The sequence below is a fragment of the Streptomyces sp. NPDC043738 genome (assembly GCF_056436545.1).
On sequence record NZ_JBWKCJ010000003.1, the window covers coordinates 272,931 to 330,132 of the forward strand.

The 57,202-nt window shown below is 71.7% G+C and carries 50 protein-coding genes, 1 tRNA gene, 1 other RNA gene and 1 pseudogene (1 of these 53 running past the window's edge); 24 read left to right on the top strand and 29 right to left on the bottom strand.

Going from position 1 to position 57,202, the window contains the following annotated elements; all coding sequences use genetic code 11:
* Window positions 1-94 precede the first annotated feature (94 nt).
* Window positions 95-1,141, bottom strand: a complete 1,047-nt coding sequence (locus AC0680_RS06660) for a hypothetical protein (RefSeq protein WP_478625531.1) — start codon at window positions 1,139-1,141, stop codon at window positions 95-97.
* Between the two features lie 217 nt (window positions 1,142-1,358).
* Window positions 1,359-2,192 (bottom strand): class I SAM-dependent methyltransferase, encoded by an 834-nt coding sequence (locus tag AC0680_RS06665; protein ID WP_478625532.1) that lies wholly within the window; start codon window positions 2,190-2,192, stop codon window positions 1,359-1,361.
* 183 nt (window positions 2,193-2,375) lie between these two features.
* On the opposite strand from AC0680_RS06665, the gene AC0680_RS06670 reads away from it, so the two are divergent.
* Window positions 2,376-4,166, top strand: coding sequence for a S9 family peptidase (locus AC0680_RS06670; RefSeq protein ID WP_478625736.1), 1,791 nt, complete (start codon window positions 2,376-2,378; stop codon window positions 4,164-4,166).
* A gap of 240 nt (window positions 4,167-4,406) precedes the next feature.
* Here the strand turns inward: AC0680_RS06670 and AC0680_RS06675 are convergent, their stop codons facing one another.
* Window positions 4,407-5,333: a cation diffusion facilitator family transporter gene (locus tag AC0680_RS06675; protein WP_478625533.1), complete on the bottom strand. Its 927-nt coding sequence runs from the start codon at window positions 5,331-5,333 to the stop codon at window positions 4,407-4,409.
* A gap of 69 nt (window positions 5,334-5,402) precedes the next feature.
* Between AC0680_RS06675 and AC0680_RS06680 the strand changes: the two genes are divergently transcribed.
* Window positions 5,403-5,837 (top strand): hypothetical protein, encoded by a 435-nt coding sequence (locus AC0680_RS06680; protein ID WP_478625534.1) that lies wholly within the window; start codon window positions 5,403-5,405, stop codon window positions 5,835-5,837.
* Window positions 5,838-5,988: 151 nt separating this feature from the next.
* On the opposite strand, the gene AC0680_RS06685 is transcribed toward AC0680_RS06680, so the two are convergent.
* The 10 genes from AC0680_RS06685 to ffs form a co-directional block, all read right to left on the bottom strand.
* Window positions 5,989-6,783 carry an SURF1 family protein gene (locus AC0680_RS06685; protein ID WP_478625535.1) on the bottom strand — a complete coding sequence of 265 codons (795 nt, stop codon included), beginning with the start codon at window positions 6,781-6,783 and terminating at the stop codon, window positions 5,989-5,991.
* Between the two features lie 88 nt (window positions 6,784-6,871).
* The gene (locus AC0680_RS06690; RefSeq protein WP_478625536.1) at window positions 6,872-8,413 is read right to left on the bottom strand and encodes a hypothetical protein; all 1,542 of its coding nucleotides are present in this window, start codon (window positions 8,411-8,413) and stop codon (window positions 6,872-6,874) included.
* The gene (locus tag AC0680_RS06695) at window positions 8,410-9,072 is read right to left on the bottom strand and encodes a SigE family RNA polymerase sigma factor (RefSeq protein WP_384427792.1); all 663 of its coding nucleotides are present in this window, start codon (window positions 9,070-9,072) and stop codon (window positions 8,410-8,412) included. The genes AC0680_RS06690 and AC0680_RS06695 overlap by 4 nt, the downstream gene beginning before the upstream one ends.
* Window positions 9,073-9,554: 482 nt before the next feature.
* Entirely contained in the window at window positions 9,555-10,670 is a 1,116-nt protein-coding gene (locus tag AC0680_RS06700) for an aspartate-semialdehyde dehydrogenase (RefSeq protein WP_468975470.1), read from the bottom strand.
* Entirely contained in the window at window positions 10,667-11,938 is a 1,272-nt protein-coding gene (locus tag AC0680_RS06705) for an aspartate kinase (protein WP_384427788.1), read from the bottom strand. Before AC0680_RS06705 ends, AC0680_RS06700 begins: the two co-directional genes overlap by 4 nt.
* A 261-nt stretch (window positions 11,939-12,199) precedes the next feature.
* Window positions 12,200-12,862 (bottom strand): DUF5063 domain-containing protein, encoded by a 663-nt coding sequence (locus AC0680_RS06710; protein WP_478625538.1) that lies wholly within the window; start codon window positions 12,860-12,862, stop codon window positions 12,200-12,202.
* Complete coding sequence (gene recR, locus AC0680_RS06715; RefSeq protein ID WP_006604196.1) at window positions 12,855-13,454, bottom strand: recombination mediator RecR; 600 nt, start codon at window positions 13,452-13,454, stop codon at window positions 12,855-12,857. The genes AC0680_RS06710 and recR overlap by 8 nt, the downstream gene beginning before the upstream one ends.
* A gap of 51 nt (window positions 13,455-13,505) precedes the next feature.
* Window positions 13,506-13,856, bottom strand: coding sequence for a YbaB/EbfC family nucleoid-associated protein (locus tag AC0680_RS06720; protein WP_384427784.1), 351 nt, complete (start codon window positions 13,854-13,856; stop codon window positions 13,506-13,508).
* 477 nt (window positions 13,857-14,333) lie between these two features.
* Window positions 14,334-16,922 carry a DNA polymerase III subunit gamma and tau gene (locus tag AC0680_RS06725; RefSeq protein WP_478625540.1) on the bottom strand — a complete coding sequence of 863 codons (2,589 nt, stop codon included), beginning with the start codon at window positions 16,920-16,922 and terminating at the stop codon, window positions 14,334-14,336.
* An 83-nt stretch (window positions 16,923-17,005) separates the two neighbouring features.
* An RNA gene (gene ffs, locus AC0680_RS06730) (signal recognition particle sRNA small type) lies at window positions 17,006-17,104 on the bottom strand.
* Between the two features lie 132 nt (window positions 17,105-17,236).
* Here ffs and AC0680_RS06735 point away from each other — a divergent pair.
* Window positions 17,237-17,321 (top strand) — tRNA-Ser (locus AC0680_RS06735).
* Between the two features lie 295 nt (window positions 17,322-17,616).
* Window positions 17,617-18,555: a PASTA domain-containing protein gene (locus AC0680_RS06740; RefSeq protein ID WP_478625541.1), complete on the top strand. Its 939-nt coding sequence runs from the start codon at window positions 17,617-17,619 to the stop codon at window positions 18,553-18,555.
* 200 nt (window positions 18,556-18,755) lie between these two features.
* Here AC0680_RS06740 and AC0680_RS06745 read toward each other — a convergent pair whose 3' ends face one another.
* Window positions 18,756-20,795, bottom strand: a complete 2,040-nt coding sequence (locus AC0680_RS06745) for a TerD family protein (RefSeq protein WP_478625542.1) — start codon at window positions 20,793-20,795, stop codon at window positions 18,756-18,758.
* Window positions 20,796-21,097: 302 nt separating this feature from the next.
* Between AC0680_RS06745 and AC0680_RS06750 the strand changes: the two genes are divergently transcribed.
* On the top strand, window positions 21,098-21,592 hold the full coding sequence (locus AC0680_RS06750) for a hypothetical protein (RefSeq protein ID WP_478625544.1): 495 nt from the start codon (window positions 21,098-21,100) through the stop codon (window positions 21,590-21,592).
* 116 nt (window positions 21,593-21,708) lie between these two features.
* Here the strand turns inward: AC0680_RS06750 and AC0680_RS06755 are convergent, their stop codons facing one another.
* The 4 genes from AC0680_RS06755 to AC0680_RS06770 all read right to left on the bottom strand — a co-directional run bounded on the left by AC0680_RS06755 (window position 21,709) and on the right by AC0680_RS06770 (window position 24,843).
* A complete protein-coding gene (locus AC0680_RS06755) occupies window positions 21,709-22,314 on the bottom strand; it encodes a hypothetical protein (protein ID WP_478625545.1) in 606 nt (201 codons plus the stop codon).
* Window positions 22,311-23,594, bottom strand: a complete 1,284-nt coding sequence (locus AC0680_RS06760; RefSeq protein ID WP_478625547.1) for a DUF7224 domain-containing protein — start codon at window positions 23,592-23,594, stop codon at window positions 22,311-22,313. The genes AC0680_RS06755 and AC0680_RS06760 overlap by 4 nt, the downstream gene beginning before the upstream one ends.
* 3 nt (window positions 23,595-23,597) lie before the next feature.
* Window positions 23,598-24,341, bottom strand: a complete 744-nt coding sequence (locus AC0680_RS06765) for an ABC transporter ATP-binding protein (RefSeq protein WP_478625549.1) — start codon at window positions 24,339-24,341, stop codon at window positions 23,598-23,600.
* A gap of 82 nt (window positions 24,342-24,423) precedes the next feature.
* Window positions 24,424-24,843, bottom strand: coding sequence for a hypothetical protein (locus tag AC0680_RS06770; protein ID WP_478625550.1), 420 nt, complete (start codon window positions 24,841-24,843; stop codon window positions 24,424-24,426).
* 760 nt (window positions 24,844-25,603) lie between these two features.
* Here AC0680_RS06770 and AC0680_RS06775 point away from each other — a divergent pair.
* From AC0680_RS06775 to AC0680_RS06790, 4 genes are all read left to right on the top strand, one after another.
* Window positions 25,604-26,101, top strand: a complete 498-nt coding sequence (locus tag AC0680_RS06775) for a SigE family RNA polymerase sigma factor (protein ID WP_478625552.1) — start codon at window positions 25,604-25,606, stop codon at window positions 26,099-26,101.
* Window positions 26,094-26,549: a hypothetical protein gene (locus AC0680_RS06780; protein ID WP_478625554.1), complete on the top strand. Its 456-nt coding sequence runs from the start codon at window positions 26,094-26,096 to the stop codon at window positions 26,547-26,549. The genes AC0680_RS06775 and AC0680_RS06780 overlap by 8 nt, the downstream gene beginning before the upstream one ends.
* A 490-nt stretch (window positions 26,550-27,039) precedes the next feature.
* Entirely contained in the window at window positions 27,040-28,188 is a 1,149-nt protein-coding gene (locus AC0680_RS06785; protein WP_478625556.1) for a mannosyltransferase family protein, read from the top strand.
* 339 nt (window positions 28,189-28,527) lie between these two features.
* A complete protein-coding gene (locus AC0680_RS06790; RefSeq protein WP_478625557.1) occupies window positions 28,528-31,296 on the top strand; it encodes a SpoIIE family protein phosphatase in 2,769 nt (922 codons plus the stop codon).
* On the opposite strand, the gene AC0680_RS06795 is transcribed toward AC0680_RS06790, so the two are convergent.
* Window positions 31,256-33,256 carry an ABC transporter ATP-binding protein gene (locus tag AC0680_RS06795; RefSeq protein WP_478625558.1) on the bottom strand — a complete coding sequence of 667 codons (2,001 nt, stop codon included), beginning with the start codon at window positions 33,254-33,256 and terminating at the stop codon, window positions 31,256-31,258. The genes AC0680_RS06790 and AC0680_RS06795 overlap by 41 nt on opposite strands.
* A 485-nt stretch (window positions 33,257-33,741) precedes the next feature.
* Window positions 33,742-35,220, bottom strand: a complete 1,479-nt coding sequence (locus AC0680_RS06800) for an MFS transporter (protein ID WP_478625560.1) — start codon at window positions 35,218-35,220, stop codon at window positions 33,742-33,744.
* 123 nt (window positions 35,221-35,343) lie between these two features.
* On the opposite strand from AC0680_RS06800, the gene AC0680_RS06805 reads away from it, so the two are divergent.
* The 3 genes from AC0680_RS06805 to AC0680_RS06815 all read left to right on the top strand — a co-directional run bounded on the left by AC0680_RS06805 (window position 35,344) and on the right by AC0680_RS06815 (window position 37,049).
* Complete coding sequence (locus AC0680_RS06805) at window positions 35,344-36,414, top strand: Lrp/AsnC family transcriptional regulator (protein WP_478625561.1); 1,071 nt, start codon at window positions 35,344-35,346, stop codon at window positions 36,412-36,414.
* Window positions 36,415-36,558: 144 nt separating this feature from the next.
* Window positions 36,559-36,720, top strand: coding sequence for a hypothetical protein (locus tag AC0680_RS06810; protein WP_478625563.1), 162 nt, complete (start codon window positions 36,559-36,561; stop codon window positions 36,718-36,720).
* Window positions 36,702-37,049: a MarR family winged helix-turn-helix transcriptional regulator gene (locus tag AC0680_RS06815; RefSeq protein ID WP_478625565.1), complete on the top strand. Its 348-nt coding sequence runs from the start codon at window positions 36,702-36,704 to the stop codon at window positions 37,047-37,049. Before AC0680_RS06810 ends, AC0680_RS06815 begins: the two co-directional genes overlap by 19 nt.
* A gap of 66 nt (window positions 37,050-37,115) precedes the next feature.
* On the opposite strand, the gene AC0680_RS06820 is transcribed toward AC0680_RS06815, so the two are convergent.
* From AC0680_RS06820 to AC0680_RS06840, 5 genes and pseudogenes are all read right to left on the bottom strand, one after another.
* Window positions 37,116-38,084 carry a chitin-binding protein gene (locus AC0680_RS06820; protein ID WP_478625567.1) on the bottom strand — a complete coding sequence of 323 codons (969 nt, stop codon included), beginning with the start codon at window positions 38,082-38,084 and terminating at the stop codon, window positions 37,116-37,118.
* A 60-nt stretch (window positions 38,085-38,144) separates the two neighbouring features.
* Window positions 38,145-40,256: a nuclease-related domain-containing DEAD/DEAH box helicase gene (locus tag AC0680_RS06825; protein ID WP_478625569.1), complete on the bottom strand. Its 2,112-nt coding sequence runs from the start codon at window positions 40,254-40,256 to the stop codon at window positions 38,145-38,147.
* A 167-nt stretch (window positions 40,257-40,423) separates the two neighbouring features.
* On the bottom strand, window positions 40,424-42,658 hold the full coding sequence (locus AC0680_RS06830; protein WP_478625572.1) for a family 2 encapsulin nanocompartment cargo protein terpene cyclase: 2,235 nt from the start codon (window positions 42,656-42,658) through the stop codon (window positions 40,424-40,426).
* A gap of 90 nt (window positions 42,659-42,748) precedes the next feature.
* On the bottom strand, window positions 42,749-43,648 hold the full coding sequence (locus AC0680_RS06835; protein WP_478625574.1) for an ATP-grasp domain-containing protein: 900 nt from the start codon (window positions 43,646-43,648) through the stop codon (window positions 42,749-42,751).
* Window positions 43,645-44,532: pseudogene (locus tag AC0680_RS06840) on the bottom strand (ATP-grasp domain-containing protein). Before AC0680_RS06840 ends, AC0680_RS06835 begins: the two are co-directional and overlap by 4 nt.
* A gap of 341 nt (window positions 44,533-44,873) precedes the next feature.
* Between AC0680_RS06840 and AC0680_RS06845 the strand changes: the two are divergent.
* The 4 genes from AC0680_RS06845 (at window position 44,874) to rocD (ending at window position 49,235) form a co-directional block, all read left to right on the top strand.
* Window positions 44,874-46,343 (top strand): amidohydrolase family protein, encoded by a 1,470-nt coding sequence (locus tag AC0680_RS06845; protein WP_478625576.1) that lies wholly within the window; start codon window positions 44,874-44,876, stop codon window positions 46,341-46,343.
* Window positions 46,344-46,517: 174 nt separating this feature from the next.
* On the top strand, window positions 46,518-47,024 hold the full coding sequence (locus AC0680_RS06850; RefSeq protein ID WP_384424571.1) for an Lrp/AsnC family transcriptional regulator: 507 nt from the start codon (window positions 46,518-46,520) through the stop codon (window positions 47,022-47,024).
* A gap of 154 nt (window positions 47,025-47,178) precedes the next feature.
* Window positions 47,179-48,000 carry a dimethylargininase gene (gene ddaH, locus AC0680_RS06855; RefSeq protein WP_478625579.1) on the top strand — a complete coding sequence of 274 codons (822 nt, stop codon included), beginning with the start codon at window positions 47,179-47,181 and terminating at the stop codon, window positions 47,998-48,000.
* Window positions 48,000-49,235 (top strand): ornithine--oxo-acid transaminase, encoded by a 1,236-nt coding sequence (gene rocD, locus AC0680_RS06860; RefSeq protein ID WP_478625581.1) that lies wholly within the window; start codon window positions 48,000-48,002, stop codon window positions 49,233-49,235. The genes ddaH and rocD overlap by 1 nt, the downstream gene beginning before the upstream one ends.
* Before the next feature lie 30 nt (window positions 49,236-49,265).
* Here the strand turns inward: rocD and AC0680_RS06865 are convergent, their stop codons facing one another.
* Together AC0680_RS06865 and AC0680_RS06870 are read right to left on the bottom strand one after the other, a co-directional pair.
* Window positions 49,266-49,634 (bottom strand): peptidoglycan-binding domain-containing protein, encoded by a 369-nt coding sequence (locus tag AC0680_RS06865; protein ID WP_478625583.1) that lies wholly within the window; start codon window positions 49,632-49,634, stop codon window positions 49,266-49,268.
* Between the two features lie 177 nt (window positions 49,635-49,811).
* Complete coding sequence (locus tag AC0680_RS06870) at window positions 49,812-50,396, bottom strand: TetR/AcrR family transcriptional regulator (RefSeq protein ID WP_478625585.1); 585 nt, start codon at window positions 50,394-50,396, stop codon at window positions 49,812-49,814.
* A 163-nt stretch (window positions 50,397-50,559) separates the two neighbouring features.
* Between AC0680_RS06870 and AC0680_RS06875 the strand changes: the two genes are divergently transcribed.
* From AC0680_RS06875 to AC0680_RS06895, 5 genes are all read left to right on the top strand, one after another.
* Complete coding sequence (locus AC0680_RS06875; protein ID WP_478625587.1) at window positions 50,560-51,018, top strand: nuclear transport factor 2 family protein; 459 nt, start codon at window positions 50,560-50,562, stop codon at window positions 51,016-51,018.
* A 219-nt stretch (window positions 51,019-51,237) separates the two neighbouring features.
* Window positions 51,238-51,855 (top strand): TetR/AcrR family transcriptional regulator, encoded by a 618-nt coding sequence (locus AC0680_RS06880; RefSeq protein ID WP_478625589.1) that lies wholly within the window; start codon window positions 51,238-51,240, stop codon window positions 51,853-51,855.
* The gene (locus AC0680_RS06885; protein ID WP_478625591.1) at window positions 51,852-52,508 is read left to right on the top strand and encodes a peroxiredoxin-like family protein; all 657 of its coding nucleotides are present in this window, start codon (window positions 51,852-51,854) and stop codon (window positions 52,506-52,508) included. Before AC0680_RS06880 ends, AC0680_RS06885 begins: the two co-directional genes overlap by 4 nt.
* A gap of 168 nt (window positions 52,509-52,676) precedes the next feature.
* Window positions 52,677-52,928, top strand: a complete 252-nt coding sequence (locus AC0680_RS06890; RefSeq protein WP_478625593.1) for a hypothetical protein — start codon at window positions 52,677-52,679, stop codon at window positions 52,926-52,928.
* A gap of 11 nt (window positions 52,929-52,939) precedes the next feature.
* Complete coding sequence (locus tag AC0680_RS06895; RefSeq protein WP_478625595.1) at window positions 52,940-54,085, top strand: flotillin family protein; 1,146 nt, start codon at window positions 52,940-52,942, stop codon at window positions 54,083-54,085.
* A gap of 49 nt (window positions 54,086-54,134) precedes the next feature.
* Here the strand turns inward: AC0680_RS06895 and AC0680_RS06900 are convergent, their stop codons facing one another.
* Entirely contained in the window at window positions 54,135-54,644 is a 510-nt protein-coding gene (locus AC0680_RS06900; protein WP_478625597.1) for a MarR family winged helix-turn-helix transcriptional regulator, read from the bottom strand.
* A 280-nt stretch (window positions 54,645-54,924) separates the two neighbouring features.
* On the opposite strand from AC0680_RS06900, the gene AC0680_RS06905 reads away from it, so the two are divergent.
* Both AC0680_RS06905 and AC0680_RS06910 read left to right on the top strand, forming a co-directional pair.
* Window positions 54,925-56,163 carry a cytochrome P450 gene (locus AC0680_RS06905; RefSeq protein WP_478625598.1) on the top strand — a complete coding sequence of 413 codons (1,239 nt, stop codon included), beginning with the start codon at window positions 54,925-54,927 and terminating at the stop codon, window positions 56,161-56,163.
* A gap of 185 nt (window positions 56,164-56,348) precedes the next feature.
* Entirely contained in the window at window positions 56,349-56,555 is a 207-nt protein-coding gene (locus AC0680_RS06910) for a ferredoxin (protein ID WP_384424548.1), read from the top strand.
* A 70-nt stretch (window positions 56,556-56,625) separates the two neighbouring features.
* Here the strand turns inward: AC0680_RS06910 and AC0680_RS06915 are convergent, their stop codons facing one another.
* A complete protein-coding gene (locus AC0680_RS06915; protein ID WP_478625600.1) occupies window positions 56,626-57,078 on the bottom strand; it encodes a nuclear transport factor 2 family protein in 453 nt (150 codons plus the stop codon).
* A gap of 89 nt (window positions 57,079-57,167) precedes the next feature.
* On the opposite strand from AC0680_RS06915, the gene AC0680_RS06920 reads away from it, so the two are divergent.
* Window positions 57,168-57,202: the beginning of a PadR family transcriptional regulator gene (locus AC0680_RS06920; protein ID WP_478625602.1), read on the top strand. It continues 535 nt past the right edge of the window; the window shows 35 of its 570 coding nt (coding positions 1-35); its start codon is at window positions 57,168-57,170; its stop codon lies off the right edge, out of view.

Sequence of the window (57,202 nt, forward strand, 5' to 3'; positions counted from 1 at the left end):
CGGAAAACGAGCGATGGGCGCCACGGCCGCGGCGTCTGGGGCAGCCGAGGAGGGGGGGGGGGGGGGGGGCCGCCCCCCCCCCCCCCGGCGGCGGTCACCGTCCGCCGTCCACCTGCGCCCGCCAGGTGACCGGCTGCGCGCCCTGCCCCTCACCGGTGAAGACGACGGCGGCCGGGGCGTCGCCCTTCGGCAGCAGGTGGATCGAGCACTCGGTGACCACACCGTTCGGCTTGACCATGTCGTTCGGCACGGCTTCGGGGCACTTGCCGACCCCGGGCCCGCCGATGTCGATCAGCAGCATCCTCTTCACGGTCTGCCCGCCGGCGGTCCGCAGCGCGATCCCCTGGCTCATGCTCGGCAGCAGGTCGTACTTGCCGCTGTTGCGGTACTGCATCGTCACGTAGTACGGCACCATCTTCTTCTGGTCCGCGTCCAGGTCGAAGCGGCTGAGGTCGGCGAGGGAGCCGGTGCGCACGCCCTTGGGGGTGATGCGCAGCGAGACCGGGCGGTTGCGACTGTCCTCCGTGATGCCGTCGGCGGGCACGTCCGGGGCCAGCACTCCCTTGGAGCCGCCCTCGGCACCGCCGACCGGCCAGATGAGGGTGTCGCCGCCGCCGTCCTTGTAGGAGACGGTCGCCGGCGGCTGTCCCTTGGGCAGCATGAAGATCTGGCAGATCGCCGACGTGGCACCGGCGGCCAGTTCGGCGGCGCCGCCCTCGCGGCACTCGGGCGGCAGTCCGGAACCGGTCGCCAACGGGTTGGACCGGAACAGCGAGACCCGCTGGGCGGCCTCGCCGTTCGCCCCGTTGACGGAGAAGTTCCGCGACGGATCCACCTGGCTCAGCGTGCTCTTGGCCGTGTTGGTGTAGGAGAAGGTGAGGTAGTACGGCACCATCCCCTTGAGGTCGTCGTCCAGCCGGATGTGCGAGAGGTCGGAGTCCGAGCCGCGGGCGAGCCGGGTGGGGGTCAGCCGCAGCGGATGCGCCTTGTCGTCGGAGTCGGTCCAGGTGGCCCGGCGCGGTGTGGCCTTCATCGGCAGCGGCCTGGCGGGCGTGACGGATTCCGACGCCCCCGGCTTCTTGGCCGTACCGGCCGCGCCGGAGCACCCCGCGGCCAGCAGCATGAGCGCGCTGACACCCACGGCCCCAGCGATACGTATCGGCTTCCGCACGGCAAACCCCCGTTGATCTGTGCCGTCTGGCGCCTCGCCACACGGCCGTCGGCCGCGACCCCGTCCGGCCCGGCCGGGCAGTCAGATTAGCCGCCGCGGGGCAGGGGGACGGCGGCGGCCCCGGGCCCGCCCTCGGGGCGTCCGATCCGCCCTCACCGGGACGGCTCGCCCGGGCACGGACCGCCCCTCAGCGCGGACGGCTCGCCTTCAGCGAGTACATGAGGGGGATGCGGGGGCGGTCCCCGGGGAAGCGGTAGTAGCCGTCGTCGGCGCGGCGCAGGGCCGTGAAGCGCTGGAACATCGTCATGTCGTGCTCGTGCAGAAAGTCGATGCGCAGACCGGCGCCGGCGAGGGCGGAGACGACCTCGCCGAGCGGATGCTGCCATTCGACGCTGCGGTTGTTGACCGTCGGCGCGTCGAAGTCCGTGTAGGTACCCGGGATTTCGTCGACCCAGGCGTCCCGGCTGAAGTAGTCGTGGATGATGCGCGACCCGCTCTCGTCGTCCAGCACGTCGCACAGCGGGTGGAACTCGGCGAGGTAGAGGAACCCGCCCGGGGCGACGAGGGAGGCGGCGGTGTCGGCCCAGCGTTCCAGGTCAGGGAGCCAGTTCAGGGCACCGATGCCGGTGTAGACGATGTCGTACGCGGGGTCGGGGGCGGCTTCGGCGGCGTCGTAGACGTCGGCCGCGACGAACGCCGCGCGGTCCGGCGCGTAGCCGAGTTCGGCGGCCAGCTCACGGGCCGTTTCGACGGCCTGCTCGGAGAAGTCCAGGCCGACGACGCGGGCGGCGCCGCGGTGGGCCCAGGAGAGGGTGTCCTGTCCGAAGTGGCACTGGAGGTGGAGCAGGGACCGGCCGGTGACGTCGCCGACCTCGGCGACCTCGAAGTCGCGGATGACGTCCCGGGCCCGCCGGAAACCGTCCTGGTCGTAATAATCGCTCGCGGTGTGGATGGCCACGCGCTCGTCCCACCTGGCGCGATTGGCCTCCCGCCAGTCGTCGGGGCCGCTATGTCCTTGCATACGACGAAGTTATCCACAGCCTTGCGGCCCTCGCCAACGCAATTCGAGCGCCGGGCGCAGAATGGGCCCATGACTGACGAGACGACCGCAGGTCCCGACCCCTCCATCGACCCGATCGCCCCGGCGGCCGCAGCCGACCGCTCCCCCGAGACGGGCCCGGCCGGGCCGATAGCGGGCACGGAGATGCCCGACTGGGAGAAGCGCTTCCGCGCACCGCGGATCGGGCTGCCGGACTGGGCCGAGGACGCCCCGGACCGCTCCCTGTTCGTCTCGAACGCCACCGGCACCTTCGAGCTGTACGCCTGGGACCGGGCGACGGGCGGGCAGCGCCAGGCCACGGACCGGCCGAACGGCACGACGGACGGCACGCTGTCGCCGGACGGCGAGTGGATCTGGTGGTTCTCGGACACCGACGGGGACGAGTTCGGCGTCTGGATGCGCCAGCCGTTCGGCGGCGGCCCGGACGAACCGGCCACCCCGGGCCTGACCCCCTCGTACCCCGGCGGCCTGGCGATCGGCCGCGACGGGACGGCGGTCGTCGGCTGCTCCACGGACGAGGACGGCTCGACGGTCCATGTCGTACGGCCGGGGCGGCCTCCGGTGGAGATCTACCGCCATCGGGAGTCGGCGGGCGTCGGCGACCTCTCGCACGACGGCTCGCTGATCGCCATCGAGCACACCGAGCACGGCGACGCGATGCACTCCGCGATCCGCGTCGTGCGGCCCGACGGCTCCGTGGTCGCCGAGCTGGACGACACCAACGGCGGGACCGAGGAGCTGGGCCTGTCGGTGATGGGCTTCGCGCCCGTCGACGGTGACTCCAGACTGCTGGTCGGGCACCAGCGGCGGGGCCGCTGGGAGCCCATGGTCTGGGATCCGCTGACCGGTGAGGAGACGGCCCTGGCCATCGATCTGCCCGGAGATGTGGGCGCCGACTGGTATCCGGACGGCTCGGCACTGCTGGTGGAGCACGAGTACCAGGCGCGCAGCGAGCTGTGGCGCTACGAACTGTCCGGTGCGGGCGCCCAGGGGCTGACCCGGGTGGAGACCCCGGCCGGCACGGTCTCGGGCGCGACGGCAAGGCCGGACGGCACGGTCGAGTTCCTGTGGTCGTCGGCCGCGCAGCCTCCGGAGGTGCGCTCGACGAGCGGCAGGGTCGTGCTGGACCCGCCCGGAATGAAGGCACCGGGGTCGGTGCCGGTGCGCGACGTCTGGGTGGAGGGCCCCGGAGGCCGTATCCATGCGCTGGTGCAGCAGCCGGCGGGCGAGGGTCCCTTCCCGACCGTGTTCGACATACACGGCGGCCCGACCTGGCACGACAGCGATGCCTTCGCCTCGTCCCCGGCGGCCTGGGTGGACCACGGCTTCGCGGTCGTACGCGTCAACTACCGCGGCTCGACCGGGTACGGCCGCGCCTGGACGGACGCGCTCAAGCACCGCGTCGGCCTGATCGAGCTCGAGGACATCGCCGCGGTGCGCGAGTGGGCGGTCTCGTCCGGGCTGGCGGACCCGGAGCGGCTGGTGCTGGCAGGCGGCTCCTGGGGCGGCTACCTCACGCTGCTGGGACTGGGCACCCAGCCGGACGCCTGGGCCGTGGGCCTGGCGGCGGTCCCGGTGGCGGACTATGTCACGGCCTACAACGACGAGATGGAAGCCCTCAAGGCGATGGACCGGACGCTGCTGGGCGGCACCCCCGAGGAGGTCCCCGAGCGTTTCGAGGCGTCGTCTCCGCTGACGTACGTGGACGCGGTGCGGGCACCCGTCTATATCTCCGCGGGCGTCAACGACCCCCGCTGCCCGATCCGGCAGGTGGAGAACTACGTCGAGCGACTGGAGCGGCGCGGCCACCCGCACGAGGTCTACCGCTACGACGCCGGCCATGGCTCCCTCGTCGTGGAAGAGCGCATCAAGCAGGTCCGACTGGAGCTGGAATTCGCCCAGCGGTACGTCATCGACAAGAAGCGGGAGAGCTGACGGCGACAGCGGGTGGGGCAGGCACTCGTCCACTTCTGCCCCACCGTCCCACCACCACCGTCCCACCGGACTACGGGCCACCCCGGCCACTCCAGCCGCGCTGGCCGCGCCGACCCCACCGAACGCGACAACCACACGGACCCAGCCCTCGGTGAGGTGACCACCCCGGCTGCCGTGCGGCCTTCGCCCCCAGGCCAACCCTGGGCCGGGGGCCGCCCCTCGCTCAGGGCCGGCCCTTGCTCAGCGGGCGGTGTGATGGGCGAGGGCGGCGTGGGGGTCGGTGCCTTCGGTGGTGTGGTCGGTGTGGACGGTCGCGGCGGTGAGGCGGGGGACGGCGTGGATGAGGGCGTGTTCGGCCGCGACGGCGAGGGCGTGGGCCTGCACCACGGTCAGGGCGGAGTCGACGACGATGTCGGCCTCGGCACGCAGGGTGTGGCCTATCCAGCGCATACGGACCTGCCCGACGTCGCGGACACCGTCCACGGTACGCAGGGCGGTCTCGGCGGTGTCGATGAAACGGGGGTCGACGGAGTCCATCAGCCGCCGGTAGACCTCGCGGGCCGCGTCACGCAGGACCAGGAGGATGGCGGCGGTGATCAGCAGACCGATGAGGGGGTCGGCCAGACGCCAGCCCAGGGCGGCACCACCGGCGCCGAGGAGGACGGCCAGGGAGGTGAAGCCGTCGGTGCGGGCGTGCAGGCCGTCGGCGACGAGGGCGGCGGAGCCGATCCTGCGGCCGGTGCGGATGCGGTATCGGGCCACCCACTCGTTGCCGACGCATCCGACCAGGGCCGCCAGCGCAACCGCCCACAGGTGCGTGACCTCACGAGGGTGCAGCAAGCGGTCGACGGCTTCATAGCCGGCCAGGAGGGAGGAAGCGGCGATGGTCAGCACGATGGCGATACCGGCGAGATCTTCGGCACGGCCGTAGCCGTAGGTGTAGCGGCGGTTCGCGGCGCGGCGGCCCAGGACGAACGCGATGCCCAGCGGGACGGCGGTAAGGGCGTCGGCACCGTTGTGAATCGTGTCGCCGAGCAGTGCCACCGACCCGGACAGCGCAACGATCACGGCCTGGAACACGCAGGTCAGACCGAGGATTCCGAGCGAAAGCCAGAGGGTGCGCATGCCCTCGCGGGAGGTCTCCATCGCCGTGTCGACCTTGTCCATGGCCTGATGGCTGTGCGGGGTGACCAGGTGGACGAGCTGGTGCCGTAGCCGCGCCCACCGCCCGGCGCCGTGGTGGTCGTGGTGGTCGTGGTGGTCGTGGTGGTCGTGGTGGTCGTGGTGGTCGTGCGGGGTGACGTTCCCGCCGTCGGGGCCGACATGAGCACCGGGGGCAGCGTGACCATGGTGATCGGCCTGAGCGTGGCGATCGGTGTGATCGTGGCGGTCGGCGTGAGCGTGCCGGTCGGCAGGGCTGTGGTCGCCGACGTGGCCGTGATGGTGGGCGTCGTGGGCAGCGTGACCGTGAGGGGGTGCCTGACCGGGGCCGTGAGCCTGGTGGGCGGCATGCGGGTCAGTGGGCGTATGGCGGTCGGCGGGTGCCTGGTCGTGACCGTGGTCGGCGATGTGCGGGTGGTCATGGCCGTGCGAGCGAGAGTGGTTGCCTGCCATACGGCCTACCGTGGCACGCCGACTCGATTGCGGCTACAACGGTCATACGCCCGCTGACCAGGTGCAAAGCCGTTGCAGGTGGGGGTGGGGTGGGGAAGGTGGGGGTGGGGTGGGGAAGGTGGGGGGAGGGCCCCCGGGGGGGGAGGGCGGGGGGGAAAGCCCCCCAGGCCCCCACCCCCTCTCACCCCCACCCCTCATCCTCCCGCCCTCACCCCTCCGGCAAGATCCCCAGTGCTGCGTCCCTCGCCGCTTCGGATTCGCGGCGGAAGAGGCGGAACCACATGAAGACGACGAAGCCGGCGAAGACAAACCACTCGCCGGTGTAGCCGAGGTTCTGGAAGGCCTTGAGGTCCAGGCCGCTGCCCTCGGCGGCGGCCGGGGGGACGGCACGCAGCGGGGCCTGGACGTCGGTGAGCGTGATCCAGCCGTCGTAGACCTCGTACGGAACGATGTTGACCAGCGACGCCGCGCTGATCATGCCGAGCTGCCCCCGCGGCAGCCCGCCGCCGGCCTGGACGCCGTCGGTGCCCTGGTTCTCGGAGGCCTGCAGCGCCCCGGTGACCGTCACCTCGCCCTTGGGCGGCGCGGGAACCTTCGCCGTATCGGCCTTGGCGCCGGCGTCACCGGGCAGCCAGCCCCGCACGACGGGCAGGGCCTTGCCGCTGTCCGTACGCAGGAGGTTGAGGACGTAGAAGCCCTGCCGGTCGCCGTGTTCGCCCTTCAGGGTCCGGCCGGGTACGAGCAGTTGGTGACCGGGGTCGTAGTGCCCGCGCGCGCTGGCCTGACGGCCGGAGGTGACCTGATCGACGGGCAGCAGGCCGGCGAGGGGACGGGCCGCCGCGGCCTTGGCCCGGGCGGAGCGGTCCTCCTGCTGCTGGTGGGAGTCGACCCGGTCCTCGAAGCGGCTCAGCTGCCAGCTGCCCATGAAGATGCAGAAGGGAATCGCCAGTACGGCGAAGACGTTGATCCCCCACCACCGCGGGGTCAGCAGGAACCGGTACACACCACCAACGGTACGGGGCCTGTACGGCGGGGCCGCACCGCCCCCTCCACGGCCCGCACCCGCCCGCGCGGGCCCGGGCCGTCGGCCGCTACTGGGTCGCCAGCGCCTCGGTGCGGTAGACCGTCCCGGCGCACGCGTCCGCGATCTTCGCCTCGGTCGCGGCGGGCTCCCCGGCCTCCGGCGTATGGCTGAGAACGACCCCTCCGGCCGCGGTTCCGCCACCGCCGGTCCCGTCGTCGCCACCCGCCTGACCGCTGCCGTCACCGGCCGGGGCGGCCCCGGAGTCCGGGGACTGGTCCGGCTGCTGGGAGGCGTCGGGGGTCGGTGAGGGCCCCGGGGTGGTGCATCCGGTGGGGCCGCCACCGGACTCGGGGATCCAGGCGAACTTGACCTCGTAGGCCTCACCCGGCTTGAGGACCAGCTGGTCGGGGGTGATGGCCGGGTCGGGCAGGCCGGTGGCCTCGTCACCCGAGGTGTGGTCGACGACGTGGATGCGGTCCGGGTTCGTGGAGCCCTGGGCGACGACGCCGACGGCGCCACCGCCCTCGACGGAGCAGGCCGTGGCGGAGGTGTTGACCACACGGAACGAGCCGTAGACGCGGCCCGCGGAGTCCGCCGGCAGGACCGTGCCGGTGCCCTGGCCGAGCTGGTCGCGGGAGCAGACCGGCGAGGTGACGTCCATGGTCGCGTCCGGGGCGGGGGTACCGGCCCCGGCGCCATGGCCCGCGCCGTTCTTCTCGGCGGCCTTGCCCTTGCCCTCGGGCGCGTGCCCACCGGGCTTCGCGCCGACCGCGTCGGTCGGCCGGGGTCCGGCGTGCTCGGTGCCCTCGCCGTGTGCGCCTTCGGCGCCGCCCTGGGCGCGCTGGCTGCTCGCGGTGTTGGCGGAGCGGTCCGTGGAGCCGTCCGCGAGGTCCACGACGTGGACCATGGCGGGGATGGACGTACCGCCGAGCAGCAGCGCGGCGGCCGCTCCGACGACGAGATGACGACGGCGCTGGCGGCGGGCGGGCACCGCGCGGCGCAGCTGCTCCAGCGCGTCCGCCGACGGTTCGAGGTCGCCGACGCGGGACTGCAGCAGCCGCCTCAGTTCGTCCTCGTCGCCGAAGCCACCGCCCGTGGGATGGCTGCGGCCGTGCCGGTCGTCGTCATCGCCGCCACTGCCGCTACCGCTACCGCTGCCGAAGGTGACCTCGGCCTGCGCATCACGGTCGTGCGCCGCGTCGTCGTAAGCGGTGTCGTCATAGGCGGTGTCGTCATAGGCGGTGTCGTCGTCGTAGGCCCTGGCGTCGTCACAGACGCTGGCCTCGCCCTGGTCCGTCTCAGCACCCTGGCCCGTCTCAGCGCCCTGGCTCGCCTCGGTGTGCCGAGCCGTCTCAGCACCCCGGCCCGTCTCGACTCCGTGGCCCGCCTCAACGTCCCGGCCCGTCTCAACACTCCGGCCCGTCTCGATGCTCCGGCCGAGCGCCGCGCCGCCGCACGGACGGCCGCCGGCCGGCTCGCCTTCCTGGCGCCCCTGCGCCTCGCGCACCGCATACGGACCGAACGCCCCATGCGTACCAACCGGCTCCCGCAGGCGACGTGTCCCCCACGCCCCCACCGAGTCGTACCGGCCGAACCTCGTGCCACTCATGCGGGAGCCTCCATCGCGACGCGGAGCGCCGCGATCCCGCGCGACCCGTACGCCTTGACCGAGCCCAGTGATATGCCCAGCGTCTGGGCCACCTGCGCCTCGGTCATGTCGGCGAAGTAGCGCAGGACCAGTACCTCGCGCTGGCGGCGCTGCAGCCCGCGCATCGCCTTGATCAGCTGATCCCGCTCCAGCAGGTCGTACGCGCCCTCCTCGGCGCTGGCCATGTCGGGCATCGGCTTGGAGAGCAGCTTGAGCCCGATGATGCGGCGACGCAGCGCGGAGCGCGAGAGGTTGACGACGGTCTGCCGGAGGTAGGCCAGGGTCTTCTCGGGGTCGCGCACCCGTCCGCGCGCGGAGTGCACGCGGATGAAGGCCTCCTGGACGACGTCCTCGCAGGAGGCGGTGTCGTCGAGGAGCAGCGCGGCGAGACCGAGCAGCGAGCGGTAGTGCGCGCGGTAGGTCTCGGTGAGGTGGTCGACTGTGGTGCCCGCTGCCATCGCCTCGTCAGAGTCCCCACTCTGAGCAGGAAGCTGCGCGGGGCGCGTGGTGGGCCAGGGGGCGATCACCGGCATGCCCCCGGCCACACGGGGCCGCTGCGGGCGCACTGCCGCCCCTGCCGCGCCCGCTGGGGCGATCGTGAATCCGAGTACCTCTGCCACGCCTGTTGGACACGCTTCCCCCCATAAGGGTTGTACGCGCAAGGCACCGCTTTTGACGATGCATCAAATGCCCTCATGCGTACCAGCTCTTCCCGAATGTCCCATTCACCTTGACGCGTTTGTCCTGATACCCGGGGCTCACCAAGCCGCCCGCGGACACCCCGGGCCACCCCTGAGGGCGGCCACAAAGACGCTCCCCGCCCGACTGCCGGTTGCAGTGCGGCGGGGAGCGAATGGTCGAACAGATCGTCAGCCCAGATCAAGACGTATGGACCAGCAATTCGCTCACAGGATCTTCACACATCCAACAAAGTATCTACCAGGCGGTCGGGCCGCGACGGCCAATCCCGCCAAGTCACCCGAACTCACTGCCGTCATCCCGGGACTTTCGGCCCCCGAGGACGGACGCCCAGCTTGCCCCACCAGGACCTCCGCGCTCCACCGGCCCCCGCCGGCCCGACCCCGCCGGCCCGGTCCGCGTCCTAACCCCGCAGCTCCCCCGCCACCAACTCGCCGATCTGCGCCGTGTTCAGGGCCGCGCCCTTGCGCAGATTGTCCCCGCACACGAACAGCTCCAGCGCCCGCGGATCGTCCAGCGAACGCCGCACCCGGCCGACCCAGGTCGGATCCGTACCGACGACGTCGGACGGGGTGGGGAACTCCCCCTCGGCCGGATCGTCGCTGAGGACGACCCCGGGGGCGGCGGCCAGGATCTCGTGCGCGCCGGCGACCGTGACCTCGTTCTCGAACCGCGCGTGCACGGCCAGCGAGTGGGTCGTGAGCACCGGCACCCGTACACAGGTCGCGGTGACCCGCAGGTCCGGCAGCCCGAGGATCTTGCGGGACTCGTTGCGGACCTTGAGCTCCTCGGAGGACCAGCCGTCCTCCTGGAGCGAGCCGGCCCAGGGCACGACGTTCAGCGCGATCGGCGCCGGGAACGGCCCCAGCGTGTCCCCGACGGCCCGCCGTACGTCACCGGGCGTCGCGCCCAGCTCCGTGCCGCACACCGCCGACAGCTGCGCCCGCAGCGTGTCGACGCCGGCCTTCCCCGCCCCCGAGACGGCCTGGTACGAGGAGACGATCAGCTCGCTCAGCCCGTACTCGGCATGCAGCGCGCCCAGCGCGACGATCATCGACAGCGTCGTGCAGTTGGGGTTGGCGATGATGCCGCGCGGACGCACCCGCGCGGCATGCGCATTGACCTCGGGGACGACCAGCGGCACATCCGGATCCATCCGGAAGGCGCCCGAATTGTCCACGACCACCGCGCCCTTGGACACCGCGACCGGTGCCCACTGCGCGGAGACCTCGTCGGGAACGTCGAACATCGCGACGTCGATGCCGTCGAAGGCCTCCTCGCTCAGCGCGACGACCTCGACCTGCTCACCCCGTACGGTCAGCTTGCGGCCGGCCGACCGGGGCGAGGCGATCAGGCGGATCTCACCCCAGATGTCGGCCCGCTCGGAAAGGATGCCGAGCAGCACCGAGCCGACGGCACCGGTGGCGCCGACGACGGCGAGATGCGGCCTGCGAGCCGTACGGGCGTCCGCCCCCGCCGTGTCGGCGAGGGACGGACGGCCCGCCTCGGCCGGAATCATCGTCCGGTGCCGCCATAGACCACGGCCTCGTCGCTCTCCGTGTCGAGACCGAAGGCGGTGTGCACGGCACGCACGGCCTCGTTGACGTCATCGGCGCGGGTGACGACCGAGATGCGGATCTCGGAGGTCGAGATGAGCTCGATGTTCACGCCGGCGTTCGACAGCGCCTCGAAGAACGTCGCGGTGACGCCCGGGTTGGTCTTCATACCGGCGCCGACCAGCGAGATCTTGGCGATCTGGTCGTCGTAGCGCAGCGACTCGAAACCGACCGCGGCCCGGGTCTTCTCCAGGGCGGCGACAGCCTTGCGGCCCTCGGCCTTGGGCAGCGTGAAGGAGATGTCGGTCAGGCCGGTCGAGGCGGCCGACACGTTCTGCACGACCATGTCGATGTTGACCTCGGAGTCCGCGATCGCGCGGAAGATGCGCGCGGCCTCGCCCGGCTTGTCCGGGACACCGACGACCGTGACCTTCGCCTCGGAGGTGTCGTGTGCGACGCCCGAGATGATTGCCTGCTCCATCGGCTGGTCCCCTTGCGGTTCGTTGCTGACCCACGTGCCCTGCAGCCCCGAGAAGGAGGAGCGGACGTGGATCGGGATGTTGTAACGGCGTGCGTACTCGACGCAACGGTGCAGCAGCACCTTGGAGCCGGAGCTGGCCAGCTCCAGCATGTCCTCGAAGGAGATCCAGTCGATCTTCCGGGCCTTCTTCACGACCCGCGGGTCGGCGGTGAAGACGCCGTCCACGTCCGTGTAGATCTCACAGACCTCGGCGTCCAGCGCGGCCGCCAGCGCCACGGCGGTGGTGTCCGAGCCACCCCGCCCCAGCGTGGTGATGTCCTTCTTGTCCTGGGACACGCCCTGGAAGCCGGCGACGATGGCGATGTTGCCCTCGTCGACCGAGCTCTTGATGCGGCCCGGCGTGACATCGATGATCCGTGCCTTGTTGTGCACGGAGTCGGTGATGACACCGGCCTGGCTACCGGTGAAGGACTGCGCCTCGTGACCGAGGTTTTTGATCGCCATCGCCAGCAGGGCCATGGAGATCCGCTCTCCGGCGGTCAGCAGCATGTCGAACTCGCGCCCCGACGGAATCGGGGACACTTCCTGCGCGAGATCGATCAGCTCGTCCGTCGTGTCGCCCATCGCCGAAACCACGACGACCACCTGGTGGCCGTTCTTCTTGGCTTCGACGACTCGCTTGGCAACGCGCTTGATGCCCTCGGCATCCGCAACGGATGAGCCGCCGTACTTCTGCACGACAAGGCCCACGTGCGCTCCTCGCAACTGTCTCTTCGGGAGTTTCCTCCCGGACCCCCGAAATGGGGGTACTGCGGTCGGCTCAGTCTATCGAGCAAGCGGAGTCCGCCCTGCTGATACCACATCGTGAGACGCGGGACCCACTACGTGAGCCACGCCTCCCTGGGCGGTTCCGCCGGGCGCCCCATCGCGCCCGCTCGGCGAGCACATGCCCGCTACAGACCGGTACACACGAAAACGTAACCCAGGTCACAGGGCGGGGCGCCCCGGAACTCAGACTCCGCGCAGCCCCAGCGGGCCGGCGATCTCCGCCGCCATGACCTTCCCGGCCTCCTCGGCGAGCCGTTCCTCGTCGCCGTCGGCCCCGCTGTCGGTGTCCAGGCCGTCCAGCGCGTCCAGCGGCTGGTCGAGGCGTACGTGGGCGACCAGCGACTGCAGCGCGCGCAGAGCGGCCGAGGCGGTCGGACCCCAGTTGGAGAGGTAGGAGAACTGCCACCACCACAGGGCCTCGCTGACACGGCCCGCCCTGTAGTGCGCCAGACCGTGCCGCAGGTCGGTGATGACGTCTGCCAGGTCGTCGGAGATGCGGCACGCCACCGGCTCGCTGCGCGGCACATACGGGTCGAAGACCTCGGAGTAGACGTCGACCGGGTCGAGCAGGACCGCGAAGCGCTCCCGAAGATCGTCGACGTCCGGCTCCGGTCCGGTGTCCGGCTCGTACCGCTCGTCGGGAACGATGTCCTCGTGGGCGCCCAGCCGCCCGCCGGTGAGCAGCAGCTGGGAGATCTCGAGCAGCAGGAAGGGCACCGCGCTGTCCGGCTCGTCGCCCTTGGCGACCTCCGTGACGGCGACGATGAAGCTCTCGATCGAGTCGGAGATCGAAACGGCGAAGTCGTCCGGGTCCTGTGTCGCGTTGTGCAGCGTGGCATCAGACATCGAGAAGTCTCCTCCCTTCGAAGGCCCGCCCGAGCGTGACCTCGTCGGCATACTCCAGATCGCCTCCGACCGGCAGTCCGCTCGCCAGTCGTGTCACTCTCAGGCCCATGGGTTTGATCATGCGGGCCAGATACGTGGCCGTGGCCTCGCCCTCCAGATTCGGGTCGGTGGCCAGGATCAGCTCGGTGACGGTGCCGTCCGCGAGCCTGGCCAGCAACTCCCGTATCCGCAGGTCGTCGGGGCCGACGCCCTCGATCGGGCTGATCGCCCCACCGAGGACGTGGTAGCGGCCGCGGAACTCCCGGGTCCGCTCGATGGCCACGACGTCCTTGGGCTCCTCCACGACGCAGATGACCGCCGGATCACGCCGCGGGTCCAGGCAGACCCGGCACTGCTCCTCCTGCGCCACATTGCCGCAGACGCTGCAGAACCGGACCTTCGCCTTGACCTCCATCAGCGCGTTCGCGAGCCGGCGGACATCGGTCGGCTCGGCCTGAAGGATGTGGAAGGCGATCCGCTGCGCGCTCTTGGGACCGACGCCGGGCAGCCTGCCCAACTCGTCGATCAGGTCCTGAACCACGCCTTCATACACGGAACGTCTTCTCTCTCTTCTGCCGTGCTGCGTACGCTAGTTGGCTACTCCTCAGAAGGGGAGACCGGGGATGCCACCGCCGCCCAGACCCTGGGCGAGCGGACCGAGCTTCTGCTGCTGCAGCTGCTGGGCGCTGGCATTGGCGTCCCGGACCGCCGCCAGCACGAGGTCGGCGATCGTCTCGGCCGTCTCCTCCGCGGAGTCGGTGTCGACCGCCTTGGGGTCGATGACCAGGCCCTTGAGCTCACCGGAGCCGGTCACCGTCGCCTTGACCAGGCCGCCGCCCGCGGAGCCCTCCACGGGCGTCTCCGCCAGCTCCTGCTGGGCGGCCGCGAGGTCCTGCTGCATCTTCTGGGCCTGCTGGAGCAGCTGCTGCATATTGGGCTGACCACCGGGGATCACGACGTGACTCCTGCCATACGACAACGATTGGTGCGGTAGCCCGAGCCTACGTGTTTCACCGGCCCCGCGCCCTACTGCGTAAGGAGGAGCACGGGTGTACGTCTGATGTACGCCCCCTCAGAGCCGGTCTCCCGCCGCGTGCCGATCCGGCGGCCCTTCGCCCGTCCCGGTCCGACCTGGGGCACCCGCTGCGATTCACCGGGGTCACCCGCACCGCCGCCCCGGCCCGGCCCGGTGACACCCCGTGCCCGGCCGCGGACAAGGGCCGACGACTCCTGACTCCGCCCTAGGGACCCAGGCACAGGCACCTGCCACGGCGCCGCGCCCACCCTCCCCCGCAGGCGCAAACCCACCCCCACAGGCACAGGTACAGGCACACACCGAACCGCGCAGGCACACACTCATCCCCGCATGCGCTCGCTCATCCCGGCATGCACGCACTCATCGCCGGGTGCGCCTACTCATCCCCGTATGCGCTCACTCATTGTTGAACTCCTCCAGCACCGTCGCGCCCAGCTCCCGCACGATCAGGTCATGGCCGCTGAGCGCGGAGTCGACCAGGTCCGGGTCGTCCTCGGCCGGCATGTCGTACTCGATCGACATCGGCGGAGGCTCCGGGGTGTACGAGGGCTCCGCGGCGGGGGCGCCGCCCTGCCCGCTCCCCGCGGACGCCGAGGGGGCCACCGCTTCCCGCGCCATCCGCGCCCCCTGGCTGCCGCCGGCGGCACCGCCCTGGCCGTACTGCCCGCCGGAGGACTCTGACGCACCCGGGCCGCCCTGCTGGGGCGGCTGCTGGGGTGCGGACTGCGGCGACGCGGCGGGCGCTCCGCCACCGAAGCCGCCACCGCCTCCGCCGGGGCCGCCGCCGAAGCCGCCACCGCCGCTGCGGGGCGCGCCGCCGGCGGGCGGATTGGCGCCGCCGGACGGGTCGACGATCGCCTCCACCCGCCACTGCACCTGGAACCGCTCGGCGAGCACGTCCTTGAGGACGTCCTCGCTGCCACCGTTGGCGAAGCTGTCGCGGGCGCCGGCATTGGGGAACCCGATCTGCAGCGTCGTCCCGTCGAAGCCGGAGACCTGCGCGTTCTGGCTCAGCAGAATCCAGGTGAACCGCCGCCGGTCCTTCACCGCCTCCAGGATCTCCGGCCACATCTGCCGCACCTGAGCGGCGCCCTGCGCCGCCCCGGGGGCCGCCCCGGCCTGCGGCTGCTGCTGTACGGGCGGGTGCCCACCGGCCGCCGGAGCGGTCTGCGCCGGCTGCGGCGGGACGGGCGCGCCGGCCGCCGGGCCGGACGTCGCGGGCGCACCGCCCTGCTGCCCCTGGCCACCCGGGTTCTGCTGCCCCTGGCCGCCCTGGCCCGGTGCCACGGCCGTCGGCCAGCCGCCGGGCTGCCGTGCACCGCCCGCGCCGGCCGCTCCGCCCGAGCCGTTGCCACGGCCCGCGGCTCCGGGCCAGGCTCCCGGCCGTGCGGGCGCGCCCTCACGGCCGGCGTCCTGCGCAGCGCCCGCCGGACCGCCCTGCGGCCCGCCTGCGGCACCGCCGTCGGCTCCCCGCTGCTGCTCCCCACCGGACCCGGCCATGGCTCCACCGGGCACGCCCGGGCCACCCGCGGCCGGAGCCGCAGGGGCCGTCGCGGCCGGGCCGCCCGCGGCGGCCGGTGCTCCCGCCCCGCCACCCGGGCCACTGCTCGCCGCACCGCCGCCCGTCGCGCCCCGCACCGCGGCACGGGCCGCCGCCGGGCCGGACGGCCCCGCGGCGGGCATCGCCGGATGTGCCTCAGGGCCCGGCACATACCCGGCCGCGGGCCCGCCGGTGGCCACGACAGGCGCCACGCCGGCCCCCAGGTCACCGCCGGCGCCACCGGTCACACCGCCGGCACCGCCCGCCCCGCCGAGCAGCGCCGCACCCGCGCCGCGCTCCAGTCGATCGAGCCGCGCCTGCACCGACCGCTCGTCGTCGTACGCCGCGGGCAGCAGCACCCGCGCACAGATCAGTTCCAGCTGCAACCGGGGCGAGGTCGCCCCGCGCATCTCCGTCAGGCCCGTATTGACCAGATCGGCCGCCCGGCTCAGCTCGGCCGCACCGAACACGGACGCCTGCGCCGTCATCCGCTCCACCACGTCCGCGGGGGCGTCGATCAGGCCCTTCTCCCCCGCGTCCGGCACCGCCGCCAGGATCACCAGATCCCGCAGCCGCTCCAGCAGATCCGCCACGAACCGGCGGGGGTCGTTGCCGCCCTCGATGACGCGGTCCACCACCTCGAAGGCCGCCGCCCCGTCCCCGGCGGCGAACGCCTCCACCACCGAGTCCAGCAGCGACCCGTCGGTGTACCCCAGCAGGGCCGTCGCCATGGCGTACGTCACACCCTCAGCGCCCGCACCGGCGAGCAGCTGGTCCATCACCGACATCGAGTCACGCACGGAGCCGGCGCCGGCCCGCACGACCAGCGGCAGCACACCGTCCTCGACCGGGATGTCCTCGCGGCCGCACACCTCCGCCAGGTACTCGCGCAGCGTCCCGGGCGGCACCAGCCGGAACGGATAGTGATGGGTCCGCGACCGGATCGTCCCGATGACCTTCTCGGGCTCGGTGGTCGCGAAGATGAACTTCAGATGCTCCGGCGGCTCCTCGACCACCTTCAGCAGGGCGTTGAACCCCGCGGAGGTGACCATGTGGGCCTCGTCGATGATGTAGATCTTGTACCGACTGCTGGCGGGCCCGAAGAACGCCTTCTCGCGCAGCTCACGGGCGTCGTCCACGCCACCGTGCGACGCCGCGTCGATCTCGATCACATCGATGGACCCGCGCCCGTTCCTGGCCAGGTCCACACACGACTGGCACTTCCCGCAGGGCGTGGGAGTGGGACCTTCCTCACAGTTCAGGCACCGCGCGAGAATCCGAGCACTGGTCGTCTTGCCACAGCCGCGCGGCCCACTGAACAGATAGGCGTGGTTGACCCGGTTGTTCCGCAACGCCTGCTGCAGCGGATCGGTCACGTGCTCTTGCCCGATGACCTCGGCGAAGGTCTCGGGTCGGTATCGGCGGTACAGCGCAAGGGACGACACGCATACGACGATATCGGGCCCCACTGACAACCGGCCCTTCCCCAAGTTCTCGGCTTCGCTCGAGCAGGGAAGGCCCCATCGCAAACGCAAGCGCCCCTCACGCACCCGCCAGAGCCGACCTACCCTTGCTGCCTTCCGGCCCTGGGGGAGTTCAGTCAGATAGCGCCACGTGAGGGGCTGAGCACCACAGTAGCGGATCCACCGCCCGACAGCCGAACCCGGCCCCCGCCCACACCCCCGCTCCGACCCGCCTCCACACCCCTCCCCCGGATCATGTTCGCGAGCACTCCCCAACGTCTTGTATTGTTTGCGGCGGAGGATTCGCCTAGTGGCCTAGGGCGCACGCTTGGAAAGCGTGTTGGGGGCAACCCCTCACGAGTTCGAATCTCGTATCCTCCGCACTCGCCCAGTAGGGCAGACGAGGGCCCCGACCGGAATCCGGTCGGGGCCCTCGTCGTTCCATGGCTGCAGTTCTGGCCATGGCGTGATCGATTTCCCCCTACCCGCGAGCCCGATAGGTCAGATCTGACCGATCTCTTCTGTTCAGCAGAGAAACCTCCAGCCTGCTGCGTACGCTCGCCCGTCCACCCCCCTTCCCAGAGTCCGCTCGAATCTCCCGAGGGAAGCCGTGTACCCGTCGCAGCCATATGTCCCGCCACCGCCTGCGCCTGTGCGGCGCTGGTGGCAGCACCCGGTGTTGGTCATCCTCTTGCTGGTCTTCTTCCCGCCCGCCGGGATCGTGCTGGCATGGCTGACGCCCTGGAGCCCGACGAAGAAGATCGTCGCAACGGCGCTCTCCCTGCTCTGGTTCATTGTGATCCTCGTCTCGGACCCGAAGACACCGCCGGACGACGCGAAGGCCAAGCCGCATCCGACGCCGACCGCCGAGCAGTCAGCCGCTGCGTCACCCACGCCCAGCAGGAGCGGGCCTCCCCGCTACATCGGGAAAACCCTCGAGGAAGCCAAAGATGCCGCCGCCACCGACGGCTACCACGCCATCTCCCACGACGCCTCCGAGGGCGACGCCGGGCAGTGGGACGCCGCCAACTGGCACGTCTGCTTCCAGGCGAAGGCGAAACAGGCCGGAGCCGAGCCGACGCTGGACTTCGGCGTAGTCCAGCGTGGGGCTCCCTGCCCGGCCAAGGACGGCGACCCGATCCCCTGGCCGAAGATGCCGGACGTGGTCGGCATGACCTTCGCCAAGGCCTCGGAATCGGTGGAGAAGAGGGGCATCACCGAGATCGAGGCCGAGGGCGCGTACACCGATGTCACCCCGCCCGCCGAGCCGGACGACTGGAAGGTGTGCTTCCAGGAGCCCGAGGCCGGCGAGGAAATCCAGAACCCAGGGCAGCGGACGGCCTACCTCAAGGTCGCCGAGCCCGGCACCTCGTGCCCGAGGTCTGAGGGCAGCAGGCTGCACCCGGTTCCGAATCCCCCCGACAGCGGGAGCGACGGCTCCAGCAGTTCCGGCGGCTCCACGGCTTCGGGCGGCTCCGGCGACGGCAGCGGCAGTCGACCGGTCAAACGACCTGGTTCGTTCTGCTCCCCCGCCGGTGCAGTCGCTGTCTCCTCCTCCGGCACCCCTTTGGTTTGCGGCCCGGCCTCTGACGGCCGCAATCGCTGGCACTCCTGATTCCACCGTCGAAGCCCTCCCCGCCACATCTCGCCGCGGGGAGGGCTTCGACGGTTCAAGGACGGGATGAGCAGGTGAGCCACCGGCTATTCCCGAGCCCAGGGCGCGCAGCCGGTTTGCAGCCGCGTGGCCTCTTGCTACGCGCCCTGCGGGCAGTCGCGGGTGCGAGATGCTCGGGTGTCACTGCCCACGGCCGGGTGTCAGTCGGATACGGCATGTTCCTTCGGTGATGCTCGTCGGGATGTTGGACGATCCAGGTGGACAACCACACTGGTGTAGAAGCGATGCACGGAGTCGTCGACGCTGCGGATGAAGCCGGATTCGGCGTTTCCCCTGCCGCTTCCCATGCTTTTGAACAGCGACAGGCGAAAGCCGGTGATCCGCCTGTCGTTGATCTTGGGGATCATGTCCGCCGGCTCCGGGCGCAGCCGTTCCAGCGTGCCCCGCGGCCCCCCGACCTCGCCTTCGACCAATGTTTCGATGTGTAGGTCTGCCGGTGCCTCGGCCAGTTGGCGAATGAGCCGCTTGGCCCAAGTCAGCGGGTAACCCTGCTCGGGTGCGGGGATCTCGATGGAGGTGCGCAGCTTGGCGGTTCGCAGGTCGGCGCTGATCGCCAGGATCCCCGGTGCGCCCTCGATGCGGAGCTCTGCCTGAAGTCTGCCGTCGCGGCACAGCTGATCGGCCAGGAGGCTACGCCGTGCTTTCGGATCGGTTCCACGCTTGGCTCGCTGGACGGGCAGTATCTTCTGTCCAAGTTCGCCACCGAGGCTGAGGCAGATCTGACGGACGAGCCGCTCCCAGCTCTCGACCACGTCCAGAGCGCGCGAGTCGCCCTGGCACAGGGTTTCGTCATCGATCCCGTTGCGTACGGGGACCCAGGCCGACCCCATGTTCTGGAAGCCGTGGCAGCCGGAGTTCTCATGCCGTAGGTAGTACAGCAACTCCTGGAGCAGCCAGGCATGCGCCTTGTCTCTGACGCCCTCGTGCCGGATCAGCATCTGTGCCTGGTACGTGACTTCGGCCCAGGACAGGTGCCAAAGCGCCACCTTGTGCTTGCGCCGCCCATCGATCTTGACGTCGACGAGCGGGCTGCCTTCCAGCGCCACATCGTTCGAGAGTGTGATCACAGCCTCGTATCCACGACGTGCGGCGATGTCCATGTACGCCTGCACCTGATCGGGCTTGAGGTCATTGCCGTTGGTCTTGGTTTCCACCAGTGCGGTCCATAGCTTGCCGGCCCGCTCGACGCGGATCACTCCGTCGGGGCGTCGCGGGGTATCACCGTGCGGCAGAGAGACCTCGGTGTATGTCTCCATGCGGCCCGCCGGAGCTCCGAACGCCGCCGTGAGTCTCCGGCCGAACTCCGGCACTTGTGCCATCACCGACAGCAGTACCGACGTAGCGCGCATCTCCCGGTCCCGGTCGCTTTTGAGCGCCGAAACCGGAAAGAGCCTGGCCTGCTTCCAGGACTCATTCTCCGCCAGAGACCTCCTGGCCACCTTGGGCACGGTGACCTTCTTCTTCGCTGTGCGAGGCCGTGCCACCTTCTTCGGCGCCACCTCGTCGCGAGGCGGGCGGGGAGACGGAACCAAGACTGTTGACGCCTGCGGTTCCGGCTCAACGACCGAAACCTGAACCGCCATATCGGCTTGCTCGTTGCTCACTGCGCCATTCAGCGCTTCCTCTGCGCCCGCGTCGTCCTCGATGTCGACGCCGAAATCCGTCGCCAATGCGGCCAGGCCGGCGTCGTAACCCTGTCCGACGGCACGGAACTTCCACTCTTCCCCGCGCCGATACAGCTCGCCGAAGATGATCGCGCTCACCGTTCCTGCGTCATCGATGGCGAAGCTGAGGAGGCTCTCGCCGCTCCCATCGGCCAACGTCACCTTCAGGTCTTCCAGTTCCCCGAAGCCAGCCCCCTCATAGCGGCTCGCTGCCACGACGATCCGGTCGATGTCGGACGGGACAGCCGTCAGGTCGAAGCCGATCCGGTCCTCGTCACCGCTCTCCGACGGCGTCTTGCCCAGCAGTTGCACACTCCCGTCGGCGGCAACCGGGTTGTTGTAAAAGTAGAAGTCACTGTCGCTGCGTACCTTGCCGTTCGCAGCCAGCAGCAGGACGGACACATCCGCATCGCCTTCGCCGGTCGGACTCGCCCAGCTCAAGCTGAGGATCACCGAACCGGCATTCTCACTCAGAGCCGTCAGCGCGACGTTCGAGCCCTTGGCCATGTCATGCATGGAGCCCCCCAGATCTCACAACTCGGGCACTTGGCTGCCCCACCCAGGCAGCCCACCCAGCGCCGTTATGTGACGTACGGCACAGTCAAAGACTGTAGTTCCCACACGCCAGGCCGCGGGGCGTGTCCGGAAACATCCGACCTGCTTCGGCGGTGACCGACAGGGGCACGGCTCGACTGACGCGCATACGGCGCCCGCCCCCCAACCCGGTAGGCCCACTTGGCACTTGAGCGCGGCGGAGCCGGCGCACGGCGTACCCTGGCCGCCCCTTACAAGAACTCGGCATCCGCGGAGGTGGCCAGGTGACTGAAGGCGACCAGTCTCCCGGGACCGGTGGGTTTCTTGGGGTGTGGCTGGACGAGATCGCCATCGAACTGTCCAAGCTGGGTGCGCTTCCGCTCCCGGAGGGCTTCGCGGACGACTACAGCCCCGGGACACTGCCCGTCCTGGAGGAAGCGGCAATCGCCTACCTGGAGCAGGGGGGCAACACCGACCTCCTCGTTCGCGGGCTGGGCGCTTATCTGGGAGAGGCCGTCTTGTGCACGGCCGGGGGTTGCTGGGAGTGGTCCGGGTGCCAGGAAGGCGATCCCGTCGTAGTGGTCGACCCCGTACACAAGGCCGGACCGGTCGATGTGTGCGGCATCGTCCGCAGGGCCCTGGACGAGGCCACCGGCGAGGTGTTCGCCGAGGAGCATGGATGGATGGAGATCGCCGCGGCCGCACAGAAGGACAAGGATCCGTCATGGCGGCCGGTGAAGTCAGTGGACGGTGTGGAGCGTCGCCAGGAACACGGTTGATCGCTCCTGGGGGGGCGGCTGGGTTGAAGGGCAGGCCCGAACCCACTTCCTTGGTCGGTCGATGTCGCGCGGTATCGGACCTCGACCTCCGGCCGGACCGAGGCCCGATGCCGCGGTCAGGTGGTGCGAGCGAGGGGGTTGAGCAGGGGCCGGTTCCGCCAGAGGACGAGTGCGCCGCCGATGGCGAAGAGCAGCGCGGCTTCGGCGGCGCCCAGGGCGGAGGTGGGTTCGTGGATCGGCCAGGCCCAGGGCTGCGCCGAACCTCCTGGTCTGCGGCCGGCGGCGGCGCAGGCGAGGGGGAGTGCAGCGATGCAGATCGCTGCGATGCCGGCGCCCAGAGCGGCGCGGACGATGAGCGCGGCGCCGAGCAGGCCGATGCAGTTACGGGCGAGTGAGAGAGCTTCCGGCCGGTCCCACGGGAGCTGGACGATGGCTGCCAGCAGCAGGGTCAGTAGGGCGAACGCGCAGCAGAGCGCCAGGTTGCGCCGGCCTTTGTGGCGTAGCCCGACCTCTTCGGCGATGGTGTCACCGCGGTCGATGCCGTGCAGGAGCAGTACGACCGGCAGGACCCCGAGGAACTGAGTGACCAGGAGTTGGCCCGAGGGGCCGACAACCGCGGGGACGGGAATGGCCTCCTGGCGCACGACGATGGCCATGAGGTAGGCCCCGAAGGTGGCCGCTACGACGGTGGGGACACCTTTGGCCTTGAGCCACCAGATCATCGTGCTCTCTCCAGGGCGTGGGGTGAGGGGATCGGGGCGGGCTGGGTCGTGCAGTCGCGCAGGGCCTTGCTGTTGTGCTGGAACCAGGCCAGTTGCCTGTCGCGGGAGGACTGCCGGACGCGTGCCGCTACCGCGGCTTCCTTCTCTCCGTATTGGGCGGCGGCCTCCTGCTGTTCGGCCCCGGCGGTCAGGGCGAGCCACGCTGCGGTGGGGCCGTAGGCGTCGGCGCCGGGGAAGTCGCCGCCGGACTGGGCGCAAGCCGGAGGGCCCGGTGGCAGTAGGGCGGTGCCGGTGCCGGTGCGCACCTGCGCGGGGGTGGGGTCAGGCCAGACACCGATGAACAAGGCGTCACGTCCCGGGTGTTCGTCCATCGTGAGTATGCGGGGGACGGCAAGTCCGGCCTGCTGGAGGCGGTGCCGGGCGTCGGCGGCGTTCTCGCGGATCATGGCGGCGTGCCGGGACAGTTCCGGCCACAGGCAGACACGTGGGTTGTCCCCGGCGCACCGCAGCTGATCGGCGGTACGTACGGTGACGGGGTCGGCGGGCAGCCCGTAGGCGAGCCCACCGCTGCCGGCCAGACCGGCCACCAGCGCCGCGCTGATCAGGGCAGTGCGCATCCGCCGGTGCGGTGTGGTCAGAGCCAGTACACAGGCCCCGATCACACCGAGGGCCAGTACGAGGGCGCTGGCCGCGGCGCGCCAGTTGGGAGTCTGGTCGAGGGAGCAGCACGAGGACATGCCGCCGGTGACCATGTGACGCAGCCACAGCGGTTCCAGGGCGGCCGGGTAGGCGGTCAGCACGAAGCTGAGAACGAGGGCCAGGGGTGTGGCGACCACCAGGGGCAGGCGCTTGCCGAGCAGGAAGCCAGCCATGGAGTGGGCGGCGAGGATGACCAGCCAGACGAGGACCATGCCGATCGGCGGCCTGCCTGCACCCGGTTGGCCCTCGGAGATGGTCACGGCGGCGGCGACGGCCATGCCGACCGCACCCAGCAAGAAGACGGGTGCGAGGAGTGGCAGTGCGATGCCGAGCCTGGAGCGGGTCGGGGCCCAGCCGTCCAGGTTGCCGCGGGTGACTCGTGATCCTTCCCAGGCGCCGGCGGTGGCGCATGCGGGGGCGACGAAGGACAGTGCGAAGGTGGCGGCCCCCAGGGCGCTGGGCCAGTAGCCGTGGGTCACCTTGGCGGAGAGGTCGTCCGACAGGAGCAGGGCGACGAAGGCGGCCAGAAGCGGAGCCAGCCAGGTGGCGGAGGAGGAGCGCAGAACGGTACGCCACAGCACGGCTCACACCTCCTGTGCGATCAGCTGGGTGTAGGCCCCCTCGGCGCGTCGGCCCTCGGGGGTGCCGGGAGGGGCGAGGGCCAGGAAACTGCGGGTGTCGCCTTCAAAGCGGACCTGGCCCTTGTCGAGGATGACGACATGGTCGTACATGGCGTCGAGATCCTCGGTCTGATGGGTCGACACCACAACCTGGATGTCGGCCAGCAGATTGGTGACGAGGTCACGGAAGATCTGCCGCTGCGAGGGGTCGAGACCCGCCGTCGGTTCGTCGAGCAGCACGATTTCACTGCTGTGGACGAGTGTTCCGGCTATGCCCATGCGTCGCAGTTGGCCACCTGAGAGCTGGTGACTCTTCCGGTCGGCGAGGCTGCCCAGCTTGACGCGCTCCAGCGCATCGCGCGACTGGTCCCAGGCGTCGGAACGCGACATTCCCTTCAGCCAGCCTATGTAGGCGACGTTCTCGCGTACCGTCAGTCCGGGCATGGGCTTGACGTTCTGAGGGAGCCAGCCCACCGCCTTGCGATATAACGCCTGCGATTTCGACTCATCGGGATCGATTCCCCGCCAGGTCACTTTTCCCTCGGTGGGGGAGATCCATGAGGCGGCGATGCCGAGAAGGGTTGATTTACCCGCGCCATTCGGGCCGAGAAGGACAGTGGCTCTGTGCCCGACGGTGAGGTCGAGCTTGTTGAGGACGGGCACCTTCCGGCCGTACTGGAAGGAACACCGGTTGAATTGCAGAGACATGCCATCCTTGCTTCTCGCGAGCCGAACGCAAGCCGGCCGGGAGCACAGTCAGGCTCCCGGCCGGCGCATCATGACCGATCAGTTACCAGGCTATTTTGACGGGCTTGGCATCCAGGTGAAAAGTACCCGGCCCCGACGTCCCATTGATCTTGTCGAGGCTGAAGTAGTAGGTACCCTTCGCGAGGTCCCCCCAGGACTTCGTGGCGCTGCACACATCGCTCTTCTGGCCCTTGTTGGTGTCCGGGCCGAAGACATCCTCCCACACCGTAATTGCCGCGCTCGTCCTCGTGTCAGGCGAGCTGGCCGTCTTGCAGCCGTAGAAACGGACCGTGGTGCTCGCGCCGTCGGTGTTGTTGTCGTCCCAGCGGGTCGACTCCGCGCCGGTGGCCCAGTACGAGATGTACGACGACTTGGCGCCCTCGGCATGCGCCGGGACGGCTCCGAAAGCGACAGTTGCCAGAACACCGGACAGCGCGGCGCCGGCGGCACGTGAAACTCGCATCGTTCCCCCTGAGTTCAGGCTCCCCTTTGTGCGCACCCCTTGGAGGGGAGCGGCCGAGAGGACTCGGCTGGAAGCAGTGACCGGATCATCTGAGCTGATACGGGGCGACTGCAACGTTTATTCGAATTTTTAAGCCAAAGTGGAGTGTTGTGCGCCTGTGACATCCGTGGCAAAGCCCCCGAAATCCCGGCGCGGACGTGGGCTCCCCCCACCGAAAACGCATGCGTGACGGCGAGGCACGTTGGCTGACAATGCACCCCTCGCACGGAGGCCTGTCGGCGGTCGGGTGTACCGATCCGCGAGCAGACGGTCGCGAACGCCTTCGTCGTTTCCGTTCGACGGGCGAGAGGCGCCGGCCACAAGCCGTAATTGACGTTGCCCACATCGAATTCGTACGGCCAATTGCCCCTGCAGCGATCATCCACACCAGGTAATCGGGGAGCGGGCGTTCCGGGTTCTCGACGGACACGGCCGAAGGATTCGAAGAAGCCGGTCCCACCCTCTACGAGGACGTGTTCGGTCTGCGGCACGATTGCCGCAGGCTCGTCCAGCAGGGCAGGTGCAAGGCCCCGGTCGGTTTCCGGTCGGGGCCTTTGGCGTGGTCGTCCGGGGTCGGGTTCCGGCTGGGTTGTCGGCTGGGTCGTCTGGTGTGTCGGCGGCGCCGCGTCGTTCGTGACGCGCATCACACTGGCTCGTGTCGACCGGATGAGGGCCGGTGGGCGTATGCCCACTGAGACCGAAGAGATCCAGGAGCTGGTGGGTGACCGTCGAAGAGTTCGAAGAGTTCTATGCGCAAACGGTCACCCGGCTGACGGGGCAGTTGTACGTGATGCTCGGCGATCTGCACGAGGCGCAGGACGTGGTGCAGGAGGCGTTCGTCAAGGGCTGGGGCCGGCTGCGCCAGCTCGACCGCGACGGGGCGCCCGAGGCGTGGATCCGCACGGTGGCCTGGCGGTTGGCGGTGAGCCGCTGGCGCAGGGTGCGCCGCTCGGCGGTGGCCTGGCAGCGCAGTGGCGCCCCGCCCCCGACCGAGGGGCCGGGCCTGGAGTCGGTGGCGCTGGTGGAGGCGTTGCGGGAGTTGCCCGCCCAGCAGCGCCGCACGCTGGCCCTGCACTACGTGTGTGATCTCCCGGTCGAGCAGATCGCCGCCGAGACCGGGCTGTCCGCCAGTTCCGTCAAGACCCATCTGTCCCGGGGCCGGGCCGCGCTCGCGCACCGCCTGCAGGACCCGCGCATCGAGGAGGCCCCGGGTGACTGAACCGCACGACCCCCTGCGTTCCTTGTTCCAGCAGGCCGCCGCGGCCGGGCAGGACCACGCCCAGGCGGCACCCGTCTCCGCCATCACGCGACGCGGGCGGCGGGCCCACCGCAATCTGATCGCCGCCATGGCCGTCGCGGCCGCTCTCGCCGTCGCGGGCACCGGGGTCGCGGTGGCGGCGCTGTTGGGCCGGAGCCCGGGCGGCACCGTGCCGGCCACGTCGCCGTCGCCGTCGCTCCCGCCCCGTACGGCACCGGCTTCGCAGCCTCCGTCCTCGCCCTTGGAGACCACGGCGCCGCCGTCGCGGCCACCGGGGCCGGACGCGTCCCACACCGGCCCGCCGACGGCCCCGGTCCGCACGCACGGACCGGGCGGGACGGGAGCCCCCACCACGGCACCTCCGGGCGCTTCGGCCACCGCGACACAGACCGGGCCGCCGTCCCGCTGACGGCCTCTCACCCCACCTCGCCGGCCCCGCAGACCGCCGCGAGGCGATCCCGCACACCTCAACCCGTCCAGGAGATACCCCTATGCCCACTTTCGCTCCGGGCCGCCGGCGGCATCATCGTCAGCAGCACCAGCCACCCGTGGCCGACGGAGGTGTCGAAGGGGGAGGCGTCGGCGGGGAAGGTGTCGGCGGCGCGGGTGTCGATGGGGCAGGTGTCGGCGGCGCAGGTGTCGATGGGGCAGGTGTCAGTGGGCAGGGGAACGATGCCGCTGCCGGCGCCGGAACGGGCTCCGCCACCGGCACCGGCACCGGCACGGACTCCGGTACCGGCACCGGTACGCCTCCGGGTACTGGTGCGCCTCCCGGAGCGGCGAGCGAATCCATACGGGCGGCCGGCGGCTTCCCGCGTACGGCCGGTGGCTTCGCCCGTACGGCGGGCGGCTTCGCGCGTACCGCCGGCGGGGCCGCGCGGGGGCCGTCGTACCGGGCGGTGGCCGGACGTCTGTGGGGCCGGCTCGGTCGTGACGATCGTGAGGTGCTGTGGCTGTACCTGCTGACCCGCGTCGGGCTGTGGACCACCGCCTACTGCGTTCGCTGGCTCTTCCCCCAGCACGGCGCCACCCGTTCCCCGCTCCCGGCCCTCGCGCCGTGGCAGCAGTGGGACTGGTGGCACTACCAGCACATAGCCCAGGACGGATACTTCCCCGGCGGGGGCGGGCCCTGGGCGCTCGGATGGGACAACCGGGAAGCCTTCTTCCCGGGCTTCCCCCTCATGCTCCGCGCCCTTCACGCCGTCGTCCCGCACTGGACGGCGGCCGGCCTGGTGATCTCGTTCGTCGCCGGGGGCATCGCCGTCCTGGCGCTCGCCCGCATCGCCCGGCTCGCCCTGCGCGATGTGCACGCGGGCCGACGTGCCGTGCTGTTCTTCCTGCTCTCGCCCTGCGCGGTGTTCCTCGCCGCCGGCTACACCGAGGCTCTCTTCCTCGCTCTGGCCCTGCCGGCCTGGCACGCCGCCCAGCGGCACAACTGGCCCCTCGCGGGTGTCCTGGCGGGCCTGGCCGCCACCGTCCGTGTCAGCGGTCTCTTCCTCGCCGCGGCCCTCGCCGTCCACTGGCTCACCACCACGCGCCCCCGCCCCCGGTGGCGGGCCCTGCCCTGGCTCGCGCTGTCCGCCCTTCCGCCCCTGCTCCACAGCTGGTACCTGCGGCTGCACACCGGCGACTGGATGGCGTGGAAGCACGCACAGGAACGCGGCTGGCACCGCGACTTCCACACCCCGTGGGACGCCTTCCTGCACACCTGGAACGCCGCCTTCGGACAGACCCAGACCACGGGCTACGCCATCGAGTTCCAGGCGGAGATCCTCGCCATGCTCCTCGGCCTCGTCCTGACCGGCCTGCTCCTGTACCGACGACGCTGGCCGGAGGCCGTCTACACCGGCCTGAGCCTGTGGGCGCTCGGCACCTCCTACTGGTACATGTCCATCCCGCGCGCCACCCTCCTGTGGTGGCCGCTCTGGGTCCTGATCGCCGCATGGAGCGTGCGCCACCCCCGCGTCACCACCGCTTACGTCTGCCTCGCCGCTCCCCTCATGACGGTTCTGGCCGTCACCTTCATGACCGGCCACTGGGCCGGCTGACCCTGGTCGGCAGTCCGCTCGACGGTCCGCCGGTTGGCTGACGCCGCGGGCCGGTCGACCGCATTGCGCGGTACCACCCGGGCCACCTGGGCCACCTGGGCCACCTGGGCCACCTGGGCCACCTGAGCCACCTGAGCCACCTGGACCATGGGGGCGGGGCCGGTCCCTGCTCTCCCCCTGCCCCTCCCTCTGCCCTCCTCGCCCCCCCCCGCAGCGCCTCCATCAACCCCTCCGGCGGCCCCGCCAGGCGGGTCGGTGTCGCCGGCTCCCGTCGTACAGTCATCCGATACCCCGGCGTGGTGTGTGTCGGAGGCACCAAACGAGCGGTACATATGGGACATGGCCCGAAATTCCGGCCGCTTCCCGTGGCTGCCTTCGGGGCGCTGGTTCACCGGTCGGCGCCCGGGCCGCAGTCGGCGTGCACGGCGTGCCGCCTCGCCGGGATCGCCAGGACGGCGCCCGCGGCCGCTGGCCAGTGTCCACAGCGTCGCCGGTCAGCTGTTCCTTCTGCAGGTCCTGATCGTGCTGCTGCTCGTCGTGGCCGCGGTGATCACGCTGCTGGTGCAGGCCCGCAGCGACCGGTTCCAGGGGGCGCGCGATCGCTCGCTGGCGGCGGCCGAGGCCTTCGCGCACAGCCCCGGCCTGGTGGAGACGCTGGACGGGAAGCACCCCTCGGCGGTGCTCCAGCCGCGGACGGAGTCCGCCCGTAAACGGGGCGGTCTCGACTTCATCGTCGTCATGGACCGAAACGGCATCCGCTACACGCACCCCAAGCCGGAGCTGATCGGCAAGCGTTTCGTCGGCACGATCAAGCCGTCGCTCGCCGGCAAGGTCACGCTGGAGAGCGTCCAAGGCCCGCTCGGCCATGAGGTGCAGGCGGTGGTCCCGGTCAGGGACGCGCGCGGCAAGGTGGTGGCGTTGGTGTCGGCCGGTATGCGGGTGAGCCGGGTGAGCAGCGCGATCGACCGGCAGCTGCCGGTCGTCCTCGGCACCGGGGCGGCGGCGCTCGGCCTGGCCACGGCCGGCACCGCACTGGTGAGCCGGCGGTTGCAGCGCCAGACCCACGGGCTCGGGCCGGCGGAGATGACCCGCATGTACGAGCACCACGACGCGGTGCTGCACGCCGTGCGTGAGGGCGTACTCATCGTCGACGCGGACGGGTGCGTCCTGCTGGCGAACGACGAGGCACGCCGGCTGCTCGATCTGGCGCCCGACGCGGAGGGCCGCCAGGTCGACGACCTGGGGCTCTCCCCCCAGGTGGCCGACCTGCTGACGTCCCGGCGCGCGGTCACCGACGAGGTGCTCCAGGTCGGGGACCGGCTGCTGGCGGTGAACAACCGGCCCACCGACCGCCGCGGGGGCCCGCCCGGCAGCGTGGCCACGCTGCGGGACTCCACCGAGCTGCTCGCCCTCGCGGGAAAGGCCGAGGCCGCCCAGAGCCGTCTGCGGCTGCTGTACGACGCGAGCGTGGCGATCGGCACCACCCTGGATGTGCGGCGCACCGCCGAGGAGCTGACCCAGGTCGCCGTGGGCCGCTTCGCCGACTACGTCACCGTCGATCTGGCCGAGCCCGTGCTGAGCGGCGAGGAGCCGCCGCAGGGGGCGCAACAGGAGGCTCCGGAACTGCGCCGGGTGGCACTGGCCGGTATCCGCGACGACCACCCGCTCTACCCGGCGGGCGAGCTCCACAGGTTCGCCGGGACGACTCCGATGGCCATGGTCTTCGTGACCGGGCAGTCCGTGCTCGTACCGGATCTGCGGGTCGCCGACCACTGGCGCGACCAGGACCCCGAGCGCTTCCAGCTGGTGCTGAGCCATGGGTGCCAGTCGCTGATCACCGTGCCGCTCCAGGCGCGCGGGGTGCTCATGGGGGTCGCCAATTTCTGGCGTACCCGGGAGAGCACCCCCTTCGAGGAGAGCGAGCTGTCCCTGGCCGAGGAGATGGCGGCCCGGGCCGCCGTGTGCATCGACAACGCCCGTCGCTTCACCCGCGAGCACGCCCTGGCCGTCACGCTGCAGCACAGCCTGCTCCCCCGCGGTCTGCCCGAGCAGAACGCCCTCGACATCGCGCACCGCTATCTGCCCGCGCAGACCGGAGTGGGCGGCGACTGGTTCGACGTCATCCCGCTGCCGGGTGCCCGGGTCGCGCTGGTCGTCGGCGACGTGGTCGGTCACGGCCTGCACGCGGCCGCCACGATGGGCCGCCTGCGCACCGCGGTGCAGAACTTCTCCACCCTCGACCTGCCGCCCGACGACCTGCTCAGCCACCTGGACGAGCTGATCAGCCGCATCGACCAGGAGACGGCCGCGGCGGACGAGGACGCCATGGTCGCGGGCGCCACCTGCCTGTACGCGATCTACGACCCCTCCACCGGTGTGTGCAGCATGTCCCGCGCCGGCCACCTCCTGCCGGCGCTGGTCCTTCCCGACGGGACCGTGGAGTTCCCCGAGCTGCCCGCCGGCCCGCCGCTCGGCCTCGGCGTGCTGCCCTTCGAGTCGACGGACCTGCCGCTGCCCGAGGGCAGCAGCCTCGTGCTGTACACCGACGGTCTCGTCGAGGACCGCAAGCGGGACATCGACACCGGGCTGCAGCTGCTGGCCACGACGTTGGCGCAGCCGGGCCGCACGCCGCACGAGACCTGCGAGGCCGTGCTGGGCGCCCTGCTGCCGGACCGCCAGCGCGACGACATCGCCCTGCTCGTCGCGCGCACCCGCCGGCTGGCGCCCGAGCGCATCGCGGACCGGGAGGTCCCCTCCGACCCGGCGGCGGTGGCCGACGCGCGCGCGGAGATCACCCGGCAGCTGACGCACTGGGGCCTGGCGGAGTCGGCCTTCACCACCGAGCTCATCGTCAGCGAGCTGATCACCAACGCCATCCGGCACGCCACCGGACCGATCCGGGTGCGCCTGCTGCTCGACACCACCCTGATCTGCGAGGTCTCCGACACCAGCAGCACCGCCCCGCACCTGCGCTACGCCGCCGCGGAGGACGAGGGCGGCCGCGGTCTGTTCCTCGTCGCCCAGCTCGCCCTGCGCTGGGGCACCCGCTACACCCCCGGCGGCAAGATCATCTGGGCCGAGCAGGCCCTCGACCGGCCCCTTCTCTGACCGGGCCGGTCCTCGGCCGGCCGGCGGCGCGGCTCGGGGCGCCGTTGTGGGTGCGGGCGGGGGGATGGGCGTGGAAGAGCGTGTCGTACAGGCCGTGCCGGGCCAGGAGCTCGGGGTGGGTGCCCGACTCCACCAGCCGGCCGCCGTCCAGGACGAGGATGCGGTCGGCTTCCGCGGCGAGGTCCAGGTCGTGGCTGATCACGATCGCGGTGCGGCCCTCGGCGAGGCGCCGCAGCGGGCCGAGGATGCGCTGGGTGGCCAGCACGTCCAGGCCGGTGGTGGGCTCGTCGAGGACGAGTACCGGGGCGTCGCGCAGCACGGCGCGGGCGATCGCGACGCGCTGCAGCTGGCCGCCGGAGAGGCGGGCGGTACCGGGCGCGATGACGGTGTCGTAGCCGTCCGGGAGGGCGCTGATGAAGCCGTGGGCGTCGGCCGCGCGGGCGGCGCGTACGACCTCGTCGTGGGAGGCGCGGGCGTGGACGAGCCCGCAGGCGATGTTCTCCTCCACGGTGTCGTGCAGCACGAGGGTGTCCTGCGGCAGGAGCGTGATGTTGCGGCGGAGCTGGGCCAGCGGCATCTGGTCCACGGGCACGTCGTCCAGCCGGATGCTGCCGGTGTCCGGGTCGTAGAACCTCAGCAGCAGCGCCGCCAGGGTCGACTTGCCCGCGCCGCTCGGTCCGGTGATGACCAGCAGTTCGCCGGGGACCGCGGTGAAGGAGAAGTCGTGCAGCACGTCCTCGGAGCCTCCCGGGTAGCGGAAGTCGACGTCCCGCGCCTCCACCTCCCCGATGGCGCGGTCGAAGCGCGGCGGGGCGGCCAGGGACGGGGGCGGGTCGCTGACGGCGGGGCGGGCGTCGAGGATCTCCAGCAGGCGCTCGGAGCCGGCGGTGGCTTCGGTGGCCGTCAGGCCGAGCTGGCCCAGGGAGCGGATCGGCGGGTAGAGGTAGCCGACGAAGGCGGCGAAGGCCAGCAGCTGGCCGAGGGTCATCCGGCCCGCGGAGATCTCCCACGCCCCGAGGCCGATGATCGCCAGCACGCAGAGGGTTTCGAGCAGCTCCACGATCTGGTCGTAGAGCCCGTTGAGGCGGGCGCTGCTCACCGAGGCCCGGAACCAGTTGTCCGCCCGGCGCTGGAGGCGCTGTTCCTCGTCGTGCTGCCGGTTGTAGGCCTGGGTCATCACGACGTTCACCAGGCCCTCTTCGACGACCGAGGTGATGGCGCCGTCGGCGGCGCGCTCGCGGCGGGAGACCTCCTTCACCCGGCTGGTGAAGCGTTGTGTGGCATACAAGAACAGCGGGGCCAGCAGGAACGTGGCCAGCGCCAGCTCCCAGCGCAGCCAGAGGGCGGCACCGGCGTAGAAGATGATGCCGAACAGGGCCGCGGCGGCCTGCACGAGGCCGGAGACCACGAGTTCCTCGATGGCGTCGACATCGCCCGTCATCCGCTCCAGCAGGTCGCCGCGGCGGTTGCGCTGGAAGAAGTGCGGCGGCAGCTTCTGCAGATGGGCGAAGACCCGGGCCCGTAGGCGCATCACGAACCGCTCGGCGGTCCAGGCCGCGAGCGAGTTGCCGAGGTAGGCCACCACCGCGCCGATGACGGCGACGCCGAGCCACACCCCGGCGGGCTGCCAGAAGGCGCTGACCGAGCCCTTCTGCAGGGCGTTGTCGGTGAGTTGGGCGAAGACCAGGATCGCCACGGTCTCGGTGGCCGCGGCCGCGATGGCGGCCAGGCAGACCAGGAAGATCCAGCGGCGGTCGCCTCTGGTAAGCGGCCAGAAGCGGCGGATCGATTCCTTCAGGCCGACGCGCCTGGTGCGGATCGTGGGATCCGCCTGTGCCGCCCACAGGCCTCGCCCGAGGCCTTGGCCCTGGCCAACGGGCGGTGTTCCGGAGCCTTGTTGGGCCGGCGGCGTCGGCGCCTGATCGGGTGCCGTTCGCCGGCGGGAGCTGCGCAGATGCATGGTCGCTACGTCATCTCGGGCTGCTCGGGAGAGCCGATCGGGGGGACACGCCCTCGGCTGGAGTGCCGCGGGGTGCCCCTATACACACGAGGCGGACTCGCGTGTCACGCGAGCCAGCCTCGAGCTCAGAGCTTTGACTTAGTCGTAGTAGCCGAAGTAACGGCGCCTACGGAGCCTGCGACCGTGCCTGCGGCGGAACCGCCGACGGCCGCGGCCCCTGCCGTGGTCGTCCCAGTCGCACCTGTCGCGCCTACGTGGGAAGACGTTCCGGAAGCTCATGCTTCCTCCTCGGTTGGGTTCTTTGCTGACGAGCCGTTTTTCAGGTCCGTCAACTCCCAAGCTACGACGCCAACCTGCCACCAACAAGGAAAAATGCGTGAAATTTCAGACATAAGCCGAAATTCTTTTCATTACCACACAAAGTGTCTGCGGGTGACGCTCCGAATGCGGCCTCGCGTTTGAGCGCGGCGGCCCTCACCAGGCAACTATGACCCTCCGTAGCCGGCACGGGACTTGACGGTCCGGTCGCGGCGAGCCGCCGGCGCCGGGCCGCGTCGCGGCCGGTGCATCAGCGCCGCGGCGACGCCGGTGGCGGCGAGCGCCACCACGGCCGCGCAGAAGGCGTCGCGGGCGCCGAGCAGCGCGGCGTCCGCGGCCGAAGTGCCGGTGGCGGCGCCGGATGCGCCGGCGGCGTGGAAGAAGACCGCACCGAGCAGCGCGACGCCGAGCGTGCCGCCGAGTTGCTGGGCGGCGTTGAGCAACCCGGCCGCCGAGCCCGTCTCGTGCGGGCGGACCCGGTGCAGGGCGGTGGTGAAGAACGCCACGGCGAACAGCCCCTGCCCCAGGCCGCAGGCGGCCAGCGCGGCCGGCAGCGGCCACGGGTAGGACGTCGCCGGACCGGCCACGTAGACCGCGGTGGCGCCCAGGGTGCCCACGAGCAGGGCGGCCAGCCCGGCGAACATCACGCGTGAGCCGTGGCGGGGCACCAGGCGCGCGCCCGCGATCCAGGAGGAGACCGCCATCGCGCACGACCACGGCAGCAGGGTGAGACCCGCGGACCGGACATCGGTGTGCGGCCCGAGTTGGAGCTGCAGCACGATCACCATCATCAGGCCGTTGATCACCGCGAAGAAGAGCACGGAGGCGGCCAGCGCGGCCGGGAAACCGCGGTCCCGGAAGAGCCCGGCCTCGACCAGCGCGCTGCGACCCCGCGCGCCGCGGCGGCGCTGGTGGGCGCCGAAGACCGCCAGGACGGCGAGACCGGTGGCCGGCACGGCCCAGGACCGGGGCGATCCCCAGGCCGGGCCGCCGTCGATGAGCGGGTGGACGGTCAGGCCCATGCCGAGGACCGCCAGCGCGGTGCCCGCGAGGTCGAGGCGCGGCCGCCGCGCGGAGCGGTCCTCCCGCAGGAGGGGCGTCGCGGCGAGCACACCCAGGCCGAGCGGGACGTTGACGAAGAACACCGCCCGCCAGGAGGAGCCGAGCAGATCGGCGTGCGTCACGACGCCAGCAAGCACCGGACCGCAGACCGCGGCCAGGCCCATGACCGGGCCGATGCTGCCCATGGCCCTGGCCAGTTCGTCGCCGTCGAACATGCTCCGGATCAGACCGATGGTCTGCGGGATGACGAGCGCCGCAGCGGCACCCTGGGCGGCCCGCGCGGTGATCAGCAGCGCCGGCGAGGTGGCCAGCGCACAGGCCACCGAAGCGGCTGTGAAGCCGGCGATCCCGATCCGGAACACCCGCTTGCGCCCGGCGATGTCCCCCAGCCGGCCACCGGTGATCAGCAGCACCGCGAACGGCAGCGTGTAGGCGGCGCTGAACCAGGGGATGGCGGAGACGGGCCCGCCGAGATCGGCATGGATCACGGGGGCGGTGACCGTCATGATCGTGGAATCGAGCAGATTCATGGCCTCGGCGATCAGCAGGATCACCAGGGCGGCCCAGCGCCGGCGAGCGGGCATGGGGTCCTCCGTTCAGCGGGTGCGATGGATGCGGCGAAGCGCACGGGAGAGCCTGCGGGCGCGTACGGTGGCACTCCATCTACGGCGCGGAGATCGCCGATCTTTTCCATCGGAGCCGGACTGGTGAGGGATCCATCCATCGAGCGGGGCCATGAAGGTGCGGCCGTGCGGCTGGACGACGTCGACCGCGGACTGGTTCACGCGCTGCACCTCGACGGGCGGGCGCCGTTCAGCCGGATCGCCGCGGTGCTCGGGGTGTCGACCCAGACCGTGGCCCGTCGCTACCGGCGGCTGCGCACCGCGGCCGGGCTGCGGGTCGTCGGACTCGCCGATCCCCACCGCGCGGGCCGGGCGCAGTGGCTGGTACGGCTCACCGCCGCCCCGCACAGCGCCCAGGACCTCGCCCACGCGCTGGCCAGGCGCGCGGACACCTCCTGGGTGAAACTCGCCTCCGGCGGCACCGAGATCATCACGGTCGTGCACACCCCGGCCGATGCCGCCGGGCACTCACTGCTGCTGCACGACATCCCACGCACCGCCGGCATCACCGCGGTCTCCGCCCACTACCTGCTCCACACCTACCTCGGCGGCCCCACCGCCTGGCGCGGCCGCGCCAACGTCCTGGACGAGGCCCAGCAGCGCCAACTGGCGCCGCCCACGCGGACGGACGACGAGGAGGACACCAGCCGGGACGGTCGGGACAACCCTGTCGACCACCAACTCCCCACGCCTGCTGTGGAGTTGACCGACGGCGACGGTCGCCTGCTGACCGCGCTCCAGCGGGACGGTCGCACCGGCCAGGCCGAACTGGCCGCGGCCACCGGCTGGTCCCCGGCCACCGTCGCGCGCCGCCTGGCCGCGCTACGAGCGGCCGGCACGCTCTTCTTCGACGTCGAGGTCGACGACGCGCCATACGGCGCCACCACGCAGGCCCTGCTCTGGATGACCGTGGCCCCCACCCACCTCGACCAGGTCGCCACCGACCTCGCCCTGCACGACGAGCTGGCCTTCGTCGCCGCCACCACCGGCCCGACGAACCTGGTCGCGCACGCCCTGTGCCCCGGGCCCGCGGCCCTGCACCACTACCTCACCCACCGCCTCGGCAACCGCACCGCGATCCGCACCCTGGAGACCGCGCCCGTCCTGCGCACCGTCAAGGGAGCGGGCCCGCTCGCTCCCGGCCGCCGGGGCTGAACCGACCGGCGCCGCTCCCCGGCTTCCGCGCCGTTTTCGGGTCGCTATACGGCGTGTCCGCCCGCACCACGCCGACCTCGACGGCATGCGGGCTCCCCCTTGCGGGCCGCCGGTGCGGATATCCCCGCCGTCTAGACTCGCGGCATGCCGCATACGCCCGAGGCCGGGCAGCCGCCCCGGATGCCGACCCCCGACGAGCTCCGGATCACCGGCCTCGTGCCGCTGCTGGAACCGTTCTTCCGCGGCTCGGTGGTACGCGACTCATGCCGGCTCCCCTGCGCGAGGCCATGGACGCTCACGGGCTGACGCCGCGTCACAGTGTGGTGCACCCGCAGCTGCTGGCCGGGGAGCCGCTGACCGTCGGTGAGGTCGCCCGGCGGCTGCACGTGTCACTGCCGACCGCCAGCGAGCTGGTCGGCGCCCTGAGCCGGGCCGGGATCGTGGAGCGCGCCGAGGACCCGACGAATCGCCGCCGGATCCTGGTGTCGCTGTCCGAGGACTACCGTCCCCCGCTGGAAACGTTCGTCGCCCGGCGCACCGAGCCGCTGCTGCGCGCGCTGGACGGGCTCTCCCCCGGCGACCGGGCCGGCTTCCTGGCCGGACTGACGGCCTGGGTCCGCGAGGTACAGAGCTGAAGAGCCCGTCCCCCCGATCTCCGTGGACCGGAGGTCGGGGAGACGGGCTCCCGGGCGGCGTCTCCCCTAGAGGGTGTCACCGGAGGGGCGGCCGACCACTCTGGGGCGGTTGCTCGGCCTGGCCGGCGCACTGGAGGGCGTCGGCTTGGCGGCCGGGGACTTGGCGGCCGCCGGGGTGCGCGCGGGCGCCGGGACGTCGCCCCGGTCCGGGGAGTTCACGGGGTCCTGAGCTCCGGACGGATGCGGGGACTTGGCCGGAGCCGGGGACTTGGCCGGCGCCGGGGTGCGCGCGGGCGCGGGCGACTTGGCAGGGGCCGGTGACTTGGCGGGCGCGGGGGAACGCGCAGGGTCCGGCGACTTGGCGGGCGCCGGGGTGCCCGAGGGATGCGCCGGGTCACGCGGGTCCGCGGAGTCGCGCGGGTCCGGGGAACGGGACGGGTCCGGGGCGTCGGAGTGATCCGCCGGGTCCCGCGGGTCCGCGGAGTCGCGCGGGTCCGGCGAGCCGGACGGGTCCGGGGCGTCGGACGGATCGCCGGAATCACGCGGGTCCGGGGAGTACGACGGGTCCCCGGAGTCCGACGGATCGCCGGAATCGCGCGGATCCCCGGAGTCACGCGGATCCCCGGAGTCACGCGGGTCCCCAGAGTCCGACGGGTCGCCCGAGTCGCGCGGCTCGTCGTAGGACGGGTCCTCGTCATCGCGCGGGTCCGGCTCCGGCGCGCTGTCCGGGTCGAGCTGCAGGCTTCCGTACCGCGCGAAACGGGCCCACTCGCCGGCCGGGACCACGGCCATCGCCTTCCCGGTGCAGTCGCGAGAGGACCACAGGATGAGGTCGAGGGGGGTTTCGTTGCCCACCTCGCCGCCGCCCTGCCCGAGGCCGTAGCAGTGGTCGTCACCCGGGTCGAGGATCTCGTACTGCTTGTTGTGCGGGCGCATGTGGAAGGTGATGGTGCCGGTGGTGGCCTGCGCACGGACGGGGGCGAACGCGGCGAGCGCCGTCCCGGTGATTGCCGCCGCGCCAAGCAAAGCAGTCATATGTCGCATGGCCGGAAGGTTCCACATATCATATGGGACTATTCACCACGAATCGGATATTCACCCGGCCCCCGTGACGCTTCCCAGCCACAGCACATCCCGCGCCCTGGTCATCGCCACAAAGAGCTGACTGCGGGCCAGCTCCCCGCGCTCGCGGGCGGTTTCGGCGCCGCTCGCCACGGTGTCCTGCTTGGTCTCGGGCGGCAGGGCGGCGTCGTAACGAGGCAGGTAGACGCGCTTGAATTCGAGGCCCTTGGCGCGACGGTAGCTGCCGAGCTTCACCCCTTCGGACGGGTTCCCGTCGTACTGCTCCAGCGCGCAGACCCCGATGCCCGCGCGGGTGAGCAGGCGCAGGTAGCGCTCGATGGCGCGCTTGGAGGAGCACAGGACGGCGGAGTCGGCCAGCTCCTGCGGGGTCAGGGCGTGCAGGGCGGCCAGCAGTGCCCGGTCGTGTCCGGCCGCGGTGGGCAGTGCGGCCCGCTGCACCCGGCCGTGATGGTAGGTCAGGTCCACGTCCCGGCGGCCCGGTGTGCGCAGCCCGTCGAGGTCCTCGAAGGCGTCCTCGGCGACCACGCAGAGCGCGGTGTCCACGATCTCCTTGCTGTTGCGGTAGTTGGCGCGCAACACCTGCCCCCGGTCGCCGCGGATGTCGATGCCGGCGTCGGAGAGCCGGAACCCGCCGGGGTAGACCGACTGCTGCCCGTCGCCGATGAGCAGCAGTCCGTTGGAGCTGTCGCCGACCAGGGCGTGCAGCAGTCGGACCCCGACGAGCGTGAGGTCCTGGACCTCGTCCACGACGACGGCCGTGTACCCGCAGTGGTGGGTGCGGCCGGCCGCCTCCGCGAGCGCGAGGGAGAGGACGTCGTTGAAGTCGTGCACCGCGCGCTCGGTGCGCTCGGCCTCGTACGCCTCGTACAGGGCCCAGACGGCCTGCCGGTGCGGGCGGCGCAGGGCGGCCCGGCGGCGACGGCGGGTGAGCGCGGCGTACTCGTCGAAGGAGGTGATGCCGCGGCCCTTGATGACGTAGTCGATCTCCTCTCGCCAGTAGCGGGGCAGCGGGTCGATCTCGGCCAGACAGCTGTCCCGGCCGACGTGCTTCCAGGCGAGGCTGAAGGCCGTCTCGGCCTTGTCCCGGTGCAGGCGGACGGGCACGCCGCGGCCGTGGAGGTACTCCTGTGCCCAGGAGTGCAGGCTGCGGAAGTCGATCCGGTCGGCGACCGCCGGAGCCATGGCCTTGAGGAAGGTGGCCTGCACTCGGGGCAGGTTGTTGGCGAAGGTGGCGTACAGGACGCGGCCGCCGGTGCGCTGGGCGAGGTGGGCCGCGCGGTGCAGCCCCACCACCGTCTTGCCGGTGCCGGCCGGGCCGCTGATCCGGGCGGGGCCGGCCCAGTTGCGGCGCACCAGTGCGAGCTGGTCGGGGTCCAGGAAGCTCATCCACTGCTCGATGGGGGCCCGGCGCGCCTCGTCCAGCGCGGCCTCGCGGAGCCCTTCGAGGTCGAAGAGGCCGTCGGCCTCGGGCTCGGGCGGGCGGGCAGCGGTGCGGGCGGGCCGGTCGCCGGCCGGGTCCTCGTACTCGGGGAAGACCCGCCCCAGATGCTCGGTGAGGGCGCGGACCGAGGCCGCGGGCAGCCGGGTGCGCTCCGACAGCAGCGCGGGGCCGATCTCGTGCTCGCCCAGCAGCCGTACCCGGCCCAGCTCGGCGTCGACCCGCTGCCCGGCGAAGGCCATCAGCGGCCGCACCGCCACCGGGGACATCCCCAGGGACGCCACCGCGACCTCGGCCGCCTTGGTGACCGCGAGCAGTTTGCGCCGGTGCTCGTCGCGGGAGAACCCGCCGGCCCGCAGCCGTCCGCCCGAAGGCTCGGGCGCGGCCCTCCAGTTCTTGACGTCGATGACGAAGACGCCGCCGGGGCCGATCAGCAGCATGTCCACATTGGCCGCGCGGGTGCCCGGCCAGCGCCGGTCCACCAGCAGCCGCCAGCCGCGCTCGGTCAGCATCAGCAGCTGCGCGGCCACCCGGCGCTCCCCCTCGCTCGCCGCCTCCCAGCGTTCGGCCTGCTGCCGGGCCGCCCGCCACTGCTCGCGTAACACGCGCTCCTGCCTGCGGGCTTCCTGCGCCCGCCGGGAGGCCGAACCGCCCGCCGAACCTGCCGCCGCACCCGCTGCTGCCATCGCTCGCCCCCTCACCGCCGGCCCCCGCGCCCGCGGGGGCCATGAACCATAGGTCGGTGGCAGATGACGTGGTAGTGCGCACGGGAGGAGCACAGGGGGCATGGCCCGGGGCCCGTAGACGGTGGGCCTACGGGCCCGACGGCCCGGCGCCCGGCCGGTCCGGCGGCCTATCCGACGCCGGCGAGGGAGCGCTGGAAGAGCCGGGCCGCCGACGTCCCCAGCCCCGACGGCGCGCCCAGCCAGCCCGGGGAGCCCGGCGGATGGCGCAGCTCGGGCTCGGCGTAGCGCAGGCAGTCCCGGTGCCAGATGAGGATGCCGGCCATCCAGTGCTCCAGCTCGCGCACATAGCCGTCGAGCGCCGCGCGGGCCTCGGCGGAGAGCTCGAAGTCGTCGTAGACGACGGGGAGTTCCTTGGCGGCTACGTGCTGGAACTCGCGCATACGGGAGGTCATGAGGTCGTTGACGATGGCCAGCGCGGTCGGGTAGTCGCAGTCGAAGAAGGTCTGGACGACCAGGATGCCGTTGTGGACCTCGCCCTCGTACTCGATCTCCTTCTGGTAGGAGAAGACGTCGTTCATCAGGCAGGCGAAGTCGGCGGCGGAGTTCTCCAGTGAGCGCAGCGTGCCGGTGCGGTAGATCTCCGGGGGGACCTGCCGGCCGTGGCCGATGCGGCTGAGGGCCATGGTGAGGTCGGAGCCGAAGGTGGCGCGGCGCATCTCGATGTAGTCGACCGGGTCGGGGATGCGGTTCTGGACCTGGTTGTCGATCTCCCAGAGCCAGCTGGCGGTCATCGTGTCGACGGCCGCACGGAACGCCTCGCGGGCTTGCGGGGTCATCGGCCCGGCGGTACGCGTCCACAGGTCCAACAGGCCGCGTTCCAGGGCGTTGAGCGGCTCCGGGGTGGGGCCCAGGTCGAGCGGCATGAAGGCCGACAGCCGCTCGGTGCAGACCTTGGCGGCGGCGATGTCGCGGGGGCGGCCGAAGACCTGCGGGTAGTAGTCGTCCGCGTAGGTGCCCCAGGCCAGCCAGCCGGAGGTCAGGTCGAGTTGCTCCGGCGTGGCGTCGGGGTGGATGCCGGCCGCGCACAGCGGCAGGTCGTAGCGGATGATCGCGGGCTCGTCCCAGACGTCGGAGAGCGGCACACCCGGCTGCGGCTGGAGGATGCCCATCCGGTGCGCCCAGTCGACGAGCCGGCGGCGGGCGCCCTCCAGGTGCGGGCTGAGGGTGGTGGTGAACGGCATGTGGATGTCGGGGATGCGGGACGGCCCGACCTCTTGGTGCGGGACGTGGGTGTAACTGCGGATGCGGTGCGCGGCCGCCGTGGTCAGTGCGGTCTTGAGGTCCGCCGCCGAGGTGCCCAGGCCGCCGGCGGAGAACGGCGACCAGGGCGCTTTCGAGCCGGCCGCCGCGCCGCCGCCGTTCATGTAGCGGCTGGAGCGCATGTGCCACTCGTGGCCGCCGGACTGCCAGTCCTGCAGGCCCTTGGCGTACGCCAGCACGTCCGCGCACGACTTCGGGTCCAGGCCCTTCTCCAGGAACAGCGCGGGCAGTTCGACGACCACCGTGTTCTCGAACTGCTGCAGCCGCGAGGTGATCAGGTCGTTGACGGAGTCGGCGGCCTCCTGGGTGGTGCAGCCCAAGAACGTCTCCAGCACCAGGACGCCGTTGCTCAGCTCGCCCTCCTCCTCCGTCTCCCGCTGGTAGGAGAACAGGTCGTTGCGCAGGTGGACGCCGTCGGAGAAGGTGTCCTTGAGCACCCGCAGCGGCCGGGATCCGGCGACCGCCGACGGGACCTCGGCCCCGGTCGCGTACTCCACCAGGCCCGCCGACCAGGGGGCGCCGCCGACCTTGCGGCGCATCTCGATGTACTCGACGGGGTTGGGCACCCGGTGAATGTTGATGTTGGACAGTTCCCACAGCGATTCGTTGAGCAGATGCTCGGTGCTCTCGGCGAACCGCCTGCGCCAGTCCATCGACATGTGCGGAACGGTGCGCGCCCACAGGTCGGCCAGGCCCGCCTCGACCGGGTTGACCGGCTCGGGCACGTCCGCGGAGTCGTCCATCGGCATGAAGGCGGGCAGCCGGTCGAGGTACTCCTTGCCGCCCTCCCGGTCCAGCGTCCGCTTGAACTTCTCCAGGAAGTGGTCGTCGAAGAAGAAGACCCAGACGTACCAGTCGGTCACCAGCGAGAGCGCGTCCGCGTCGCAGTCCGGGTGGGTGTACGCGCACAGCAGGGCGTAGTCGTGGGCGTCGAGGTCCTTCTCCTCCCAGATGCCCGAGCCCTCCAGCATCCCCATGTCGCGGGCCCACTTCTTGGAGTGCGTACGCGCCGCCTCCAGATGCGGGTTCAGCCGCGCCGGATAGGGCGTATAGAAGTTGGGCAGTTCGAATGGCTGTGTCACCGTTGCTGGCCTCTCCCCATACGTACGGAAGGAAGGCGCGGCGCAGCACGCCCCCCTGACGGGGCCAGCGCTACCCCGGGTGTCGGTGCGTCAGTCCTTGTGGAGCGGGAGGTTCCGGCTCGGCGCCGCTTGGGTTCGATCACCGTCCACGGATGATCGTTCCGTGCTCACCTCTGGCGCTCTCCTTACGGTTCGCGCCGCAGCACGGAGGGTGAGCGCCGCCAGTGCCTCCGGGGCGCCGGCCTGGCCGCGGATGCCGGGGAAGGCGTTGACGTCGACGATCACGGGCCTGCCCGCACCGGCGTCGAGCAGGTCCACGCCGTAGACCTCCAGTCCGAAGACCTCGCCGACCCTCAGCGCGGATTCCGCCCAGCCCGCGGGGAGTTCGTCCGGCGGCAGCGGCCGGGTCGGCCCCCGGCCGCCCGGGGCCAGCTCCGAGCGGCGCAGCGCGGCGAAGAGCCGCCCGTCGACCACCCACAGTTTGCGGTCCCAGCCGCTGTTCGTGGTGAACTCCTGGACGACCACCGGCTCTTCGGCCCAGTCGACGGCGAGCTGTCGCAGCTGCCGGGCGCTGTCCGCCCGCGCCACCAGGTCATGGCGCCGGCTGTGCCGACTCTTGATCACCAGAGGGGTGGCCGGCTCCCCGGCGTCGGCCAGCTGCCCCAGCGTGGGCACGAAGGCGGTCCGCGCGAACGGCAGCCCGGTCGCGCGCGCCAGCTCCGCCATGACCACCCGGTCCTGGCAACGCGCCGTCGCTGCCATGGAGTTGACCACGGGCACACCGCGCCCCTCCAGGCGGGCGGCCAGGGCCAGGGCCCGCGGCGTACGCGCCTTGAGCAGGCAGACGTCGGGCGGCGGCGCGTCCCGGTCGCCGCCGTGGGCCTCCTCCCCGGCGCCCAGGTGTGCCACCTGGTGATGCGGCGTCAGCAGTGCGGTGACCGCGGCCAGCAGCGGGTGCCGCGGATCGGCGGTGATCAGGCCGACCCTCACCGGTCGCCGCCGATCGCCGCCAGCGGGGCCGCGGTCGAGGAGACCCTCGACGGGGGGACCACCGGCCGCCCGGCCCCTTCACGGGCGAGCCGCACTATGGCGGCGGACACCCGGGCGACGGCGTCCGGCACCTGGCGGAAGCTGGGGAAGTCGTTGATGTCGACGACCACCGGCCCGGCCGGCCCCAGCAGCACGTCGACGCCGTACAGGTCGAGGCCGAAGACCGCGCCGACCTCCTGAGCGATCCGGGCGACCTCGGGGGTGAGCGGGACCTAGCGTTCTTGTACGGCGCGGCCGGGGTGCAGCGGTGAGCACCGCTCGGTCGCGTACAGCTCACCGGCGACGCAGTAGACCTTGAGGTCGGAACCGGAGTTGGGGACGTAGGGCTGGGCGATGAGCAGGCCGCCGTCGGCCGGCCCGGCGCCCGGGCCGGTCAGCCGGTCCGGCGTCTCGACCAGCCGGACCGCGCGCCCCGAGCTGCCGTCGGCCGGCTTGACCACGAGCGGGTACTCGGCCTCGGGTATCTCCGCGAAGTCCGCCGCCCGGGCCGCGGCATACGTCACCGGGACCGGCAGCCCGCTGCCGCGGGCGATCACCGCGGCCAGCGCCTTGTCCCGTACGCCCCGGATGGCCCGGACGTCGTTCACCGTCGTCAGCCCGACGGAGGCGGCGGCCTCGAGCAGGGACAGCCCCGGCCCGCCGGAGACGGTCTTGAGGACCCAGGCGTCATGGCTGCCCGCCCGCACCGCCCGGGACAGCGGGATCAGTGAACTGCCGGGCCGCAGCACATCCACCTGGTGGCCCCAGACGCCGAGTTGACGGATCACGTCCAGCGGCATGCCGTCGTCGCGGTACTGCTCCTCCACCAGGAAGCAGAGTCTCATCGGGCATCCTCGTCTTCGCCGCACGTCCGTCCACCGTCCGTCCGGCAGATCCACGACGTACCAGGATCCCACGTGACCAACCGGACGAGCCGGGTGGCCCACGCACCCGGCTCCGACTGACGTTTCAGCCGCATTACGCCACCTGGCACGCCCCGCCCACACGCCCTGACCAGGGGCGCGGCAGGCGCCCGCAGGACTTCCGCCACCCGCGCCCCCGATTTTCAAATCCCGCATGCCGGAACCCTTGTTCCGCTTCGCGGGCGGTTCTAGGGTCAGGCCACCCCGGGGACGCATCGACGAGCGGTAGGCGAGTACCGAAGTACGGGAAGCAGGCGAGCGGGTTGGCGAACGAACAGCGAAGCGGCTACGGCCGACGAGGGTTTCTGGCCGGCGTGGGCGGATTCATCGGCGCGTCCGGCGTCGGCGGTGCGGGCACCGCGCAGGCCGCGACCCGGTACGACGACGCGGCGAAGCACGGACCGGGCGGCGGTCCGCGGCCCGCGCACTTCCGCGGCACACGGCAGCTGCTCGTACCCGAGGTGCTGCTCCTGTCGGACGGGCCGGTGCGAGGCCGGGCCGTGCTCGTGGACGGCGGGAAGTTCCGCACGATCGGACCGGCCGAACGGCTCATCGCCGCGCACCCCGGCCTTGAACCGGTGCGCCTGGACGGCCACTTGCTGATGCCGGGATTCGTGGACGCGCACCACCACCTGACCCAGAGCTTCGGCAAGGCCCAGTCGTTCGGCCAGCCGTCGGAGATCTTCAAGACGATCTGGGAGCCGCTGGAGCACGCGCTGGACGAGGAGAGCGCCTATCTCTCGGCGAAACTAGCCGCGTTGGAGGCGCTGCGCGGCGGCTTCACCACCGTCGCCGACGCCGGGACCCGTGCGCCGGTCGATGTCCGGGCGATCGCCAGGGGCACGGAGGAGGCCGGGATCCGCTGCGTACTGTCGAAGATCGTCTCCAGCGGGACGGGCGGTCCGGAGCACCTGGCGCGGTGGGACGGGCATCCGCTCATCCACCCCTCGCTGGCGATCGCCGTGCCCGAGGACGCGCCCGCGGAGGTCATCAAGAAGACCGCGGACCTGTGCGCCGAGGCCGGCGCGGTGCTGCAGGTGCACGTCAACGAGCACCTCGCCTCCGTGGAGCGCTCGTTGAAGAGCGTCGGCCGGCGCCCCCTCGGCCATCTGCACCACATCGGCGCACTGGGCCCGCACACCCTGGGCGCGCACGCCACCCTGCTGACCCCCGCGGAGATGCGGCTGCTGGCCGACTCCGGTGCCGCGATCAGCTACAACCCGGTGGCCAGCGCCTGGAAGGGCAACGGCGTCGCACAGGCGACCATGCTGGCCGCGATGGGCGTGCGGTTCGGCATGGGCACCGACGGGACCCGCGCCGACGGCTTCCGGCTGCTCGACGCGGGGGAGACCGCGCAGCGGCTGGCGTACGGCATGGCCGAGGGCGACTCGGTGTGCGGGGCCGGGCGGCTGTGGCTGGAGCACGCGACCGCACGCAGCGCCGACGCGCTCGGGCTGGGCAAGGTGACCGGTGAGATCGCGGTCGGCAAGGCCGCCGACTTCCTCGTCGTCGACCTCCGTGTCCCCGAGCTCACACCCTCCTACGACCTGCGGTGGGAACTCGTCCGCCTGGCGAACCGCGACCAGATCGCCGCGGTCGTCGTGGGCGGCAAGCTGCGCCTGTGGCACGGCTGGCCGCCGGACTGGGACGGCCCTGCCCTGGTCGCCCGCGCGGCGAAGGTGGGCCCGGAGGTCGTACGCCGCGCCAAGCTCCAACGGGTGGAGCCGGCTTAGCGCCGGCCCTGGGGAGCGGCCTTGCCGCGACACCACGCCACCCCGAGTGACCTGCATCGATGTCGGCGTCACGGGATCGCCGTACCCGACCGGGGATGCCTCGTCACCGCGCCTGGTACCGCTAGCGTGAGGCGCCCGCGCCGGAGCGGGACCGGGATGGATCGGGAGGTTTCAGTGACCAGCAAGGCCGCGCCCTTCGACGACCTCGACCGCAAGATCATGGCGGCGCTGATCGACAACGCACGGGCCAGCTTCGCGGAGATCGGGGCGGCGGTCGGGCTGTCGTCCACGGCGGTCAAGCGGCGGGTGGACCGGCTGCGGGAGAACAACGTGATCACGGGGTTCAGCGCGACCGTGCGGCCGGCCGCGCTGGGGTGGCTGACCGAGGCGTACGTCGAGGTGTACTGCGACAGCGCGGCGCCGCCCCGGCGGCTCGCCGAGGTGGTGCGCAACCATCCGGAGATCGCGGCGGCGATGACCGTCACCGGGGGCGCCGATGCGCTGCTGCACGTACGGGCGCGGGACGTCGAGCACTTCGAGGAGGTGCTGGAGCGGATCCGGACCGAGCCGTTCATCCGCAAGACGATCAGCTACATGGTGCTGTCCCACCTGCTGCCCGACAGCCCGGAGGCGGGCGCGAGCCGGCCCTCGACGGAGGGTGACGCAGCAAACCGGCCGTAGCGGGCCGCTGGACGCAGCATTCCTGCGTGGATGAGCAGCATTCGTTTCTTGTGACCGGAATGGGTCCCTTCTTACCGTGGAGTGCACCGCGGGTGACGATCAGTGACAACTGGTCATTCCCGCATGTCCTCACGGAAAGCGGAGGGATATTTCTGTGCCGACGAGTCGTGCGCCGAGCCCCCGGCGCTATCTGGTCTGCGAGCCCCGGCACTTCGACGTGCGCTACGCCATCAATCCCTGGATGCGGGCGGACGTGCCGGTCGACCCGGCCCTCGCGAGCCGCCAGTGGACGACGCTGACCGAGGCCTACCGCGAGTACGGGCACACGGTGGAGTCCGTGCCTCCGGTTCCGGGTCTGCCGGACATGGTGTTCGCGGCGAATTCGGCGGTCGTCATGGAGGGGCGGGTCTTCGGCTCGCACTTCCACGCGCCCGAGCGGCGGCCGGAGTCCACCGCGTACGAGACCTGGTTCAAGGCCGCCGGGTTCGACGTCTACCGGCCGGAGTCCGTGTGCGAGGGCGAGGGCGACCTGGTCCCGGCGGGCCGCTTCCTGCTGGCCGGCACCGGCTTTCGCACGACACGGGCCGCCCATCGGGAGGTGCAGGAGTTCTTCGGCGTACCGACCATCAGCCTCCAGCTGGTCGACCCGCACTTCTACCACCTGGACACCGCGCTCTTCGTCCTCGGTGGAGACGACGGGGAGCAGAACATCGCGTACTACCCGGGGGCGTTCTCGCCGGGGTCCCGCGAGGTGCTCGCACGGCTCTTCCCGGAGGCGGTGACCGCGACCCGGGACGACGCCATGGCCTTCGGCCTGAACTCGGTCTCCGACGGCCGCCATGTCTTCATCGCCCCGCAGGCCACCGGCCTGATCGACCAGCTCACCGCCCGCGGCTACGTCCCCGTCCCCGTCGACCTGTCGGAGTTCCACAAGGCCGGCGGCGGCATCAAGTGCTGCACCCAGGAGATCCGTTGATGACTGCTCCCACCCGCACCCTCCGTGTAGGCGCGCCCCGTTCGTCCGCCGAGCTGATCGACGCCGAGGGACCGGTCCTGGCGCACAACTACCACCCGCTGCCCGTGGTCGTCGCGCGCGCCGAGGGCGTCTGGGTCGAGGACGTCGAAGGCCGCCGCTACCTCGACATGCTGGCCGGCTACTCGGCGCTCAACTTCGGCCACCGCCACCCGGACCTCGTCGAGGCCGCGCACCGCCAGCTCGACCAGCTCACCCTCACCTCCCGGGCGTTCCACAACGACCAGCTCGCCGGATTCGCCGAGGGCCTGGCCGAGCTGACCGGCCTGGACATGGTGCTGCCGATGAACACCGGGGCCGAGGCGGTGGAGAGCGGGATCAAGGTCGCCCGCAAGTGGGCGTACGACGTCAAGGGCGTCCCCGCCGACCAGGCAACGATCGTGGTGGCCGGCGGCAACTTCCACGGCCGTACGACCACGATCGTCGGCTTCTCCGACGACGCGACGGCCCGGGTCGGCTTCGGCCCCTTCGCCCCCGGCTTCCGCACCGTCCCGTACAACGACCTCGCCGCCATGGAAGCGGCCGTCGACGAGACCACGGCCGCGGTGCTGATCGAGCCCATCCAGGGCGAGGCGGGCGTGGTCATCCCCGACGACGGCTACCTCACCGGCGTACGCGAGCTGACCCGGCGGGCCGGGTGCCTGCTCATCGCCGACGAGATCCAGTCCGGCCTGGGCCGCACCGGCACCACCCTGGCCGTCGAGCACGAGTCCGTCGTCCCCGACGTCCTGCTGCTCGGCAAGGCGCTCGGCGGCGGCATCGTCCCGGTCTCCGCGGTCGTCGCCCGCCGCGAGGTGCTCGGTGTGCTGGGTCCCGGCCAGCACGGCTCGACGTTCGGCGGCAACCCGCTGGCGGCGGCGGTCGGTTCGGCCGTCGTCGAGTTGCTGGCCACCGGCGAGTTCCAGCGTCGCGCGGCCGACCTGGGCGAGGTCCTGCGTACCGGCCTGGCCGGCCTGGTCGGCAAGGGCGTGACCGGCTTCCGCGCCCGCGGCCTGTGGGCCGGCGTCGACGTCGACCCCGCCCTGGGGACCGGCCGCGAGATCAGCGAACGCCTGCTCAAGGAGGGCGTCCTGGTCAAGGACACCCATGGCTCGACGATCCGGCTCGCCCCGCCGCTGACCATCACCGGCGAGGAGCTGGCGTCGGCGCTGGCCAGTCTGGAGCGGGTGCTGGCCTAGGAACGAAGCGGGTGGGGCCGGTGCGGCCTCCTAGGCGGCGCGCAGGGCCTTCCAGGTCTGGGGACCGACGACCCCGTCGGCCAGGAGGCCGTGCACGTCCTGGAAGTGCGCCACCCAGCTCTCGGTCTGCGGACCGAAGTCGCCGTCGCCGTCCAGCACGCTGCGGCCGCTCCAGTAGTTGATCAGGCACTGGACCTCCCTGACCCCGTCGCCCGAGTCGCCGCGCCGGGTGGTGGCCTGACCGTCGTAGTAGCCGCAGTGGCCGCGGACTTGCTGCGGTGCTGCGGCGGGGTACGGGGAGGCGGCCGGGGCGACGGCGTGGGCGGCGGGTGCCGTGGCCAGCAGCAGGCCGGCCGCCACGGAAAGGACGGCGGCGCAGGTACGCGGACCCCTGGGCATCGGAAGTTCTCCTTCTCCTTCGAGCACCGTGCCTGCCGTGCGGACCGTCTTGCCCGACGGGCCCGGTGGGACCGGCCGGGCGGCGCGGCAGCCGCAGACAGGTTTGGCCCGCGCGGCGCCCGGCCATGCGCGGGCCCCGCGGAATCCGTCCCTATGAGTGACGGCGCGGCCGCGTGGCTACGTCCGGGCAGCGCACGCCGCCAGCAGGCTCTCGGCGGCGGCGCGGGCGTGCCGGGCCGCGTCGGGCTCGCCCGAGACCGCGGCGGTGGTGATCGCGCCGTCGACCAGGAGAGCCAACTGGTCCGCCAGAGGGGAGGGCTGGCGGACCGGAACGGCCTGGACCAGCCCGGTCAGGTAAGACAGCAGCGCCCGCTTGTGCTCCCGGGCGACCTGGCCGACCCCGTCGGAGACGGCCCCCAGCTCGCCGAACGCGTTGAGGAACGCGCAGCCGCGGAAGTCCGGCGCCGAGAACCAGTCGTGCAGCCAGTCGAAGACCGCGAGCGGCCGGTTCGCGGGGGCGTCGGCGTGCTCGGTGACGTAGGCGGCGAGGGCGGCCCGCCAGCGCTCGTCGCGTCGGCGCAGATACGCCTCGACGAGGTCGTGCTTGGCGGGGAAGCACTGGTAGAGGCGCTTGAGCGACACCCCGGCGGCGGTGCGGAGTTCGTCCATGCCGACGGCCTGGATCCCGCGGTCGTAGAACAGCTTCTCCGCGGCGTCGAGTATCCGCGTGCGGGCCTGTGCGCGGGCCTCGTCGTGGTCCATGACACCTCCGTGGCTCTTCTTCGGCGCGGCTTTCCAGGAGAACGCGCGTTCTCTACACTAGCCGACCAGGGGGAGAACGATCGTTCTCCCTCACGCCGGGACAGCTCCGCCGCGGGTCGCGACGCCCCCGCCGGGACAGCCCCACCGAGCCAGGGAGCCCGCCATGGCACCACGCCCCCCGTTCCCCCCGTTCGACGAGCCGAGCGCACTGCGGAAGGTACAGGCGGCCGAGGACGCCTGGAACACCCGCGACCCGGAGCGGGTCGCCCTCGCCTACACCGAGGACTCGGTCTGGCGGAACCGCGACACCTTCCTCACCGGCCGGGACGAGATCGTGGCCTTCCTGCGCCGGAAGTGGTCCCGGGAGCTGGACTACGCACTGCGCAAGGAGCTGTGGTCCTACAGCGGCAACCGCATCGCGGTGCGCTTCCAGTACGAGAGCCGCGACGCGGACGGCCAGTGGTGGCGCAGCTACGGCAACGAGCTGTGGGAGTTCGACGAGGAGGGGCTGATGCGCCGCCGGGAGGCCGGCATCCACGATGTCGCGATCACGGCGGCGGAGCGGCGGATCTTCGGCCCGCGACCCGAGGAGCAGCGGGGCCACCCCCTGCCCTTCCACTGACCGCTCGCCCGGCGCCGGCGCCGCACCCGCCACGGCCGACCCCTGCCGCACCCGGCGCCAAGGGGCCGGCCTCGCAGACTTCCGGAGGCGCCGGCTCCGGAAGTTATCCACAGCGGATGCCTCAACTCCCTTGCATGCGGGCCGAGTCGGAGTATCTTGGAACAACCGTTCCAAGATGAGTTGCGGCAGGACTCCGCAGCGCGAGACGAGCAGGCCGCCATGCCCGACATCAAACACTTCAACCCCGACATCGTGCTCGACGACGCCCTCCAGATCTTCTGGCGCCAGGGCCTGCCCACCACCGGAATCCAGGCCCTGGTGACCGCGACCGGAGTCAGCCGCTCCAGCCTCTACGCGACCTTCGGCAACAAGGACGGCCTCTACGCCGCGGCGCTGGGCCGCTATATAGAGCGGCACTCGGCGCCGGCCTTCGCCCGGCTGTCGTCGGCGGGCTCGGGCCTGACCGCCGTCGAGGAGTTCTTCAGCGGACTGATCGGCATCCGCTGCGCCGGGCCGGTCGCCGGCTGGGGCTGCATGGTCACCAACGCCTACGCCGGTCCCGAGTGCGCCGATCCCGCTGTCCGCGGCCTGCTCGAAGAGCATCACGGTGCGCTCCAGTCGGCCATGCGATCCGCCCTGGAATCCGCGGCCGAACTCGACCAACTCCAGCCGTCCACCGACCTCGACGACGCCGCCGCGGTGCTGGCGACCCTCGCGTACGGCGTCAATCTGCGCTCCCGCGCGGGCGCCGACGCACAGGCCCTGACCGACACGGTGACCGCCGCCCTCACCCCGCTGCGCGCCCGACCCTCACCCCAGGAGCAGACCCGCCCATGAGCCTCAACGACGAACTCACCGCCTTCTTCCGCGCCGGCTACCCCGAACTCCCCGCCGCCGCCCGCGCCGTGATGGAGCGCGCCGGCCGCGATCTCGCCGCGTCGGGCCGGGCGGCCAAGGCCCGGCAGGTCGGCGACACGGCCCCCGGCTTCCACCTGCCCACCGCCACCGGCGAAACCGTCAGCCTGGACACCCTCCTGTCCACCGGCCCCGTCGTGCTCACCTTCTACCGCGGCGCCTGGTGCCCCTTCTGCAACCTGGCCCTGCGCGCCCTCCAGCAGCACCACGGCGAGATCACCGCCCGCGGCGCCCACCTGGTGGCCGTATCGCCCCAGATCCCCGACGAGTCCCTCACCCTCGCCGAGAAGCACTCCCTGGCCTTCGACGTCCTCAGCGACGTCGGCTCGGACACCGCCGAGCAGTACGGCCTCGCCTTCGACCTGACCGACGAGCTGGCCGCCGTCTACGACTCCTTCGGCTTCGACCTGCAGCGCGTCAACGGCGGCCATCCCCGCACACTCCCGGTGCCCGCCACCTACGTCATCGACCGCGACGGCACCATCCGCTGGGCCTTCATAGACACCGACTACGTCGCCCGCGCCGAGCCCTCCGACATCCTCGCCGCCCTCGACGCACTACCCTCCGCACACTGATTCCGCCGGAGTTCCGGCCGTTCCCTGACGGCGATTTGACGCGCGGGGATGCCCCGGCGGCGCACCGCGAACCGGCACCCCAACTCGCCGCCATCCCCCCATAGGCCCCCGCGCGCCAGGGCGCTATGGTCGTTTTTCCAGGAACGTTACGGGGGAGGACAGCCGCCGATGGCACAGGACGATGCCGTGATCGGCTGTACGGGAGTGCTGCTGATCGGCACTCGCGGGGCTGCCGGCCCCGGTGAGGTCCTGGTGCGGATCAGAGGCGGGTCGGAGGCCTTTCTCGCCTGGTCCGCCCAGCCCCTTCCGGTAGGGGCGACCGTGCTCGTGACCGAGTCCCGTGGCCATCGCCAGGTCGACGTCATGGAGTGGGCCGATCCATTGGACGCGTTGACCGGCGACGCCGGCGACGCCCGTTGAGGAGACACCAGATGTTCGGTTACCGCGTTCCCTCCCCCGATCAAGCCATGCTGATCTCGGGTGGCAGGCGTGGACAGGGGGGCGCGCCGTTTCGAGTGGTGACCGGCCACGGCAAGTTCGTGCTCCCGGTCTTCCGCAAGGTCCGCTTTCTGACCCTGGCGATGTGTGAGGCCGAGGTGGCCGAGCGGTGCGTGACCCGGCAGGGCATCACCCTCACGGTCCGCGCCGTGATCGCCTTCAAGGTCGGCAACGACACCGAGAGCATCGTCAACGCCGGTCAGCGCTTCCTGTCCGACCAGGACCAGATGTCGATCCTCACCGGCCGCATCTTCGCCGGTCATCTGCGCTCCATCATCGGTTCGATGACGGTCGAGGAGATCGTCACCGAGCGGCAGAAGCTGGCCACCGAGGTCCTGGAGACCTCCAAGACCGAGATGGCCAAGATCGGCCTGATCGTCGACTCCCTCCAGATCCAGTCGATCGACGACGGCGACACCGGCTACATCGAGGCGATGTCCGCCCCGCACAAGGCGGCCATCCAGCGCCAGGCGCAGATCGCGCAGGCCCAGGCCACCCAGGCATCGGTCGAGGCGCAGCAGGAGGCCGCGCGCAATCAGGCCGAATACTCCCGGCAGACCGCCGTGGTCCAGGCCGAGTACTCCGCCGAGGTGGACCGCGCCCAGGCGCACGCCGCCCAGGCCGGCCCGCTCGCCCAGGCGCACGCGCAGCAGGAAGTCCTCGCCGCGCAGACCGAGCTGGCCGAGCGCCGGGCCCGGCTGCGTCAGCAGGAACTGGTCGCCGAGGTGGTCAAGCCCGCCGAAGCCGAGGCCGAGCGCATCAAGCTGCTGGCCATGGCCGAGGCCGAGCGCATGAAGATCCAGGCCGAGGCCGCCGCCTCCTACGACCGGGTCGCCCTGGACCGGATGCTCATCGACCAGCTCCCGCAGATCGTCAAGGAGGCCTCCGCGGGCCTGGCCAACGCCAACGTCAACGTCCTCAACGGCACCGACGGCCTCGGCGAGATCGCCGCCGGCCTGGTCGGCCAGGGACTGACCATCCTCGACTCCGTCCGCCGCAACCTCGGCGCCCCCGACAAGACCGACACCGCCGCTTCCCCCAACGGCCAGGCCCCCAGCGGCCGCGTCGAGATCGAGTAGCAAGCGCCGAGAACGCGTAGCCCGCGATGCGGCGACACCGGATCCGGCCTCAGGGCGTGTCCGTGCCGCCCCGCCCCTGCTGCCGTTCCTCCTGTGCGTGCCGGTGGCGGGCCCAGGCGACCAGGTGGTCGAGGACGGCGACGGTGGTGGCGATATCGGTGTCGTCGAAGCCGTCGAGCGCCTCGTTCAGACCGGCCTGGCTCGTGTGCTGGAGGCGCTTCAGGACGGCCTTGCCGTGCGGGGTGATGGCGACCTGGCGGGCGCGCCGGTCGGCCGAGTCCGGGGTGCGTTCGACCAGGTTCTGGGACTCCAACCGGCCTATCTGTCGGGTGACATGAGGGGGTTCGACCATCAGCAGGTCGGCCAGGTCGCCGACCCTGCTGACCCCTCCGCTGTCCTCCAGGGCCATCAGCAGCCACAGGTCGGAGCGGGCCGCAGTGACGCCCGCCCTGGCCGCCTGGCGTTCGTGCGCCCGGGACCGGGTGAGCAGGTAGGACAGCGTGGCCAGCACTCTTTGCAGTGCGGCGGTGGGGTCCTGGTCTCTTCCGGGCTCCGGCATGCAGGCACTTTAACCGCCCCGGTGACCACGGGAACGGGATGCTCCGTGCACGCTCCGTACGCCTGCCCGCTCGCTTTGAGCCAACCTCACGGCGGCCGTGAACGCCCCTTCACGGCCCTGCTCGGGGTGAGTTAACGTGGCGTCACTTAGTTGCTTAACTTAGGTAACTAATTACGTCGACCCATCGCCCCGCAGCCGCAGCTGACCGTCGAGGAGTGGCGCCACCCGCACACCGTTCACCACGGCAGTGCCGTGTCCCGATCGCGGAAGGACCAGCCGCATGACGACCGCACAACGCACCGAGGCGCAGCGCGACGCCGGCCCGGGTGAGGGCCCCGCCGCCCTCACCCTCCCGGCCTCCCGGGCCGGCGGCTGCCCCTTCGACCCGGCACCCGGCGTCGAGCGCGCCCGCCGGGAGGAACCCGTCACCCGGGCGACGCTGTGGGACGGCTCCTCCTGCTGGCTGGTGACCCGGTACGAGGACGTACGAGCGGTGCTCGGCGACCCGCGGTTCAGCGCCGACGCGACCCGTCCGGGCTTCCCCTTCCTCACCGCCGGCGCACGGGAGTTGTTCACCAAGTCCCCGGCCTTCATCCGCACGGACGACCCCGAGCACGCACGGCAGCGCCGGATGCTCACCGCCGACTTCATGATCAAGAAGATGGAGGCGATGCGCCCCGAGGTGCAGCGCATCGCCGACGAACTGCTGGACCGGATGACCGAGGGCCGCGACTCGGCCGACCTCGTGGCCGAGTTCGCGCTGCCGCTGCCGTCCCTGGTCATCTGCCTGCTGCTCGGCGTCCCCTACGAGGACCACGACTTCTTCCAGGAGCGCAGCCGGATCATGCTCAATCTCGGCTCGGCGGCCGAGGACGTGCGCACCGCGCAGGCGGACCTGGAGCACTATCTGTGTGAGCTGACCGAGTCCAAGCGGCGGTCACCGGACGGCGGAATCGTCAGCCGGCTGGTCGACCGCGGCGAGCTCGACGCCCTCCAGATCGCCTCCATGGGGCGGCTGTTGCTGATCGCCGGCCATGAGACCACCGCGAACATGACCGCACTGTCCACCCTCACCCTGCTGCGCAACCCCGACCAGCTGGCGCGGCTGCGCGAGGACCCGTCGCTGATCAAGGGCGCCGTCGAGGAGCTGCTGCGCTATCTGACGATCGTCCACAACGGCCTGCCGCGGGTCGCCACCGAGGACATCACCATCGGCGGCGCCACCATCCGCGCCGGCGAGGGCGTGCTGTGCACGATCAACACCGCCAACCGCGACGAGGACGCCTTCCCCGGCGGCGACGCGCTCGACGTCGGCCGCGACGCCCGCCGCCATGTCGCCTTCGGCTTCGGCGTCCACCAGTGCCTGGGGCAGCCGCTGGCCCGGGTCGAACTGCAGATCGCCCTCGAGACCCTGCTGCGCCGGCTGCCGGACCTGCGACTGGCCGTCCCCTTCGAGGACGTCCCGTTCCGCCACGACATGGGGATCTACGGGGTGCACGCACTCCCCGTCGCCTGGTGAACGAGCCACGGGACCCCTGGCGTCAACCGGAAACCCGTAACCGGAATGCCCGGAACCCGGTGGCCGGAGCCTGACGCCGGAACCGGACCCCCGGCTCTCGACGTCCCTCCGCGCCACTCGCCACCCTGGCACCCGAAGGCCCAGCACCACCACCCACCACCCGCCACCCACCTACGGGGAGAACCATGCGCGTCCACATCGACCAGGACAAGTGCTGCGGCGCCGGAAGCTGTGTGCTCTCGGCACCCGACGTGTTCGACCAGCGCGACGAGGACGGCATCGTCGTCCTCGTCGACGCCGAACCGCCGGCCGAGCTGCACGACGCGGTACGCGAGGCGGCCGCCCTCTGCCCGGCGGCCGCGATCTCGACGGAGCAGACCGAGCGGGTGTGAGCCGCCCGCGGGGGCCTCGGACCGGCGCGCACACCGGCGTCGCCACCGAGGCCCCCGCCCGGCGCGGGAGCTACGGCCGCGGCGCCAGCCCGGCGGCGACCAGGCCGTCCAGCACCGCCTCCCCCAGCACCTGCACCGCGGACTGGGGACGCACCATCACCGTGAACTCCTTGATCAGGCCCGCCTCGTCGAACTGCAGCAGATCGATGCCGTGGATCTGCTTGCCGCGCACGGTCGCCCGGAAGATCAGGATCTTCGAATCGGCGGGGCCGGCCGCCGCCCCGGCCGCCGTCTGCGCGCTGCCGGCCAGCTCGCCCACGTAATGGAAGTCCTCGAAGGTGCGCAGCAGCACCCCGAACAGCCCGAGGACCATCGGCCGCCCTTCGAAGGGCGTGAACTTCACCGGGCTGTACAGGCGGATGTCCTCGGTGAACAGCTCCTCCACCGCGCCGAGTTCGCCCGCTTCCACCGCCGCCTTGAACCGCTCCGCAGTGGCCTGCGCGGTCCGCGCCACCGTCGCCATGGTTGTCCCCTCTCGCCGCTTCTTAGTCACGGATATGATTAGTCATATTCTTGAGTATGGGAAGAGCGGGGAAGGGGCGACCCGGGGCGATGGCTCTCAAGCACGCGGTACTGGCGGCACTGCT

Excerpts from the sequence above, each read along its gene's own strand:
- AC0680_RS06665 (WP_478625532.1), bottom strand. The coding sequence starts at position 2,192 with ATGCAAGGACATAGCGGCCCCGACGACTGGCGGGAGGCCAATCGCGCC.
- AC0680_RS06670 (WP_478625736.1), top strand. The coding sequence starts at position 2,376 with ATGCCCGACTGGGAGAAGCGCTTCCGCGCACCGCGGATCGGGCTGCCG.
- AC0680_RS06675 (WP_478625533.1), bottom strand. The coding sequence starts at position 5,333 with ATGGACAAGGTCGACACGGCGATGGAGACCTCCCGCGAGGGCATGCGC.
- AC0680_RS06690 (WP_478625536.1), bottom strand. The coding sequence starts at position 8,413 with ATGAGTGGCACGAGGTTCGGCCGGTACGACTCGGTGGGGGCGTGGGGG.
- AC0680_RS06700 (WP_468975470.1), bottom strand. The coding sequence starts at position 10,670 with ATGATTCCGGCCGAGGCGGGCCGTCCGTCCCTCGCCGACACGGCGGGG.
- AC0680_RS06710 (WP_478625538.1), bottom strand. The coding sequence starts at position 12,862 with ATGTCTGATGCCACGCTGCACAACGCGACACAGGACCCGGACGACTTC.
- AC0680_RS06745 (WP_478625542.1), bottom strand. The coding sequence starts at position 20,795 with ATGCATGACATGGCCAAGGGCTCGAACGTCGCGCTGACGGCTCTGAGT.
- AC0680_RS06755 (WP_478625545.1), bottom strand. The coding sequence starts at position 22,314 with ATGATCTGGTGGCTCAAGGCCAAAGGTGTCCCCACCGTCGTAGCGGCC.
- AC0680_RS06765 (WP_478625549.1), bottom strand. The coding sequence starts at position 24,341 with ATGTCTCTGCAATTCAACCGGTGTTCCTTCCAGTACGGCCGGAAGGTG.
- AC0680_RS06770 (WP_478625550.1), bottom strand. The coding sequence starts at position 24,843 with ATGCGAGTTTCACGTGCCGCCGGCGCCGCGCTGTCCGGTGTTCTGGCA.
- AC0680_RS06790 (WP_478625557.1), top strand. The coding sequence starts at position 28,528 with ATGGCCCGAAATTCCGGCCGCTTCCCGTGGCTGCCTTCGGGGCGCTGG.
- AC0680_RS06795 (WP_478625558.1), bottom strand. The coding sequence starts at position 33,256 with ATGCATCTGCGCAGCTCCCGCCGGCGAACGGCACCCGATCAGGCGCCG.
- AC0680_RS06800 (WP_478625560.1), bottom strand. The coding sequence starts at position 35,220 with ATGCCCGCTCGCCGGCGCTGGGCCGCCCTGGTGATCCTGCTGATCGCC.
- AC0680_RS06810 (WP_478625563.1), top strand. The coding sequence starts at position 36,559 with ATGCCGCATACGCCCGAGGCCGGGCAGCCGCCCCGGATGCCGACCCCC.
- AC0680_RS06815 (WP_478625565.1), top strand. The coding sequence starts at position 36,702 with ATGGACGCTCACGGGCTGACGCCGCGTCACAGTGTGGTGCACCCGCAG.
- AC0680_RS06820 (WP_478625567.1), bottom strand. The coding sequence starts at position 38,084 with ATGACTGCTTTGCTTGGCGCGGCGGCAATCACCGGGACGGCGCTCGCC.
- AC0680_RS06825 (WP_478625569.1), bottom strand. The coding sequence starts at position 40,256 with ATGGCAGCAGCGGGTGCGGCGGCAGGTTCGGCGGGCGGTTCGGCCTCC.
- rocD (WP_478625581.1), top strand. The coding sequence starts at position 48,000 with ATGACTGCTCCCACCCGCACCCTCCGTGTAGGCGCGCCCCGTTCGTCC.
- AC0680_RS06865 (WP_478625583.1), bottom strand. The coding sequence starts at position 49,634 with ATGCCCAGGGGTCCGCGTACCTGCGCCGCCGTCCTTTCCGTGGCGGCC.
- AC0680_RS06870 (WP_478625585.1), bottom strand. The coding sequence starts at position 50,396 with ATGGACCACGACGAGGCCCGCGCACAGGCCCGCACGCGGATACTCGAC.
- AC0680_RS06875 (WP_478625587.1), top strand. The coding sequence starts at position 50,560 with ATGGCACCACGCCCCCCGTTCCCCCCGTTCGACGAGCCGAGCGCACTG.
- AC0680_RS06880 (WP_478625589.1), top strand. The coding sequence starts at position 51,238 with ATGCCCGACATCAAACACTTCAACCCCGACATCGTGCTCGACGACGCC.
- AC0680_RS06885 (WP_478625591.1), top strand. The coding sequence starts at position 51,852 with ATGAGCCTCAACGACGAACTCACCGCCTTCTTCCGCGCCGGCTACCCC.
- AC0680_RS06890 (WP_478625593.1), top strand. The coding sequence starts at position 52,677 with ATGGCACAGGACGATGCCGTGATCGGCTGTACGGGAGTGCTGCTGATC.
- AC0680_RS06895 (WP_478625595.1), top strand. The coding sequence starts at position 52,940 with ATGTTCGGTTACCGCGTTCCCTCCCCCGATCAAGCCATGCTGATCTCG.
- AC0680_RS06900 (WP_478625597.1), bottom strand. The coding sequence starts at position 54,644 with ATGCCGGAGCCCGGAAGAGACCAGGACCCCACCGCCGCACTGCAAAGA.
- AC0680_RS06905 (WP_478625598.1), top strand. The coding sequence starts at position 54,925 with ATGACGACCGCACAACGCACCGAGGCGCAGCGCGACGCCGGCCCGGGT.
- AC0680_RS06910 (WP_384424548.1), top strand. The coding sequence starts at position 56,349 with ATGCGCGTCCACATCGACCAGGACAAGTGCTGCGGCGCCGGAAGCTGT.
- AC0680_RS06915 (WP_478625600.1), bottom strand. The coding sequence starts at position 57,078 with ATGGCGACGGTGGCGCGGACCGCGCAGGCCACTGCGGAGCGGTTCAAG.